Below are 55,698 nucleotides of genomic sequence, written 5' to 3'. Positions count from 1 at the left end.
GGCGCTGCCGTCGAAATTCTTACGGCGGTCCCCGGTGGATAGCCCCCTTGTCATCGCCGGGCGCGCTTTCGGGTCCCGGCTCATCATGGGCGCGGGCGGGGCCCCGTCGCTCGGCGTGCTGGAAGAGGCGCTGCACGCGTCGGGGACCGAGCTCACCACAGTGTCGATCCGCAGGGCGGGGGTCGCGCCGGGCGAGGGCGTCCTCGACGTGCTCGAACGGCTCAAGATCGCGGCGCTGCCGAACACGGCGGGCTGCAAGGACGCAGGCTCTGCGGTGCTCACCGCGAAGCTCGCCAGGGAGGCGCTGGGCGAGAGCTGGGTCAAGCTCGAAGTCGTCGCAGACGACCACACGCTGCTGCCCGACCCGGTGGAGCTGCTCTCCGCCGCCGAGACGTTGGTGGACGACGGTTTCACCGTCCTGGCGTACACGAACGACGACCCGGTGCTCGCGGCCCGGCTCGAAGACCTCGGCTGCGCGGCGGTCATGCCGCTCGGCGCCCCGATCGGCACCGGGCTCGGCATCCTTAACCCCCATAACATCGAGATGATTGTTTCTCGGGCGCAGGTCCCGGTCATCCTCGACGCGGGAGTCGGCTCGGCGAGCGACGCGGCGCGCGCGATGGAGCTCGGCTGCTCCGGGGTGCTGCTCGCGACGGCGGTGAACCGGGCGAAAGACCCGGTGCGCATGGCCGAGGCGATGGCGGCGGCGGTGAAAGCGGGCAGGCTCTGCCATCTCGCCGGGCGCATCCCGAAGCGTTTTTGGGCGCAAGCCTCCTCTCCCGACCTCGACTGATCCTCTACGCTGCCCCCGTGACAGACGCAGCGCAACCCGCCGAGATCACGGGGACCACGGAGACCGCGCCGCCGGTGGAGACCGTGCCGCCGGTAGAAGTGACGGGCCTGACCAAGCGTTTCGGCTCCCGCACTGCGGTCGCGGGCCTCTCCTTCGCCCTCAAACCCGGCCAGGTGACCGGCTTCCTCGGCCCGAACGGAGCGGGCAAGTCCACCACCTTGCGGATGATCGTCGGGCTCGACGCGCCGGACGGGGGGAGCGCCACGATCTTCGGGCGGCCCTACCGCTCCCTCAAGCATCCCCTCAAGACTGTGGGCGCCCTCCTCGACGCGAAATGGGCGTATCCGAGCCGGAGCGTGCGCGACCACTTGCGGTGGATCGCCGCCGCGGGCGGGATCCCCGCGAGCCGCGTCGCCGAGGTGCTCGACCTGGTCGGGCTGGCCTCGGTCGCAGGTCTTCCCGCGCGGCAGCTCTCCCTCGGCATGTCGCAGCGGATGGGCGTGGCTGCCGCGCTGCTGGGCGAGCCCGACGTGCTGCTCTTCGACGAGCCGGTGAACGGGCTGGACCCGGAAGGGGTGACCTGGATCCGCTCGCTCATCAAAGAGCTCGCCAGGCGCGGGGCAACGGTGCTCGTCTCCAGCCACCTCCTGGCCGAGATGGCGCTCACCGCCGACCACCTGGTCGTCATCGGGCGCGGCGTGCTCATCGCCGACTGCTCGGTCGAGGAGTTCATCGCCAGGGCGACCGACGACGTGGTGCTCGTGCGCAGCCCGCAGGCCGAGGCATTGGCCGAGGAGCTCGTCCGGCTGGGCCACAAGGTCGAGGCTGGGGAGGGCGGCGCGCTGACCGTGCACGACGCGACGAGCGCGGATATCGGCGAGCTCGCGGCCCGGCGCGGCTTCACGCTGCACGAGCTGACCGCGCGGCGGGCTTCGCTGGAAGAGGCGTATTTGAAACTGACCGAGAGCGCGGTGGAGTACCACAGCCACGCGCTGCCCGCTTCGTCCCCGGAGCTCGGCGCGGTCGAGGAAGGAGCGGCGCAGTGAGCGGGAGCGTCAACGCGCTACGGGCCGAATGGATCAAACTCACCTCGGTGCGCAGCACCAAGGTGAGCTACCTCCTGGTCGTGCTGCTGGCCGTCGGCCTGGCCGCGGTGGTGGCCGCCGCCGGGGCCTCGCCGAGCAACGCGGAGGCGCTCAGCGGGCTCGCGGGGGTGACGAGCGGGGTGCCCGGCCCGGGCCTGGTCCTGCTGCTCGTGGCGGCGACGGTCGCGGTGACCGGGGAATGGCGCGTGGGCACGCTGCGCACCACATTCCTCGCGGTCCCCGACCGGCTCTGGGCGATCACCGCGAAAGCGCTGGTGGTCGGGGCCGTCGGCGCGCTCGTCGGGTTCCTCTCCGCAGGCTCGGGCGTCCTCGTCGCAGGAGCGCTCGCGAGGCCGACCGCGACGGAGCTCGGCTTCTCCGGCGACCTGCGCCTGCTCTGGACAGTCCCGGTCGCGGCCTTCTTCGGCTCGTTCTTCGCCATCGGCGTCGGCAACCTCGTCCGGCACAGCGCGGGAGCGATCACATTGCTCGTGGTGTGGCTGCTGGTCGTGGAGACGCTCGCGCAAACCCTGGTCGTCGGCATCTCGAGCCAGGCCGCGCACATCCCGCAAGCGCTCCTGCCGTTCACGAGCTTCGGGGAGTTCGTCTCCGGCCACGGCTCGCAGGCGCTCACCGAGTACTCGCCCTCGGCCGCTTTCTTCGTGTTCGCGGCCTGGTCGCTAGCCCTGTTCGGGGCAGGCGTCGTCGCCACCGTGCGCCGGGACCCCTAAGCGGCGAGGAAGCTACGAGTTCACGCCTTTTCCTTGCCTGATCAGGCAAGGGGTCTGGTTGTCATGTTCGGTTTCACATACTATTTCCGCAGCAACACGAGCTACGGATGGGTTCAGGAGGGTCGCCGCATGGCCTACACCGGCGGATTTTCCCGCTACGGGTATGGGGACGTGGGTCCACGGGTCAAGCAGTATGGGTATGTCCCGGAGCCTGACGAGGAGCAGATCGATCCGAAGGTCCTTGAGTCCGAGCGCTGGAAGGCAGACGAGGCCCGCAGGTTGCAGGAGTCGGTCGTTCCGCAATCGAGGTTGGCGAGGCGTTGGACCCCAGATCGAGGTTTGGTGTACGAGACAGCTTCGACTGCGATCGGTGCGAAGCCGCCGAGATTGCCCAGCGGCGAGCTGGACTCTTCCAAGGACTTCCCTGAGCCCGCGCCGCCGAAGCCTCCTGTGAATCTCGTGACGGATTTCCCGTTCGGGGGTGCTCAATGAGCGGCGGGGTGGGGACGAACATCGAGGGCCTGCGCGGTTACGGGCAGCGCGTCGGGGGCAAAGCGGACGAGGCGAAAGCGTTGGATCTGGGCCAGTTCCACAGAGCTGTGTTCTTGCCGGGGAGCGAGACCGCGAAGGCGCTGGCCGAGTCCGGGGAGGCATACGGGGCTGTCGCGAATGCGGCGCAGGGCAGGCTCTCGTTCGCCGGGACCGAGAGCGTCGTGGACGCGGGCACCTACGAGCAGGTCGAAGAGGACTCCGCTGAGCGGCTGCAGAGCACGGGCGAGAGCGTCGCGGAGTACCGGTGGTGACGTGGCCGAGTTCGATCTGAACACATTGCGGGCGTGGAAGCCCGAGACCGTCATCGCGGCGGCGGGCGAGGCTGGCCAAAGGACCGCCGCGTTTGAGGGGATCGTCGACGAGGTCAAGGCCCTCACCAACGAGACCGCGGGGCGCTCCTCGGGATCTGGAGAGGAGGCCCGGTTCGCGCACGTGGACAAGACTGTTGCCTTCGCCCACGAGAAGATCCAGTTGATGCACGAGCACCAGCAGATCGTCCAAGAGGCCGGATACGACCTCACAGCGAAACACAACCGCCTGTTCACAGCAGTCCAAGCCGCGCAACAGACCGGGCTCGTCGTCAACAGCATTGGCACGGTCGAGGGCGACTACCCCCGCCAAAGCCAAGAACTCATCGACAAGCACGCCACGAGCGTCGGGCAGGCAAAACACGAGCTCGAACTGGCCGACGCCGAACATGCCCGCAAGATCCGCGACTCGAACGCCAGAATCAAAGAAGGCGCCGAGAACGGCTTCCGCAAAGCGGACAGCATCCAGAGGTTCGGGAACTTCAAAGACGACCCGGTCGACCCGAAGAAACGCCAAGCCTTCGGTGTGATCGGCGATAAGAAGGACAAGCCGGTCAATCCGAAACAGGAGCCCGAACCGCCCCCTCCTGGCCCGGGTGGGCGTTCGATGAACGACTGGCTCAAACTTCCACACTACAATGCCCGGTCGTTGGACGATACTGAAACCCGTACCGTGTATCTGCGAGGCGAAGGACAGGTCGCTGCGTTGAACGAGCAGTGGAAGCAAGAGGGCCTGTCCGCAGAGGAGCGGGCCCGGCGGACGTTTGATCTGCGCAACTCGCTGCGCACCTACTGTCGAGATTTGATGGTCGACCAGGCGGCCCGGGCAAAGCTCGATGAGGGGTCCCCGAATATGACGTGGGAGCAGATGATGCAGAAAGAGGCCGCGAAGGGCAACACCGGAGACAACGCCTACGAGCAGATCGCGCAGTCCGCAGCCCGCAGTCGCGACTCTGTGAACAAGTCCTTGGGCATCGATCCGAACAACCCTCCGCCACTGCCCCAAGCGAAGGAGACACCGTCAGGAAAGTCAGAGCCCGAGTCAGTCCCACGAGGGGAACCGCGTCCGTCTGAGCCGGGCGGCGGACGGATGCGACCACAAATCGAGGGCGAGGGGCCTTCGGGCCGGATGCGACCGCGAATCGAAGGGGAGGTCGTCCCTCCGGGCGCGATCGCCGGGCAGCAAGGCGAACAGCGGCGAGGGGAATGACTTGATGACCTTGGAGAGTTACAACAAAAAGAGAAGAGCGAGCCGAATAGAGGTGCAGAATGCCTACTGACGAGACCGTGTGGGAGCGGATCGATTACGACACCGAGGGGTTGCGCGACCGCGTGGCGCGAATACTTGTCGATGATCCCGAGGACGATGTAGGGTATCCCGCAGAATTGCCCGTGGGCACCACAGAGGTCGTCATTTTGGATGACACCCCGAACGTGCACCTTTGCCTCAGAGTGCACGTGGCCGGATATCCCGAGGCAATCGCCTACATCAAATACGATCAACTCGCAGTCGAAGTCCCGAACGGCTCAGCGCGCCCTGGATACGCTGTTCCCCACGATGTGCGGGCGGTGCCGTTGCGGGATCTTCCACCCCTGCCGCCGAGAGAACTGCCACCCCTCCCGCCAGTACGCGAGTCCCAAACGCAGCAGCAGTAATTTTTGGTTTCAGAGTCTGTTGGTCCGGGGATGTTGTCATCACGCCTCCAGCGCGGTGATTTCCGCTTCGAGGTTGCGTCGGGCGGACTTTTCCCAGCGCTCCGCGCCGTAGGCGGTGCGGAAGATGGCGCTGTGGCCGAGGAGGGATCGCAGCACGTCAGCGCGGCCTCGGTGGTAAAGCGGCTCGGGCACGTGGGCGTACTCCGCCCGGACCGCCTCCGCGTACGCTTGGTACTTGTGTGGCTCGCCGCCGAGGACGGCCAGGTCTGCGTCGCACAGAGCCGCCCCGTTCGCGTCGCCCGGCTGCACCTGATGGCCTGCGGTGAGGAGCACGAGCCGGGCCACCTCTTGCGCGAGGGCCCCCGGGCCGAGTGTTTGAGAGGCGAGCTCCGCCGAGCTGGCCTCGTTGTCCGCCTCATTCGGGTCGTACACCGCGTCGTGGAACCATGCGGCCAGCCGCACCGGCTCGTCCTCGAACACGGTCCCCGCAGCGGCTAACTCGTCGAGGGCGGCGAGCACCGCGGTGAGGTGCGCGAACGTGTGGTAACGCCGATGCGGCTGGGACCAGCGAGCCACGAGATCTTCGCGTTGCGCCTCGGTGAGGGTCATGGGCTCGATTTTTCCACACGGCGCGCGGCGCCTGTTGCGGTCAGCCGTCGAGCGCGACCAGCAGCGCCGCGTCGATGAGCCGCACCGCCCGCTCGGCGGGCATCCGAGCGGGCTCCACCACGATGGAGCAGGCCAGGCCGTCGGCGAGCGCGAGCAGCGTCGCCGCGCGGTCGTTCGCCTGCTCCCCGGCGAGCGCGGGGCGGGATTCGGCGATGAGCTGGGCGACGAGCTTCTCCACTTTGGCCCGGTCGTAGCGGTGCCGCCGGGCGGTCGGCTCGTGCACGGCTGCGCGGGCCATGCGCAGGGACCACAGCACGGACAGCCTGCGCTGCCCGGGGTCGGGGTTGGCCAGCGCGACCACGACGGCGCGGAGCCGGTCCTGCGGCGGCCCGCCGCGCGCGAGCTCGTGGTCCAAACGTCCCATGAACTCTGCGCCGAGGCGGTCGGTGGCCGCTTCGAGCATGAGGTCTTTGGTGGGGAAGTGGTGCTGCACCGACCCGATGGACACGTTGGCGCGAGCGGCGACATGCCGCACGCTGACCGCCTCGAAGCCGCCTTCGGCCAAGAGCTCGGTCATCGCGGCGACGATCTGCTCGTATTGACTATCCATACACGTGTACGGTACGCCCCTCCGGGGGCTGTGACAAGACCCTGCCGGTCAGGAGTCGGGGTTGGAGACCCGGCTGCCCCGGGCTGTCGCGAAGTCGTAGGCGGACTCGGCGTGCTCGGTCTCGTCGAGGCCTTCGGCTTCGCCATGCGGATGCGCGCGCAGCCCGATGACGGCCTTGAGCGCGAGCCCGATCAGCGCGGTGACGACCAGGGCGTAGCAGAGGACCGACAATGCCGCGACGCCCTGGCGCCACAGCTGGTCGAAGCCGCCGCCGTAGAAGAGCCCGTCCACCTGGCTCGCGCCGGCGGATTTGCTCGCAACCAGGCCGATCATGAGCGTGCCGACCAAGCCGCTGACCAGGTGCACTCCGACGACGTCGAGGGAGTCGTCGTAGCCGAGGCTGTATTTCCACTCGATGGCGATCGAGCTGGCCACGCCCGCGACGGCGCCGATGGCCAGCGCCCCGACGGGGGTGACGTACGCGCAGGAGGGCGTGATCGCCACCAGGCCCGCGACCGCGCCCGAGGCCGCGCCGAAGGAGGTGGGCTTGCCGTGGCGGATCCGCTCGACAACCAGCCAACTCGCGAGCGAGACCGCTCCGGCGGCCAAGGTGTTCGCGAAGGCGAGCGCCGCGACCCCGTCGGCTTTGAGCGAGGACCCCGCGTTGAAGCCGAACCAGCCGAACCACAGCAGGCCCGCGCCGATCATGACGGCGGGCAGGTTGTGCGGGCGCATCGGGTCTTTCGGCCAGCCGCGCCGCTTGCCGAGCACCAGCGCCAGCGCCAGGCCCGAGACGCCTGAGTTGATCTCCACCGCCGTGCCGCCCGCGAAGTCCAGCGCCTTGAGCTTGTTGACGATCCAGCCGCCGTGCGCGGCGGTCAGCCCGTCCGGGGAGAACACCCAGTGCGCGACGGGGAAGTACACCAGGACGGACCAGAGCGCGGCGAAGACGATCCACGGGGCGAAGCGCATACGGTCGGCGACGGCTCCGGCGATGAGCGCGACCGTGACCATCGCGAACCCGGCCTGGAACACCACGAAGACAAGCGCGGGGATGGTCCCGACCAGGGGCACGGGGTCGTTCTGGCTTGCGAAGAGCCCGCGCAGGCCCGCGAACTGGGCCGGGTCGCCAAGCAGGCCCCAGCCGAGGTCCTCGCCGAAGCCCGCCGAGTAGCCGAACGCCATCCAGAGCACCCAGACCACGGGGATGGCGGCGAAGCACATCATCATCATGTTCAGGACGTTCTTCGCGCGGACCATGCCGCCGTAGAAGAACGCCAGTCCGGGAGTCATCAAGACGACGAGCGCCGCGCTGGCGAGCACCCACGCGGTGTCGGCCCCGTTGAGGGAGAGGGGAGGGTTGTTCAAATGCGGGCTCCTTTGCGCACTGGTCCTGCGAGAGTTTTCCATGAAAGCCGTCACAGAGGCGAATCGGGTCGCCGGTCTCCGCTAAGGTCGAACCCCGTGCTCATCCTGCTGCCGCCCTCCGAGACCAAAGATTCCGGCGGCGATGGGCCGCCCGTCGACCTCGGCGCTTTGTGGCTGCCGGAGCTGGCCGACGCCCGTCGCGCGCTCGTCGACGCGCTGACCAGACTTTCCGCCGACGTCCCGGCCACCGCACGGGCGCTCGGGATCAGCGAGGCGCAAGCCGAGGAGCTGGCGCAGGTCAACGCCGCCCTCTGGTCGAGCCCGACCCGGCCCGCGCTCGCCCGGTACACGGGGGTCCTTTATGACGCGCTCGCCGTCGCCACGCTCACCAAGGCGCAGCGGGCCAAGGCGGACGCGCGCCTCGCCATCGGGTCGGCGCTCTTCGGCGTGGTGGGGGCGGGCGACCAGATTCCGAGCTACCGGCTCTCGGCGGGCTCCAAGCTGCCCGGTTTCGGCACGCTCGCCGCGCATTGGAAGCCCGTGCTCGAGCCTGCGCTCGCGAACGCGGGGCTTGGGCTCGTGGTGGATCTGCGCTCGGGCGGCTACCACCAGCTCGGCAAGGCCTCAGGCGCGATTACCGCGACCGTGGTGACCGAACGCGCGGACGGCTCGCGCAGCGTGGTGAGCCATTTCAACAAGCACCACAAGGGTTTGCTGGCCCGCGCGCTCGCGACCACGAGGGCGGAGCCGGCGGACCTCAAAGGCGTGGCTGCGGTGGCGAGGAAGGCGGGATTGCGGGTGGAGACCCCGTCGGCGACGGAGTTAGTGATCGTCACCTGAGCCGTCCGAGCTGAGCAGCTCGGCGACATCGACGGTCTTTCCTGGCGCGTAGGGGACGGGGATCTGCTGGCCGCGAAGGTATTCGATGCGACTGCGATAGCCGGTGGGGTGCGGCTCGTGGTGCACGTACACCTTGTCTTTCGTGACCATCCAGTACTCGGGATACCCCGCGGAGCCATAGAGCTGGGCCTTGAAAGCCAGGTCCAAAGCTTTTGTCTCGTCAGAGACTTCGACGACAAGGAGAACATCGCTCGCTGCCCAGCTGAAGATGCGCTTGCTGAGCTGCTCTTCCGGTTCCGCGCCTGCGCGGCAGACCCACACATCCGGGTCTGGCAGAGAAGTTCCGGAGGGCAATGTCTCGCCAGTGATTTCGACTCCGGTGTCTGGCAATCGTTTGATGAGCCGAACTGCTGTCCTGCTGTGCCATCTGCCGATGGGCACGGACACCACCTCCCCGTTTAAAAGCTCCACCCGCTGGCCTTCGAAAACCCCAGCTTCCCAGGCGAGCAGGAACCGCTCGGGGGTCCATCGATATTTCAGAACCCCAGGATCGGCGGCCAGAACCTGAGTCATGCGTCGATTCTACGTGTAACTCGTCACTTCGACGCAGAATTCGTCACGGTGACGAATTCTGCGGCAGACTCAGCCCAGCCGCCACAGCGGGTTGACCGGGCCGTGGCCCGCGCCGAGGTCGTAAGACCAGCGCAGCGACTCGGTCACCCAGTCCTTCGCGAAGGCCACCGCCTCGGGGACGCTCGCCCCGCGCGCCAGCGCGCACGTCATGGACGAGGCGAGGGTGTCGCCGCCGCCGTGGTCGTTGCCGGTCGGAATCCGGGGCTTGGCGAATTCGAGGAACGAGTCCCCGTCGTAGAGGATGTCCACGCTGAGCGGGTCCGAGCGCAGATGTCCGCCGGTCACCAGCGCCCACCGCGCCCCGAGGCCGACCAGCCTGCGCGCGGCCTCCTCGGCGCTCGCGCGGCCCGTGACCTCGATCCCGACCAGGAGCGCGACCTCGTCGAGGTTGGGGGTGACCACGGTCGCCAGCGGGAAGAGCTCGTCGCGGACCACGTCGAGCGCGTCGGGCGTGAGCAGGGGATTGCCGTGCATGGACGCGCACACGGGGTCCACCACGAACGGCACGCCCCTCCCGTCTCTCCCGGCTCCCTCGCCGATCCCGACATCCCGGCAGGCGGCCGCGACTGCCGAGACGATGGAGGCCGAGGCCAGCATCCCGGTCTTCGCGGCCTGCACGCCGATGTCGCCCGCGACCGAGCGGATCTGCGCGGCGACGACGTCGGCGGGGATCTCCGCCACGCCGGTCACCCCGAGGGTGTTCTGCACGGTCACGGCGGTCACGGCGGTCATGCCGTGGCAGCCCGCGAGCGCGAATGTGCGCAGGTCGGCCTGGAGCCCGGCTCCGCCGCCGGAGTCCGAGCCCGCGATGGTCAGCACTCTTGGCGGGGTCTGTCCGGGTTGGAGCGGGGGGAAGGTCACGCTTTTATGGAAGCACGAGGCCGCCGCCGCGCGTCCGCTCGGGGAGGGATAGTATGACTTCTACTACCTGCTGTAGTAGAAGTCTTGCGGGACTGACTACAGTGAGAGTCGTGCGGATCGTGCCGACGAGACGCCCGCAGCCCGATCCGAGGAGCAGCAATGACCGCGCTCGACATCGCCCGATGGCAGTTCGGGATCACCACTGTCTACCACTTCCTGCTGGTCCCGCTCACCATCGGGCTGGCCCCGCTCATCGCGCTCATGCAGACGGTCTGGCAGGTCACCGGCGACGAGCGCTGGTACCGGGCGACCAAGTTCTTCGGCAAGCTCTTCCTGATCAACTTCGCGCTCGGCGTGGCGACCGGCATCGTGCAGGAGTTCCAGTTCGGGCTCAACTGGAGCGAGTACTCGCGGTTCATCGGCGACGTGTTCGGCGCGCCGCTCGCGCTGGAGGGGATCGTCGCCTTCTTCATGGAGTCAACGTTCCTCGGCCTGTGGATCTTCGGCTGGGACCGCCTGCCGCGCCGCGCGCACCTCGCCTGCATCTGGATGGTCGCGCTCGGGACCAACGCGTCGGCGTACTTCATCGTCGCGGCGAACTCCTTCATGCAGCACCCGGTCGGCGTCCGGTACAACCCGGAGAAGCGCCGGGCCGAGCTGACGAGCATCTGGGAGCTGCTCACGAACAACACGACCCTCGCGGCCTTCCCGCACACCGTCGCCGGGTCGTTCCTCACGGCGGGCACGTTCGTGGCCGGGATCGGCTCCTGGTGGCTGGTCAAAGAGAAGGCGGAGGTGTCGGAGCTGTTCCGCCCCGTCGTCCGCCTCGCCCTGTGGACGATGGTCGTCTCGGGCGCCGCCGTGGCGATCACCGGCGACGTCCAGGGCAAGCTCATGTTCCAGCAGCAGCCCATGAAGATGGCCTCCGCCGAGTCGCTCTGCCAGACCGAGACCGACCCCGACTTCTCGATCCTGACCACCGGCACGCACAACAACTGCGCGTCCATCAGCCGCATCGTCGAGGTGCCGTACGCGCTCTCGTTCCTCGCGAAAGACCAGTTCACCGGGGTCACGCTGCAAGGCGTGGAGAACCTGCAGCAGGCAGGAGTCGAGAAATACGGCCCCGGCAACTACCGCCCGAACCTCTTCGTCGCCTACTGGGCGTTCCGCGCGATGATCGGCTGGGCCGCAGGCTCGGCCGCGCTCGCCATCGCCGGGCTCTGGCTCACCAGGGGCGGGCGGACGCCGCGCCAGGGGTGGTACCGCCGCCTCGCGCTCTGGTCGCTCCCGACGCCTTTCCTCGCGAACAGCGCGGGCTGGGTGTTCACCGAGATGGGCCGCCAGCCATGGGTGGTGGCCCCGAACCCGACCGGTGTGAAAGAGATCCACCTGACGGTGCAGCAGGCGGTCTCCGGGCATGGCGCGGCGACCGTCGCGGCCTCGCTGGTCTGCTTCACGCTTTTGTACGGCTTCCTCGCGACCGTGTGGTTCGGGCTCATGCGGCGCTACGTGCGCGAAGGACCGCTGGAGCACGACGCGCACCCGCCGGGGGCGCGCGCCGACACGGACGACGCGGAGCTCTCTGGCCACGACGGCGGGGCCAAGCCCCTGAGCTTCGCCTACTGAGCGGACAAGGAGACAAGCCATGGATCTGCCTCATTTCTGGTTCCTGCTGGTGGCGGTGTTCTTCGGCGGGTACTTCCTCCTGGAGGGCTTCGACTTCGGCGTCGGCATGCTCATGCCGATCTTGGGGCGCTCCGACGAAGTCAAACGCCGAGTCCTGCTCAACACCATCGGGCCGGTGTGGGACGGCAACGAGGTCTGGGTGATCACCGGCGCGGGCGCGATGTTCGCCGCGTTCCCGCAGTGGTACGCCACGTTGTTCTCCGGCTTCTACGCGCCGCTGCTCTTGATCCTGTTCGGCCTGATCGTCCGGGTGGTCTCCATCGAATGGCGCGGCAAGATCGAAGACCCGCGCTGGCGCAGGTGGTGCGATATCGGGATCGGCCTCGGGTCGTGGCTGCCCGCGATCCTCTGGGGCGCCGCCTTCGCCGACATCGCGGTCGGGGTGCCGCTCGACGAGAACGGGTACGTGGCCGGAGACCTCTTCTCGTTGCTGCAGCCCGCGGCCCTCGTGGGCGGTGCGACGACGTGCGTGGTGTTCCTCGTGCACGGCGCGGTGTTCGTGGCGCTCAAGACCGAGGGAGACATCCGCGCGGCGGCTCGGCGCTTCGCCGCCCGGTGGGCATTCCCCGCCCTTGCCCTCGTGCTCGCCCTCGGCGGCTCTGTCGAACTGCGCCGACAAGGGGCGTTGCCCCTCGCGGCGGCCGTCGTCGCCGCGCTGGCCCTCGCCGCGTCGTCCTTCGCCCTTCGCAAAACGCGCGAGGGCTGGGCGTTCGTGCTGACCAGCGTCGCGGTGCTCGCGCTCGTCGTGCTGCTCTTCGGGTCGCTCTACCCGAACCTGGTCGCCTCGTTCCCGAATCCGGAGCACAGCGTCACCATCGAATCCGCCGCTTCCAGCCCGTACACGCTCAAGGTCATGGCGTGGGCGGCGTTGGCGACCGCGCCGTTCGTGCTCGTCTACCAGGGCTGGAGCTACTGGGTGTTCCGCCAGCGCATCTCCACGGCGCATATCCCGCATTCGATCGGGCTCAGCCTGCGCGTGCCCGCGCCTGCCAAGGGCGGCAACGCCGAGCCGGTCGGGGCCGAGCCAGACGGGGACGCAGGGGAGCGCTGATGCCCGCCCCGTTCGACCGGCGTTTGGCCCGAGCGAGCCGCTCCGCGCGGCGATACTTGGTGCTCACCGGGGCGATGGGGCTCGCAACGGCGGGCTGCGTCGTCGCCTCGGCGGTTTTGCTCTCGACGCTCGTCGAGCGCGCGGTGTCGCCTCATCGGACCAGCGGCCAGAGCGGCCCCGTCCTGTTCGGACTGCTCGCGGCGGTGTTCGCGGCGCGCGGCGCGATCGCCTGGCTGCATGCCCGGCACAAGCATCGTGCGGCGCCCCGAGCCGTCGCCGAGCTGCAGACCGAGCTGCTCGTCCGGATGGCCGCCGCCGACCAGCGCGCGGCCTTGGCGCATCGCGGCCTTGCGACGACGCTCGTGACGCGGGAGATCGACGGGATCCGGGCGTATCTCACGGGGTATCTGCCCGCGCTCGTGCTGTCCGCGACGGTCACGCCCGCGACCATCGTCGCGATCGCCGTCCTCGACCCGCTCTCGGGGCTCGTCGTCGCGTGCGGCGTCCCGCTCGTCGTGCTGTTCATGGTGCTCGTCGGGCGCTACAGCGAGGGCCGCTCGGCCAAACGCCTCGTGGCGCTCTCCCGGTTGTCCGCCGAGCTCTTGGACGTGGTCGCGGGCCTGCCGACGCTGCGGGCCCTCGGCAGGGAGTTCGCGCCCGCCCGCCGGGTCCGCGAGCTCGGGCGCGCGCATTTCCGCGCGAGCATGGCCACGCTGCGCACGGCGTTCCTCTCGGGGCTCGTGTTGGAGCTGCTCACGACGTTCTGCGTCGCCTTCGTCGCGGTCGCGGTCGGACTCCGGCTCGTCTACGGGGAGATGAGCCTTTTCGCCGGGCTCGCGGCGCTCGTGTTGGCCCCGGAGGCGTATCTGCCGATCCGGGCGGTCGGGGCGCAGTTCCACGCGGCCCAGGACGGGGTGGCCGCATGCGCGAAGACGTTCGAGCTGTTCGACCGCCTCCCCGCGCGGCGGCGGGGGAGCCGGAACGGCGACGCGTCGGCAGCGTTGCGGCTGCGCTCGGTCACCGTCGCGGGCCGGGACGGGAACGCCCCGGAGCGTCTTGAAGCCGTGCTGCGCCCCGGCGAGATCACGGCGTTGGTCGGGGCGAACGGGAGCGGCAAGTCAACGGCTCTCGCCGTGCTGCTCGGGCTCGTCGACCCCGAGGAGGGGGAAGCCCTGCTCGGGGACGTGCCGATCCGCGAATTGGACCCGAGTTGGTGGTGGGGCCAAATCCGCTGGGTCTCCCAGATCGCGCCATCGCAGCCTGCGGGCGGGGGCCTTTCGCTCGGCGAGGCGCAGCGGGCCGCGCTCGCCAGGGCCTTGCGCGCCCCTGCCCAGGTCTTCCTGCTCGACGAGCCGACGGCGCATCTCGACGGCGCTTCGGAGGCACAAGTCGTCCGTTCGCTGCGGGAGAAGGCGCGATCCGGGGCGACGGTCGTCGTGGTCTCCCATCGCGGCGCGCTCATCGAGGCCGCCGACCAGGTGGTGCGGGTGCGGGCAACGAGGCAGCCAGACGTCGAGGCGCGGGAGCCTGCGTATGCGTGAGCGCTGGTCGCAGGAGCCGCTCCGGCGGGCGCTCGCGCTGCTGTCGCTGCGCCCCCGACAGGTCGTTTGCGCTGTCGGCACAGGCGTCGCGACGCATCTCTGCGCGCTCGGGCTCACCGCGCTCTCCAGCTGGCTGATCCTGCGGGCCTGGCAGGCGCCGCCGGTGCTGTATCTCTCTGTCGCCATCGTCGCGGTGCGCGCGCTCGGGCTTTCCCGAGGCCTCTTCCGCTACCTCGACCGCCTGGCCGCGCACCGGATCGCGCTCGGCGGCCTCGTCGGGGCGCGCGAGCGGGTGTATCTGGCCCTGGCCTCGGGAAACCCGGCCGCGACCTACGGCCTGCGGCGCGGCGAGCTCGCCGAACGGCTCGGAGCCGACCTCGAAGCCGTCGCCGACGCGGTGGTGCGGGCGCTCTTGCCGATCGCGGTCGCCGTCGTGACAGCGGCTTCGGCGGCAGTGGCGATGGCGTTCCTGAGCTCGGGCGCGGCCATGGCGCTGTTCGTGATCGCGGCGCTCGTGCTCGGCGTGGTCCCGATGCTCGCCGCCAGCGCGGCCCGCGCGGACGAGGACGCAGGCGCGCTCGCCCAGAACAGCTACAGCGCCGAGGCTGTCGCTGTGGTGGAGCACGCCGACCAGCTGCAGGTCGCGGGGGAGCTGGGGAAGGCGCTGGCCGTCGTCGGCGAAGCCCAGGCCGCAGTCGTCGCCGCGCGGGACGGCGCGGCGAAGGCGCATGCGTGGGCCGCCGCCGCGTTGCCGCTCGGCTCCGGTCTTGCCGTGCTGGCGGTGTTCCTCGACCCCGGCTTGGCCCGAGCGGCGGCCGAGCGCCCCACGCTGCTCGGGGTCGCGGTGTTCTTGGCGCTGGCCGCGTTCGACGCGGCCTCCGGCCTGCCCGAGGCGGCCCAGCGGCTGGTCGCGTCGCGCTCGGCGGCGCTGCGGGTCATGGCGCTCCTCGACGCGGCGGGCGGCGGCGCGGAGGCCCAGGAAAGCCCAGCGCGGAACGGGGCCGGGCGGGATCGCGCCCCCGGCTTCGCCCCAGCGCCGCATCTGGCGTCCGACGGGCTGGAGATCGGCTGGCCAGGAGCGAAACCGAGGCTCCTCGGGCGCTTCGAGGTCGCGCCGGGAGACCGGCTCGCGGTGCTCGGCCCGAGCGGCAGCGGCAAAACGACGCTGCTGTTGACGCTCGCGGGGCTCGTCGAGCCTGCGGGCGGGGCATTGTCCGGCCTGCCCGACGACCCAGGGCCGCTGCCGTTCCAGATCGCCTACTTCCCCGAGGACGGCCACCTCTTCGCCACGACGGTCCGGGAGAACGTGCTGGTCGCCAATGGCGCGGCCACGGCGGACGAGGTCGACGCGGCCCTCGCTGCCGTCGGCATGCTGGAGTGGGCGCGCTCGCTCGCGGACGGCGTGGACACCGTGCTGGTCGGGGGAGCGGAGGCCGTCTCGGCGGGCCAGCGCAGACGGCTCCTGCTCGCTCGGGCGTTGGTGTCGCGGGCCCCGGTGCTGCTGTTGGACGAGCCCACCGAGCATCTCGACCAGGAGTCCTCCGCCGAGCTGCTCCGCGCGCTGCTCGACCCGGAGGGCGCGTTGGTCCCCGCCGGGCGCGCCGTTGTCCTCGCCACCCACCACCGGGACGCGGTCGCGGGCTGCCGCGCGGTCGACCTCACTCCGTGACCGGGCGGGTCTCCGTCCAGTCGACGACGAGCTTGCGTTCGGCGAAGAACCAGACGCCGTCCTGTTTGGCGAACGTGTCGAGGTAGCGCAGCGACGCGACCATGATCTTGCGCTGGCCGTCCTCGGCGTACAGGTGGTGCGCGAGGGTGTAGCTCTCCCCGGTGGCCTTGTCGCCGTCGAGCGCGACCGTGCTTTGGCCGTTGAAGTGCGTCGTCGTCTCGTATTTGTCCAGGTCGGCGAACACCGGGGCGAGCGCGTCGCGGCCGTCGAGCGCGTAGGTGGGTTCGCTGCCCCCGCCGTCCATGAAGACGACGAACTTCGCGTCCTCGGTGAACAGCGCCTGCTGCTCCTTGGCGTCGCGGCGGTCGGCGCAGTGCGCGTAGGCGTCGAAGAGCTCCCTGATGGCGAGCCGGTCTGCGATCTGGTCGAGCGTGACGGGTGTGCGCGCGGTCATGTTTCTCCTTGCGGTGCGGCGGGATGTCCCTTGGTCAGGCTTCCGCCAATATATCAGACCGGTGGTCTCTTTTCCGGGGGGCGCCGCCTCGCGAGATTCGAAGGGCCCGCCCGCCTGCGGGGGGAGTACTGTCGGGCGACGTGCTCGAAAGCTGTGGACTGTAGATGGCAGGGGTGCTCAACGGCTTCGCGGTGATCTTCGTGCTGGTCGGGGTCGGCTACCTCGCGGCGCGGTTCCGGCTCCTCGGCGAGCACGGCGTCGACGTGCTCGCCCGTGTCGTCTACTACGTCGCCACGCCCGCGTTGCTGTTCGAGATGCTCGCCAAGACCCCGACGGCCAAGGTCTTCTCGTCCGAGATCCTTGTGGCGGGAGCCGCCGTGCTCGTGGTCGGAGCCACGTCTTTCGCGGCGGCCAGATGGCTGTGGGGCAGAGACCTGCAGTCGAGCGTGCTCGGCATGCTCGCCGCGTCGTACTCCAACTCCACGAACCTCGGCATCCCGATCGCCACGTTCATCCTGGGCGGCCAGCAGTACGTGACCCCGCTCGTGCTGTTCCAGATGGTCGTCTACCAGCCGTTCGCGATCATGCTGCTCGGCCTCGGCCAGCCTCCCGAGGACGGCTCCCCGCAGGGCGGGCGCAGGCTGGCCGACGCGTTGCGGGGCTTCGCGAACCCGATGCTCGTCGGCGGCGTGCTCGGAGTGGCGGCGAGCGCGACGGGCTGGGCGCGCCCAGCCTTCCTCGACTCCTCGCTCGCCATGATCGGGGCGATGACGGTGCCGTCGGCGCTGCTGGTCTTCGGCATGTCCTTCGTCGCGGGCTCGTCGTTCGACCGCGAAGAGGCTTCCAAGCTGGAGCTCTGGCTCGTCGTCGTGCTCAAGAGCGCCGTCTACCCGCTCGTCGCGTACCTGCTCGCGCGGTTCGCCTTCGGCCTCGACGCGCCCGCGGTGCTCGCGGCGACGGTGCTCGCGGCCCTGCCGACCGCGAACATGGTCTACGTCCTCGCGGTGCGCTACCAGCGGTGCAAAAGCCTGGCCCGCGACGCCTCGCTGATCACCACGCTGCTGTCGATCCCGGTGGTGTTCGCGGTCGTGTGGCTGCTCGGCGGCTGATTCCGGGGCCGCGCGGGGCGGGATTAGGATGTCGGCATGCGTCGTGTGGGGCCTATTTACGTTGAGTCGTTCGTCCGGTGCTCGATGGACGAGCTGTGGGCGGCGACGCAGGACCCCGCGCGGCACGCCCGCTGGGACCTGCGTTTCGGGGAGATCGAGTACCAGGCGAAGGCGTCGGACGACGAGCCGCAACGGTTCTCCTACGCCACCAAAGTCGCGCCCGGGTTCGTGGTCGCGGGCACGGGGGAGGCGTTGGGCGACCGGGAGCGCCCGGACGGCTCGCGCTGGTCCGGTCTGAAGTTCTGGAGCGAGGACCGCCGCTCGCTGATCGCCTCGGGAGCCGGGTACTGGCGGTATCTTCCGGTCGAGGGCGGGATCAGATTCCTCACCCGCTACGACTACCGGACTCGGTGGGGCGCGTTCGGCAGACTCGTGGACCGGCTCGTGTTCCGGCCGTTGTTCGGCTGGGCGACGGCGTGGAGCTTCGACCGGCTGCGGCTCTGGCTCGAGGAGGGGATCCCGCCCGAGCGCTCCCGAGACCAGGCCCTGGCGCATGCGCTCGCCGTGGCAGGCGTGGCCGGGGTGTGGGCGTACCAGGGGCTCGTGCCGAAACTGGTCTGTTGCGCCGACGACGAGGCCGTGCTGTGGGAAGGACTGGGCTTGTCGCGACGGCGGGCGCGGCTCGCGGTGCGCGCCGTCGGCGCGGCGGAGGTCGCGCTCGGCGTCGTCGCCGCGCGCGCCCGGCGCAAGCCTGCCTTCCTCGCCACCGCCGCCGCGATGCCTCTCGCGCTCGCGGCGGTGGCGAAAGCGAGCCCTTCTGCGTTGGTCCGGGCATTCAACCCTGTGTCGCTGAACTGGGCGATGGCCGCGCTGGCGGCGATCGCGGCGCTCACCGGGACGGGCCTGCCGTCGGGACGGACGCCATTGCGGACCGCGCCGGACAAGCAGCCGCAGGTGGGAGCGCTGCCATGACCTCGATTTACGAGCAGGCGCTCGGGCCGGATTTCGCGAGGCTGCACCCGATGACCCAGTGGCGCTTCGGCCTCACGTCCGACCAGCACACCTGCCAGATCGGCCGGGGCGTGATGGAAGAGGTGTGGCGGGGGCGGCCCTGGGTCGCGCCGTTCCTGCGCATCGGCTCGCGCCGCCGGATCATGTTCCCCGACCGAGGCAGGGGCGTCCCGTTCACCATCCAGAACTACGCCTACCGCGACAGCTTCGGGCGCGAGACTGTGACGTGGGCGCGGCGGTTCAAGCTGGCAGGCATGTACCGCTCGTTCGACGCGACGATGGTGTACAGCCCGGCGCGCGGCGTGGTGGTGGACTACCTCGGCACGCACCAGCACCTCGCGGTGGACATCCACCTGAGCGTCGGGGATCGGGGGGAGCTCCGGCTGCGCTCCGGGGACCAGCGCTTCTACGAGGGCTTCCTCGGCTTCCGGTTCCCCATGGCCCTTTCCGGATTCGCCGAGGTCAGCGAGCGCTGGGACGAGGAGGCCGGATGCTTCCGCATCGAGGTCGCCGTGCGCAACCGGCGCTTCGGCCCGCTCTTCGGCTACCGGGGCTCGTTCACCGTCGCCGAGTACCCGTGCTCGCCCGAGGAGATCCCGCTCGACGTGCGTCCCCTGCGCGAGGAGCGGCGGGAGTAGCGCGGCGCGCGCGTCCCCGGGCCTGTCGATCAGGCGGGCTTCACGCCTGGCTGATCGGCAGGTAGACCTGGTTGCCGGTCTCGGCGAACTCGCGGGACTTCTGCTCGAAGCCCTCGGCGATGAGGGCCTCTTGGGCGGCGGCCTGCTCGCGGATGTCGGCGGAGATCCGCATCGAGCAGAACTTCGGCCCGCACATCGAGCAGAAGTGGGCCTTTTTCGCGGGCTCGGCGGGCAGCGTCTCGTCGTGGTAGGCCATCGCGGTGTCCGGGTCGAGGGACAGCGCGAACTGGTCGTGCCAGCGGAACTCGAACCGCGCCTTCGACAGGGCGTCGTCGCGCTCCTGCGCGCCGGGGTGGCCCTTGGCGAGGTCGGCGGCGTGCGCGGCGATCCGGTAGGCGATCACGCCAGCCTTCACGTCGTCGCGGTTCGGCAGGCCCAGATGCTCTTTCGGCGTGACGTAGCAGAGCATCGCCGTGCCCGCCTGCGCGATGATCGCCGCGCCGATGGCGGAGGTTATGTGGTCGTATGCGGGCGCGATGTCGGTGGCCAGCGGCCCGAGCGTGTAGAAGGGCGCCTCCTCGCAGAGCTCCTCCTCAAGGCGCACGTTCTCCACGATCTTGTGCATCGGGACGTGCCCCGGCCCTTCGATCATCACCTGCACGCCGTGCGACTTCGCGATCTTCGTGAGCTCGCCGAGGGTCTCGAGCTCGGCGAACTGCGCGGCGTCGTTCGCGTCCGCGATGGACCCTGGGCGAAGGCCGTCGCCGAGTGAGAACGTCACGTCGTAGGCGCGCAGGATCTCGCACAGCTCCTCGAAATGCGTGTAGAGGAAGGACTCCCGATGGCCCGCGAGGCACCAGGCGGCCATGATCGAGCCGCCACGGGAGACGATGCCGGTGACGCGCTTGGCGGTGAGCGGCACGTGGCGCAAGAGCACCCCGGCGTGCACGGTCATGTAGTCCACACCCTGCTTGCACTGCTCGATGATCGTGTCGCGGTAGAGCTCCCAGGTGAGCTTGACCGGGTCGCCGTTCACCTTCTCCAACGCCTGGTAGATCGGGACAGTGCCGACCGGAACGGGGGAGTTGCGCAGGATCCACTCCCGCGTCTCGTGGATGTCGGAGCCGGTGGAGAGGTCCATGATGTTGTCCGCGCCCCAGCGGGTCGCCCACACCATCTTCTCGACTTCCTCGCCAATGGAGGAGGTGACGGCCGAGTTGCCGATGTTCGCGTTGATCTTCACCCGGAAGGCTTTGCCGATGATCATCGGCTCGACCTCGGGGTGCTTGCGGTTGGCGGGGATGACGGCCCGTCCGGCGGCGACCTCTTGCAGCACCAGCGAGGGCGCGACGCCCTCGCGCGCGGCGATGAAGCGCATCTCCGGCGTGAGGACCCCGGCACGGGCGTGCTCCAGCTGGGTGCGGAAGGGGCCCTCGGGCTGGGCCCAGCCGTCGCGGAGCTTGGGGAGGCCCCGGTCAAGGTCGATCTGCGGGTCGTCCTCGGTGTACGGGCCGGAGGTGTCGTAGAGGTCGACGTGCTCGCCGTTGGTGAGGTGCACCCGGCGGAACGGCACGCGCAGCTCGTCGTGCAGGGCGTATTGCTTGGAGCTGCCGGTGATGGGCCCGAGGGTCAGTGCCTGGATCGCTGGGTCGAACTGGTCGCTCCGGCCTCCGGCCTGCGTTCCTGCTGCGATAGTCATATGAAGTGCTCCCTACGTCGGTGTTAACCGGACAGGTTCAGTCGGTCGGCAGGTCGTCCTGCCCTCTCAGCCCGCGTCCACGGGCCCCCGAGCGATGTGCGCGGCCGGGCTGTCGGCCGCAGGCTCCAGACTACAACGCGAAAACCTTGTCGGTGGTTCGGGAGATACTTCCTCCCATGGTTGAAGCCCCCGTGACTGCTCGTCGGATCTGGTCCTTGGTGCTGCCCGCCGTCGGGGTGCTCGCGGCGGAGCCGCTGTACGTGCTGTGGGACACCGCCGTCGTCGGCAGGCTTGGGGCCGAAGCCTTGGCCGGTCTCGCGGTCGGCGCGCTGGTGTTGAACCAGGCGGGCTCGCAGTTCGTCTTCCTGTCCTACGGCACGACGGGCCGGGCGGCGCGCAAGCACGGGGCGGGCGACCGCGAGGGCGTTGTGGCCGAAGGGGTGCAGGCGACGTGGATCGCGGCTGTGCTCGGCGTGTTGTTCGCGGTGGTCGGGCTGCTCGTGGCGGACCCGCTGGCGGCCGCGCTCGCGGGCAGTCCGCAGATCGCCGACGAGGCCGCCGCGTGGTTGCGGGTCGCGCTCTGGGGGGCTCCGCTGATCTTGGTCCAAATGGCCGGGAACGGCTGGATGCGCGGCCTGCAGGACATCAGGCGGCCGTTGTGGTTCGTCGTCGTCGGCTTCTCCCTCTCGGCGGCGCTCACCGCGACGCTCACGCTCGGGCTTTTCGGGGCGCCCCGGATGGGTCTCGTCGGCTCGGCGGTGGCGAACCTCGTCGGCCAGGCGGTGTCGGCGGCGCTCTTCGTGGCCGCGCTGGTCCGGGAGCGCCCGAGCTGGCGGCCGCAGTGGCCGGTGATCCGGGCGCAGCTCGCCTTGGCCCGAGAGTTCCTGCTGCGCAGCATCGCTTTTCAAGCGTGCTTCGTCTCGGCTGGGGCGGTGGCCGCGCGGTTCGGCGCGGCCTCCCTGGCCGGGCACCAGATCCTGTTGTCGTTGTGGACCTTCGCCGCGCTGGTCCTCGACGCGGTGGCGATTGCGGCGCAGTCGTTGGTCGGCTCGGCGCTCGGGGCGGGGCGCGCGGACGAGGCGAAGGCGTTGGCGTGGCGGCTGACCCGTTGGTCGGCCGGGCTTGGGGCAGGCGGCGCGGTGTTGCTGATTTGTGGACACAGTTTTGTGCCAAGGCTGTTCACGACGGACCGTGCTGTCCTCGCCTCCTTGGCCGTTCCGTGGTGGTTGTTCGTCGGGCTGACCGTCCTGGGCGGGGTGGTCTTCGCCCAAGACGGCGTGCTGATGGGCAGCGGGGACGTCCGCTTCCTCCGGCGGGTCACCATGGCGGGCGCGCTCTGCGGGTTCTTGCCGCTGGTCTGGGCCTCGCTGTTCTTCGGCTGGGGCTTGGCCGGAGTGTGGACCGGGCTGGCCGTGTTCGTGGCCCTGCGGATGCTCGCCGGGCTGTGGCGGGTGCGTTCGGGAAGCTGGGCGGTGACGGGGTCGTTCGGCGCGCCGAGAGTTGGCGATCCGGTCACATAGCGGGGGCGGCTTCGCGGCGGCAGGCCTCGCGCGGCTTCGAAAGCCTGCCTCGTCGCACCTCCGCCGGAGCACGGGCGTCTTCTGGTAGGCTTTTGCGGTCCCAGTCGCGTCAGGCGCAGACCGCGAGAGCTGCTTCGGAGAAAGTCCGGCGAACTGGCCACCACCGCTACGTATGCGCCTGATGAGGACTTTCGGAGAGCAGCTCCAGGCTCGTCAGAGCGCGGCCGCTGCGGTTCGCGGCTGTCCAGGAACTGGTCCGGCAACTGTGTATCGAAGGAGTGTCTTTCACGTGTCTGAGTCCTCTCTGCCCCTCGCAGGGCTCGAGGCTCTCGTCGCGCGGCCCCTCGGCGAGATCACCGGGGCCGAGAAACTCCACGGCGGCGAGGTCCTCGCGCCGTCCGGCGCGTCCGCGTTCGTCGTCGCGGCGATCGCGGCGCGCGGTCGGACGTTGGTGGTGGTGCCGGGGGAGCGTGAGGCCGGGACGCTCTCGCAGGAGCTCGCCGACCTCATCGGGGCCCGCCGCGTCGTCCTCGTCCCGGCATGGGAGACGCTGCCGCATGAGCGCCTGTCGCCGAGCCTTCGGGTGGTCGGGGAGCGGCTCTGGGGCTTGCGCCGCTTTTTAGGGAAAGAAACAGCGCTAGGGAAAGACTCGGGCCAGGCGCCCGACGTGGCGGTCATGAGCGTGCGGTCGTTCATCCAGCCCGTCGAAGCCGCTGTGCTCGACGTCGAGCCCGCTCGGCTGCGAGTCGGCGACGAGCACGACCTCTCCCTGCTCGCGGAGCGGCTGACCGCGCTGGGCTACACGCGGGTGGACCTGGTCGCCGAGCGCGGCGACTTCGCGGTCCGGGGCGGGATCCTCGACGTGTTCTCACCGCTTGACGACCATCCTGTCCGAGTCCAGTTCTGGGGCGACGAGATCACCGAGCTGCGGTCGTTCTCCGTGATCGACCAGCGCTCGTTGGGCACCACGACGGAGAACGGCGCGGCGGGGAGCGGTTCCGGGCAGGACTGGGCGGAGCTCATCGCGCCGCCGGTGCGGGAGCTGTTGCTGACCCAGCCGGTTCGTGATCGCGCGGCGGCGTTGGCTGCGGGCGGCGGGCTGCCCGCGCCCATGCTCGAAGCCCTCGCCAAGCTGGCCGAAGGGGTCGTGGTCCCCGGCGCGGAGGCGTTGCGCGACGTGTTGTCGGTCAACTCGCTGGTCAGCCTCGTCGAGCTGCTCGGACCGGGGACGCAGCTGCTGCTCGGCGACATCGAGCGAGTGGTCGCGCGCGCGGGCGACCTCGTCCGCACCGACGAGGAGTTCCGCGCGGCGGCCTGGCAGGTCGCGTCCGAGGACTCGGCTCCGATCGACCGCGTGGCCTGCGCCTACCGGGATGTGGTTTCCCTGCAAGAGGACGCGCGGGCGGCGGGCTGCGAGCTGTGGGAGGTCTCGTCGTTGCCCAACGCGCGGCAGATCGAGCTTGGCCTCACCGTGCCCGAGGTCGCCCGTCCGGGCGAGCCCGCGCTGGAGTCCGTGGTCGCGGCGTTGCGGGACCAGCTCGGCTCGGGCGGCACGGCGGCAGTGGTCGCCCAAGGCCAAGGCACGGTGCAGCGCGTCGTGGAGCAACTGCGCGCGGCAGACCTGCCGGTGCGGGCGGGAGCCTCGGGCGAGACGCCGCAGCCAGGGGTCGTGACTGTTCTGCGCGGCGCGTTGGCTCAAGGCGTGCGGTTCGAGCCGAACCTCACGGAGAACCAGGCGGATGAGCTGCAAGGCAGCAGGAGCCGACGCGTACTGGGGAGGGAGGAGGGTACGCGAGGCGACGATAACGCCGCAGATCGCCGCCTGGGCTCCGTGCTTGTCCTGACCGAAGCCGAGCTGACCGGCGCGAAGACGACGAACATCGGCCCGCCCAAGCGCCTCGGCACGCGCAGGCGCGACCAGGTCGACCCGCTCGCGCTCAAAGCGGGCGACTACGTGGTGCACGACCAGCACGGAGTCGGCCGGTTCGTCGAGCTGGTGGAGCGCACAGTGGCGGGCGCGCGGCGCGAGTACGTCGTGGTGGAGTACTCCTCCAGCAAGCGCGGCCACCCGCCGGACCGGCTCTACGTCCCGATGGACGCCCTCGACCAGCTCTCCCGGTATGTCGGCGGGGAGTCCCCCGCGTTGTCGAAGATGGGCGGCTCGGACTGGGCGAACACCAAGCGCCAAGCCCGCAAAGCGGTGCGCGAGGTCGCGGGCGAGCTGGTCAAGCTCTACGCGGCGCGGCAGACCGCCAAGGGCCACGCCTTCGGCCCGGACACCCCGTGGCAGTCGGAGCTGGAAGGGGCGTTCGCGCACGCCCCCACGCCGGACCAGCTGACCACGATCGGCGAGGTGAAGGCGGACATGGAGCGCGAAGTCCCGATGGACCGGGTGGTCTGCGGCGACGTCGGCTTCGGGAAGACCGAGATCGCGGTCCGCGCCGCGTTCAAAGCGGTGCAGGACGGCAAGCAGGTCGTGGTGCTCTCCCCGACGACGCTCCTCTCGGACCAGCATCTGCGGACTTTCTCCGAGCGGATGGCCCCGTTCCCGGTCAAGGTCAAAGGCCTGTCCCGGTTCACCGACCCCGCCGAGGCGAAGGAGACCGTCGCCGGGGTCGCGGAGGGGGAGGTGGACGTCCTCGTCGGGACGCACCGGGTGCTGCAGTCGAAGATCCGGTTCAAGGACCTCGGCCTCGTGATCGTCGACGAGGAGCAGCGCTTCGGCGTCGAGCACAAGGAGCACATCAAGGCGCTGCGGGTGAACGTGGACGTGTTGACGCTCTCGGCGACCCCGATCCCCCGGACGTTGGAGATGAGCCTCACCGGCATCCGCGACATGTCCACAATCCTCACCCCGCCCGAGGAGCGCTTCCCGGTGCTCACCTACGTGGGGGGCCACGACGAGAAGCAGGTGGCCGCGGCGCTGCGGCGCGAGCTGGTGCGCGACGGCCAGGTGTTCTACATCCACAACAGGGTCAGCTCCATCGAGAAGACCGCCGCGCGGCTGAAAGAGCTCGTCCCCGAGGCTCGGGTGGCAGTGGCGCACGGCCAGATGGGGGAGGACGCGCTGGAGGCGACCGCCGAGGCGTTCTGGCGCGGCGAGCACGACATCCTCGTCTGCACCACGATCGTGGAGTCGGGCTTGGACATCGCCAACGCGAACACGCTCATCGTGGAGCGCGCGGACACGCTCGGCCTCGCCCAGCTGCACCAGCTGCGGGGCCGCGTCGGCCGGGGCGGCGAGCGGGCGTTCGCCTACTTCCTCTACGACCCCGAGCGCTCGTTGTCCGAGACCGCGCACGAGCGCCTCACCACCATCGCGCAGCACTCCTCGCTCGGCTCGGGCATGGCGGTGGCGATGCGGGACTTGGAGATCCGGGGCGCTGGCAACGTGCTCGGCCTGGAGCAGTCCGGGCACATCGCCGGGGTCGGCTTCGACCTCTATGTCCGCCTCGTTGGCGAGGCGGTGGCCGCGTACCGGGCCGTGCTCGACGGGAAGGAGATCCCCTCGGTCCCCGTCGACGTGCGCATCGACCTGCCCGTGGACGCGCATATCCCGGTCACGTACGTCGCGAGCGAGCGGCTGCGGCTCGAGGCGTACCGGGGCCTCGCCGCCGCGGAGGACCACGCGCAGCTGCAGGCGAAGATCGTCGAGCTCGAAGACCGCTACGGCCCGATCCCGCCCGAGGTCGCCCGTCTGCGCGAGATCGCGGAGCTCAAACTCCTCTGCCGCCGCCACTCGCTCACCGAGGCGGCGGTGTCCGGCAGGCGGCTGCGGCTCTCGCCGGTGGCGCTCCTCGACTCCCAGCAGGTCCGCCTCGCCCGGTTGTTCCCCGGCTCGCAGTGGCGCGCCACATCCGGCGTGCTGACGGTCCCGCTGCCCTCGCCGGGCGTGGGCAAGGCCGCCGAAGAGGCGGACGGCTCGGCGGTGATCGACTTCGTTCGTCGTGTGGTCGGCGCGATCCACGCCGCGCCCTCGGCGGTCCCGCAGCCAGCCGCGTCAGGCGGAGGAGTCCGATGACCGAGTTGAGAGAGTCAGAGCTGCGCGCGCCGATGCACATTCCGCCCGCGCCAGCCGCCGCCCGGCCCCGTCCGCGCCGAGGGTGGTTCTGGCCCGCCGTGTTCTGCTTCGGGATGGTCGTGGTGATCGCGCTCGCGTATGTGCTGTCCACCCAAGAGCGTCCGTTGATCGAGGTCACGCCGCCGCCTGCGGGCGAGGCGGTGCCCGCGTTGTTCGCGCCGCACCCCAAGGGGCCGACCGCGCAGCTGTTCGCCGATTGGGCAGAGCCGATCTCCCGGCGCACCCGCATCCCGAAACGGGCGCTCATGGCGTACGCGAACGCGGCCGCGCTCGCGCGGCAGAACGACCCAGGGTGCGGCATCGCGTGGACGACGGTGGCCGGGATCGGGTCGAAGGAGAGCTCCAACGGCGAGCACGGCAACGCCACGATCGCCCAGAACGGCGACGTCCGGCCTCGGATTCGCGGCCACGCCCTCGACGGCACCGACGGGACCGTGAAGATGGTGGACACGTACGAGCCGTCCGCCCCGGACGGGGACCCGGTGTACGTCCGGGCGAAAGGCCCGTTCCAGTTCATCCCGGAGACCTGGGACCGCAACAAGGTCGACGGCAACGGGGACGGGGTCTACGACCCGGACAACATCGACGACGCGGCCGCCACGGCGGCGCACTACCTGTGCTCCCGAGGCGGGGACATGACCACCCCGAAAGGTTGGCGGGACGCGCTCCGGGCCTACAACGACTCGCCCGTCTACCTCCTCGACGTGCGCAAACGGGCTGCGGCCTACGCCGGCGGCATCGGCTTCTGACCGTGCTCGTCGAACTCTCCACCCAAAGCCTGGCCAACGGCGGCAGCGCCGTCGGCAGATACGAGAACCGGGCGGTCTTCGTGCGCGGCGCGCTGCCCGGCGAGGCCGTGCGGGCCCGCGTGGTCAAAGACAAGGGCTCGTACTGGCACGCGGACCTTGTCGAAGTCCTCGAAGCGTCGCCCCACCGGCGGCCTTCGCTCTGCCCGGTCGCCGAGAAGGGCGATTCGGGATGCTGCGACCTCGCTTTCCTCGACCCCGAGGCCGCCCGCGCGCTCAAAGGCCGCGTGGCCTCCGAGCAGCTCGCCCGCCTCGGCGGAGTCGAGTGGGCAGGCGACGCCGAGGCGTTGGGCGCCCCGACCGGCTGGCGCACCAGGACGCGCCTGGCCGTGGACCAGTCGGGCCGGGCCGGGTTCCACCGCTACCACAGCAAGGAGCTGGCGGCGGGGCTCGATTGCCCGCAGCCCGTCCCCGGCGCGCTGGACGGGCTCGCGCAGCGGCGTTTCCCGGCAGGAGCGGAGCTCCTCGTGGTGGTGGACGACGAAGGCGACCGCCACATCCAGCTCGCAGACCGCAAACACGGCAGGCGGAGCCTCGAAGGCTCTGGCATCGCGACGCAACGCGTGGGGGAGCGGACATGGCGGTTGCCGGTGCGGGCGTTCTGGCAGCCGCACCGGGAGGCGGCGCGGCGTTACTCGGCACTGGTGGCCGAGTGGGCGGGCGAGCTGCCCGGCGCTGTCGCTTGGGACCTCTACGGCGGCGCGGGCTTGTTCGCGTCGGCGCTCGCGGACTCGGTCGGGCAAGCCGGGCGGGTGTTCACGGTGGACTCGGCGGGCGCGTCGAGCCGCGCTGCGGTCGAGTCGCTCGCGGATCTGCGGCAGGTCGAAGTGCTGTCCGGCTCGACCGCGAAGCTTCTGCCGGATCTGCCGAGCGCGCAGGTCGCGGTTGTGGACCCGCCGCGAGCGGGAGCGGGCCGCGCGGTGGTCGCCGCCCTCGCCGGGACCGATCGGATCATCCACATCGGCTGCGAGACGGCGGCGTTCAGCAGGGACGTGGGGCTCTACGTCGAGCACGGGTACACGGTGCGCGAGATCCGGGTGTTCGACGCGTTCCCGCTGACCCACCACATGGAGTGCTTCGCGCTCTTGGAGCGCTAGGCGCGCAGGCGCGTCACAGCGGCTGCGGCACCGGCGGGTCGGCCTCGGCGAGCGGGAAGAACGGGCGGTGGGCGTCCCGCCGCTGCGACAACGTCCCGCCGATCCTGGCCAGTCCGGTGAGCGGCCCTTTGTCGGAGGGCGAGACGAGGTTCGCCATGAGCCGGACGGTCGCGTCCATCGCATGGGGCGAGCGGATGACCGCGCCGCCGACGGCTTCGAACGCCTTCGGCTTGAAGAAACCTCGGGCGATGCGGCGAGAGGCGGAGAACATCGAGCCGTACTCGTAGTTCAGCCGGTGCGGCCAGGACGCGGAGTGGTCGGCCTCGTCCAGGTGCTCCACCGCGAACCGGCCCGTCTCCAGCGCGTAGTCGATCCCCTCGCCGGTGAAGGGGTTCACGCAGCCTGCCGCGTCGCCGAGCAGCATCCAGTTGGGCCCCGCGACGGGGGAGACGGCCCCGCCCAGCGGCAGCAGCGCCGACTTCACCTGCATCGGCTCGCCCCGCAGGCCGAAACGTCCGCGCGCCTCGGCGAGATAGTGGTCGAGGAGCGGCTTCAAGCTCGTGTTGGCGGGATGTTTCGCGGCGGCGTAGAGGATGACCCCGACGTTGAGCAGGAAACCGGGGGAGTCGTCGACCTCCCCGTTGCCGCGCGAGTCTCCCAGGGGGAACAGCCAGCCGTACCCTGGCAGATGGTCGCCCTCCGGCGTGCTCAGGCCGAGGTGCGTGACCAGCCACTCCCATTGCTCGTCCACCCGCATGAACGCCCGGACCGCCGTGCCGTACACGGTGTCGCGGTGCCATTGGCGGCCCAAGAGCGCCCCGAACCGGGACCGGACCCCGTCCGCGACGAGCACGGTCCGGGGCTTCACCAGCACGGGACGCTCGTCGGACGTCGAGCGCAGCTCCACCTCGACGATCCGGCCCTCCTCGCGCCGCGCCGCATGCGCCCGATGGCCCAAGAGGAGGCTGGCTCCGGATTCCTCGGCCACCTGTGTCAGGCGGTGGTCCAGCTCGGTCCGCGTGACCACGCTCCCGTAGCGGGGGAACGAGCCCTTCGGCCACGCGACTCGCTGGCCTTTCTCCCAGCCGAAGAAGACGTGCACGCCTTTCGTCGTCGGGTGCTGGAGCACCCAGTTCGAGAGCCCGAGCCGGTCCAGCTCTTCGATGGCGCGCGGCGTCAGGCCGTCTCCGCAGGTCTTGTCCCTCGGGAACTCTGCCATGTCGACGAGCAGCACGTTTCTGCCCGCCCGTGCGGCCCAGGCCGCCGCCGCGGAGCCCGCGGGGCCCGCTCCGACGACCAAGACGTCGACTTCGGGCCCGATGGCCCGTGTCTCGTCGCCGTTCTTGCTCCGCGTGCCGTCCATGCTGTCCTCTCCGGTCCGCCGTCGAACGCATCGTGCGCAATGGCATGAAACAGACTATCAATTGTGTCGCATCGAAGACGATTTGCCCCGACGATACGCAGCTCTTCATGAGACATATCTTCCCGCTTGTTGCCAAGTCGGGCGCGGTCGGTTATTGTCGAGCAGTGAGAGACGCGCAGCACAATCATAGTTTCAGGTGCGTGGAAGCACTTGCTCTGGGCGGTTCGGGCCCGCGAGGGGAGAAGCGGGGTCTCGCCAAGGCGTGGGACACCGTGAAAACGGAGTGGCAGGCCCTGCGGATCCTTCGCGCGTCGGGCGTCTTCCCGCCGATCCAGGTGGTCCCCGGCGTCCTGCTGGAGCTCGCGCGCAGCGGTGTGGCGGGGGGCGGGGCGGTCCTCGGGCGGCTGCACGGCGACCGGGTGGCGCTGGTCGACCCCGAAGGCTCGCTCACCTACCGGGAGCTGGGACGACAGTGCTCTGCGGCGGTCAACGGCCTGCGCGGGCTCGTCCCGCGCGGCGACAAACCGGTCATCGCCATGCTGACCCGCAACAGCAGATATGCCTTGATCGGCCTCCTCGGGTCGGCGGGGATCGGGGCCCGGGTCGTCATGATGAACACCGACATGGGCGCGAAGCAGCTCGCCGAGGTCTGCGCCCGCGAGAAGGTCCGGCTCGTCATCCACGACGAGAACTTCGCAGACCGTCTCGCGGCGTTGGACCCGCAGATCGCCAAGCTGGTCGCGGCCCGCTCGACGCGGGAGCGCCGGGACGACACGCTCGGCTCGCTGATCGCACGGGCCTCGACGCGCGCGCCGAGGCCGCCGCGAGGCCTGCCCGAAGTGGTCATCCTGACCAGCGGGAGCACCGGGGCGCCGAAGGGCAGCCAGCGCGGCGCGGGCAGCGGCGGCGGGCATCGCCCGTCGTTGGCGGCAGGGGCGGGCGTGTTCTCGAAGCTCCCGTTCCGCTCGACGGACTCGGTCTTCCTCGCGCCGCCCCTGTTCCACGGCTGGGGCGCCTTGGTCTTGGGCCTGGCGCTCGGGCTAGGCGCCAAGCTGGTTTTGGAGCCGGGCTTCAACGCCAAGCGCAGCGTCGAGCTCATCGGCGAGCACCGCTGCACGGCGATCATCCTCGTGCCCACGATGATCCAGCGGCTGCTGGCGTTGGGGCACGACGGGCTCGCCGCGATCGACCACAGCTCGGTCCGCATGATCGGGTCGGGCGGCGCGCGGCTCGACCCGTCCTCGGTCGAGGGGATCCGGCAGGAGTTCGGGCCGGTGCTCTACAACCTCTACGGGGCGACCGAGGCGGCGTTCATCAGCATCGCCACGCCGAGCGACCTCGTCGCCGATCCCGAATGCGCGGGCTCGCCCTCGATCGGCGTCACGGTCAAGGTCTTCCAGAACGACAAGGAGGTCCCGGCAGGCATGGTCGGGGACATCTATGTCGGCAGCGCGCTGGTCTCTCCCCAGTACACGGACGGGCGGCGCAAGGAGATGATCGGAGACCTGCTCAAGACCGGGGACACCGGCTACTTCAACGAGTTCGGGCGGCTTTTCGTGGTGGGCCGCAGCGACGGGATGATCGTCTCGGGCGGCGAGAACGTTTTCCCCGAGGAGGTCGAGCTCGCCCTGCTCGGGCACCCGCAGGTGAAAGACGCCAAGGTCGTCCCCGTCCCCGACGACGACTTCGGCCAGCGGCTGCGGGCCTTCATCGTGCCGAGCGCGGCGGACTCGATCAGCGCGGAGGACGTCAAGGCGTTCGTCTCGACCGAGCTGTCCCGCTCGCGCGTTCCGCGCGACGTGCTCTTCGTCGACGACTTGCCCCGCACCGCGATGGGCAAGGTGACCAAGTCCGCGCTCGACGAGCTCGCGTCTGCCGTGGCAGGCTCCGGGGCGACCACGGGCAAGAGCGGCGCGGACAGCGCCGGAGCCACGACCAAGGAGGCGCGATGACAGCGACATACGAGGACCAGAGCCTCGCACAGGAGAAGCTCGCACGGGAGAAGGCGGCGCGCGCGTCCGATCTGCGACAGATCCTCGACGCGCAGAGGGCGGCGTTCCTGTGCGAGGGCGCGGTGACGACGGCGGTGCGCCGCGACCGGCTCAAGCGGCTGGGCGCGATGCTCTGGGAGAACGCCGAGGAGCTCGCCGAGGCTATCGACGCCGATTTCGGGACGCGGCCGAGGGAGCTCTCGATCGCGGGCGACATCGGGTATGTGGTCGCGGAGATCGCCGAGCTCCTCGCTCATGTGGGGAAGTGGACGAAGGCCGAGCGGCCACACCGTTTCACGCGCCTGTTCGGCTTGAGCGAGGAGATCCGGCACGACCCGCTGGGGGTCGTCGGCGTTGCCGGGCCGTGGAACTTCCCGTTGCAGCTGACGTTCGCACCGACCGCCGCGGCCCTCGCGGCGGGCAACCGGGTGATGGTCCGCCCGTCCTCGGTGACCCGTCGGACGGTGGACGTGCTGGCCAAGGCGGCGGCAAAGTACTTCGACCCGGCCGAGCTCGCCGTGATCACCGCCGACTACGGCCCGGGCTCCGTGTTCTCGAAGCTGCCGTTCGACGGGTTCTTCTTCACCGGCTCGCCGGAGGTCGGGCGCGAGGTGGCGCGGGATTGCGCGGACAACCTCGTGCCGGTCACTCTCGAGCTCGGCGGCAAGAACCCGGTGGTCGTCGACCGAGACGCGAATATCGAGCGCGCCGCGCGGCGGATCGCGGCAGCCAAGCTGTTCAACAGCGGCCAGGTCTGCCTGAGCCTGGACTACGTCTTCGTCCCGCGCGAGGACGAGCCCGCGTTCGTCGCCGCCGTGCTCGACGAGTGGCGCTCGATGTTCCCGACCATCGAGCACAACCGGTTCTACACATCGATCATCAACGACGCGAACTACGACCGGATCGTGGGGCATATCGAGGACGCCCGGAGCAAGGGAGCGAAGGTCCACCAGGCCATCCCGCCTCGGGAGAACCTCCCGGACCGCCGCTCGCGGAAGATCCCGCCGACCGTGCTGACGAATCTGCACGGCGGCATGGCGATCGAAGGCGACGAGGTCTTCGGCCCGGTGCTGTCCGTCCACGCCTACGAGGATTTCGAGGAGGTGATCGGGCACATCAACCGCAAAGACACTCCGCTCGCGCTGTACTGGTTCGGGCCCGAGAACGACCGGAGGCGCCAGCTCGTCGACCAGACGCGGAGCGGCTCGGTCAACGGCAACGAGTTCATGCTGAACATGCTGCCTGGGCTCGGCACGCCGTTCGGCGGGGTCGGCAAGAGCGGGTACGGGTACTACCACGGCAAGCACGGGATCGAGACGTTCTCCCACGCCCGCCCCAATATGCACTACAGCGCGCCCTTCTCGCTGACGCGAAGCGGGTTGAGCCCTCGGGGCATACGCCGGATGGGCAACGGCCTGACGTTGCTGTTGCGCCTGACGAACCGCGGGTAGGAGGGGCGATGTCCGAAACCGGCGATTGCCGGGGACGCTCGTGTAGACTACATGGAATTCATGCCATTGACCTGGAGGTTTGAGGATCGCTATGCCGGACACCACGAAGGGCGCGAGGTCGGTCGCCACGGGAGTGTCGGAGCGCCCGAACGGCCAAGACTCCGGAGGCCTTGAGGAAGTCGAGAAGTCCATCCTCGACGCCGCGTACGACGAGTTCAGCGTGGCGGGGGTGCAGCGGGCGAACATGGAGGACGTCGCGCTGCGCGCGGGCGTGAGCCGGGCGACGCTCTACCGCCGGTTCCCGAACAAGAACTCGTTGCTGCAGGCGGTGAGCGTCCGAGCGGGGAAATGGGGCCTGAAGAAACTCGACCGCATGCTCGAAGGGCTCTCGCCCCACGAGGTCGTCGTCACCGCGTTCTGCGAATACACCCGCGAGCTCAGCTCTGTCCCGTTCTTCAAGGAACTGCTGGGGTACTCCCACGGCCTCTCGCGGCGCACCGGGCACGAGAAGGCGCTCGCCGATCTGTTCCTCAGCGAGAACCTCGTCGCCGTCATGATCGACGGAGTCGCCTCGCGACTCCGGCGGGCGGGCGCGACGATGCCGGACTCGGAGCTCAGGATGGTGGCGGAGCTCCAGCTGCGGGTGGCCATGTCCTTCGTCATGTCGCCCTCGTCCTCGGTGGACATCCGCGATCGGAAGGCGGTCGCCGCTTTCGTCCGCAAACACCTGGCCCCGATGGTCTACTGACGTTTGAAGCCGCTCGCGGCCGCGAGCATGCTGGAGATGTCCACGAACTTCTCGCGCGGCGCTCGGCGCGCCCGTCCGGCCAAGACCTCCGCATCGTCGATGCGCCGCCATCCTTGATCGTCCACCCTGCGCACTCCTCGCCCGCGCAGCAGGTCGGGGATGTCGCTCGGCGAACCGGGCGGGATGGCGAGCAGCCCTGCCGCGAAATCCGACAGCACCGCGTCGGCGGTCTCGTAGCTGCACGCCTTGTTGCGGCCGATGCCGCCGCGCGGGCCTCGTTTGACCCAGCCGGCGACATACGTCCCCTCCATGCCGTCGACCCTGCCCCGCTCGTTCGGGACGGTCGCCGACACGTCGGAGAACGGGAGGCCGGGGACCGGCGTGCTGCGGTACCCGACGGCTCGGATCACAAGCCCGGCCATGATGATCTCTTCGGCGCCGTCGTGGCGGAGCTCGCCGTTCGGGCCGTATTGCCCGTGCCGCACGCGCACGCCCGCGCAGTTCGAGCCGAACCCGAAGATCTCGACCGGGGCCGTGAGGTATCGGAACTGCACGACTCTCTTCGTCCCGGACGGCAGGGGGCCGGGGTCTGATTCGGCGCGCTCGGCGGCCAGGCGGATCTTGGCCGCGGTCGTCGAGTGCAGCGCGCCGGACTCGTACGCCTCGTGCGTCTCGGGGGCCAGGCGAAGATCGTCCTGCGGCACCACGACCTTCAGGTTCGCCTGTTGGCACAGGGCGAGGAACTCCGAGTTGGTGTACGCCGCGTCGGCGACGCTCCGCCGCGCCAGCACGGTGATTTGGCGGATCCCGCTGCCGCGCAGCTGGGCGACGACATGCGCCGGGATGTCCGAGCGGTCGAGCCGGTCTTGGTCGGCGGCGAGGATGCGCGCCACGTCGAGCGCCACGTTCCCGTTCCCGATGACCACCGCGTGGGACACGGACAGGTCGATCGGGAGCGACTGCTGGTCCGGGTGCCCGTTGTACCAGGCGACCACTTCGGCGGCGGAGAGGGTGTTGCGCAGGTCCTCCCCGGGGATGTCGAGCTTCCTGTCCTCCGAGGCGCCGGTGGCGTAGACGACGGCGTTGTAGTGCTCGGCGAGCTCCTCGTGCGTGATGTCCTTGCCCACTTCGACATTGAGGAAATAGCGGAACTCGGCCCGCTCGGCGATCCGCTCGAAGCCTCGTTGGACTGCCTTGGTGTCCTGGTGGTCCGGGGCGACTCCGGCCCGGATCAGCCCGTAGGGGGTGGGCAGCCGTTCGAACATGTCGACTTTGGCCCCCGTGTGCGCCAGGACGTGCTCGGCGACGTAGAACGCGGCTGGGCCGGAGCCGACGACTGCCACATGGAGTCCCGCGCCGCTGTCGGCCAGCAGGTTGTGCTTGGGGCTGTAGATGCCGGCCGCGACGTCGTGGTCGCGGTAGTAGTCCGCGTTGATCGCGAGGTACGGCTCGTCCTCGGGCCGCATCTCGTCGTCGCGGACGATCGACGACACGGGGCACTCGTCAAGGCAGGCCCCGCAGTCGATGCACGTGTCCGGATCGATGTACAGCATCTCCGCCGTCAGGAACTCCGGCTCGGCCGGGGTGGGGTGGATGCAGTTGACCGGACACACTTCGACGCAGCTCGCGTCGTTGCAGCACGCACGGGTGATCAGATGGGTCATTGTTCTCCTTGCCCTGCTGTGGGCATCACGCCGGTGATTTGTGGAAGAGACGGTTGCCGAGGTTGGGGAACACGCCCCATTCGACCTCCCGGTCGTCGGCAGGAGTCGTCTCGGGCTCGACCGCGGGGTCCAGGCGGCGCACTTTGGCGGGGAAGCCGTTGGAGAAGACGAGCGAATTGCGGAACGTCGACAGGACGTGGTTCTCGTCGACCGACCAGGCGAACTCGCGCAGCAGCGCGTGGTAGAGGGTGAAGACCTCCAGTTTGGCGAAATGCATGCCGATACATTTGTGGACCCCGGCCCCGAAGGGCATCCACTTGCACCGGTGGCTCTTGTCCTCGGCTCGTTCTGGGGAGAACCGGTCGGGGTCGAAGCGCCGCGGATTCGACCATACTTCGGGGTCCGTGTGGTGCGCCCAGGTGAGCACCGAGAACAGGGTCCATTTCGGGACGCGGTAGCCGCCGAGCGTGGTGTTTTTGACCGTGGTGCGCAGCAGCGTCAGCACCGGGGTGCGGAACCGCAGCGTCTCCTTCATGATCCGGTCCAGCTCGGGCATCCGGTCGAGCTCGGAGACCTCGACGACTTCCGGCAGCGCGAGGGCCTCCGCCCGTGCCCTGTCCTGCCAGTGCCGGTTCCGCCCGATGTAGTACGCCATGTTGGTCATCGTGATCGTCGTGGTGTCGTGCGCCGCGAACAAGAAGAACAGCATGTGGCGCATGACCTGCTTGTCGGTGTACGCCTTGCCGTCGAGGGCCCTGGCGTGGCAGAGCTGCGACATCAAGTCCGGGGTCTCGACAGCGCGCTTGACGCGCGCCCAGGACAGCAGGGTCTTCTGCAGGTAGTGCCGCGCCCGCGCCTGCGCCACCGGATTCACGCTGACGATGTCGTCGAGGCCTTTGCCGATCTTGTCCACCTCCGCGTCGGGCAGCCGGACCCCCATGAACACCTCGATGGCCACGCGCATGGTGATCCGCTTGAAGAGCTTGCGCAGGTCGACGTCGTCCCCGGTGGGGCACTCGCGCACCCCCGCGCGGATCTTCGGCCCGATCTGCTCCGAGTATTCGGCCAGCCTCGCCGGGGTCATCACCTGCTGCATGAGCAGGCGGTCGTGCCGGTGCTCCGCGAACTCCATCTGCAAGAGCGACCGCCGGAACATCCCGAGCAGGCTGAGCGTGAAGCCCCAGCCCCACGCCGAGGAGAACGCCTCCTCCTTGTTCAGGGCGATAGTCTGGGCGAGGTCGGGGTCGGCGCACATCACGAGGTCGCAGAAGGGGAGCGGGCACCGCACGGCCGGGGCCCCGAGCCTGCGCTGCAGCCCGCCCAGCGCCTCTCCCGGCGACAGCCGGGCGCTGTCCCAGAGGAAGCGGAGCGCGTTCACCGGCCCCGCTGCGGGGATTTTGGGGAGAGCGTTCTCGCGCGAGTCCATTACATCCGCCCTAACGTGTGCTACGAGTCACTTCGAATCATTCGAGACAGGCTATCACTCTTGTGTCAGGACGTGCAAGCGCTCGGGCCGACACGCGACTTTCCTGCGCGTCTTGCTAAGTCTGATTCTAGGATGTACCGTGACGCTGAGACAAATCATGATATCTGTGTCAGTGATTTGCGTGAGATGAAACGAAAAATCTGTACCGGCGCGGTTTCGGGCCGCGCAGACGAGAGGATTGTGATCGCAGATGACAGCGGCTCCGGGCGTGCGCAAGAACGCCGATATCACTGAACCCCGGCCCTCGGAGGATCTCGACCTCCTCGCCGAGGACCAGCAGGTGCACAAGAACGTGTTCTATGCCGGGTCCTGCATCCCGGATCTGCCGGGGGACGACAGCATCCCCCGCAAGGCGCAGGAGCCGATCCCGATCCCGGCCGACTCGCTCATCTGGAAGTACCTGGCCGATGTCTTCTTCGTGGCGGCGCCGGGCGCGCGGGCGGCCGTGCTGCAGAGCTTGTTCCCGCAGACCGCGCAGGGGGTCTCGGAGCATTCGCAGCTGCTGAACTCGTCGAACTACCGCGACATCGTGCAGCGCGGCATCAACTCGATCATCGGCATCAACAAGGTGGTGTACTCCTCGCCGGAGGTGGCGAAGAAGTACGGCATCCAGCTGCGCAACTACCACAAGTCGATCAAAGGGGACATGCCGAACGGGCGCGCGTATCACGCGTTGAACGCGGAGACCTGGTACTTCACCCACGCGACGTTCTTCGAGAACATCTACCGGGCGAGCGACCTCGGCGTTTTGCGCAAGCCGCTGACATGGGAGGAGAAGGAGCAGATCTTCGAGGAGTCCAAGCTCTGGTACTCGCTGATGGGCGTGGACGACCGGGTCCAGCCGGAGACCTACGCGGAGTTCGAGCAGTACTGGCAGCGCGTCTACGACACCCAGCTCTTCCGCAACAAGATGTCGGACTACAACTTCGTCGCGGCAAGGGGCGGCCAGTTCGACAAGCTCGTCGCCCCGCGCTACCGCAAGCTGTTCCGGGTGTTCGCCCCAGCCGTGCAGGCGCTGGTGCGCGTGATGACAGTCGGCCCGCTTGAGCCTGCGCTGCGCGAGAAGATGCAGGTGCAGGACATCGCCTCGCCAGGGCTGGACCGAACGTTCCGCGCCTTGGTCTGGGCGATGAAGTGGGCGAGGGAGGGGATGCGGGTCGCGCGGGTGCCGTTGAAGTACCGGTACGCGCCGTTCGCCGTCGAGGCGTTCGAGCGCGCGGGCGTGCATCCCGACGACATCACGCTCGAGTCGGCGCGCGCGGCGTTGCGCAAAGCCCGCGAGGAAGGCGCCAGCGTGCGCTCGCTGAGCACCGCCGACGTCGTCGCCGAGACGCCTGCCGACGCGGCCTGCGCCAAGTGCTTGCGCCAGCTGGAGCCCTGTGTCGAGTGCGCGGGGTCCGGCCACAGCCACGACGAGGTCTGCGACGTGTGCGACGGGATCGGCCGGGGCTGCCGGGTCCACCACAACGACTGGCGCGAGGAAGGCCGCGGCCTTGGCGTCGGATTGGAAGACAAACTTCTCGGCGGCCCTTCGGCCGGGGTGTGCCCGCGATGAAGCCGGGGACGACAGCGGCCCGACGGCCCACGACCGAAGAACACGACGAGGAGATCCGTATGGCACAGCGGGAACAGGTCTCGGCAGGCGCGACGGAGCGGACGGCGGCGGCATGAGCGGCGAGAGCTGGACAACAGCGGGCATCCCCGACCAGACAGGCCGCGTGGCTGTGGTGGTCGGCGCGAACACGGGCCTCGGGTTCGAGGTGGCGCAAGCGCTCGCGAGAAAGGGCGCGCGGGTCGTGCTCGCGGCGCGGGATCCGGGCAAAGGCGAGCGCGCCCTCGCCCGGATCAAGGCGCAGAAGCCGGACGCGGACATCGTGCTCCAACAGCTCGACCTCGCCTCGCTCGCCTCGGTGCGGAAAGCCGCCGACGAGCTGCAGGAGACGCTGCCGAAGATCGACCTGCTGTTCAACAACGCCGGAGTGATGGTGCCGCCGAAACGGCAGGTCACCGAGGACGGGTTCGAGCTGCAGATCGGGGTGAACCATCTCGGGCATTTCGCGTTCACCGGCCTGCTGCTCGACAAGCTCCTGCCGGTGGAGGGCTCGCGGGTCGTCTCCGTCTCCAGCGTCGCGGCACGGGAGATCGCCCCGATCGGCGGCTTCCGATTCGACGATCTGCATTGGGAGCGCCGGTACAGCCGTGCCTTCTCGTACGGGCAGTCCAAGCTCGCGAACCAGCTCTTCGCCCTCTCGCTGAGCAGGCGGCTGAAAGCGGCGGGCGCGCACACCGTCTCCGTCATCGCCCATCCAGGGATCGCGTACACCGAGCTTGGCAGGCATCTGCGCTCGTTCGAGCGGCGCGTGGGCTGGGAGATCGGAACGAAGCGCCTGTTCAACACCGCCGAGCAGGGCGCGCTCCCGCAGCTGCGGGCGGCCACGGACCGGGAGACGAAGGCAGGGGACTACTACGGCCCCGACGGCTTCCTCAACTACCGGGGCGCCCCGGCGCTGACCAAGACGGTCCGCCGCGCGCGCGACCGCGAGACGCAAGACCGGCTCTGGGAGGTCTCGGAGAAGCTGACCGGCGTGACGTACCAGTTCTGAGCCTGACGGCCGCCGCCTCGCGCGGTGAGGCGGCGGCTCTTCTAGGACTGTGCCTCTTCGCGGAAGGGTTGACGGATCAGCACCCCCGGGATACATTGTGGGCAGCCCACTGAACAGTAGTTTTGTGGAGTTTGGAAGGCGGAGTCCTGGGAGGAGGTCGTCATGTGTTTTGTTATGCCCTTGTGCGTGTCGTCCATGCCCCGCATGGCGCGGTTCTCCCCACAGCTCCTTCTCGCCGTCGGGGCGGCGTAGCGCATGAAAAGCGACTGGTACGCGTACTCGGATCGGCGGCGTTGGGGATATTTCGACGACGAGGAGAAAATCAAGCGGACCAGCGAGCGCCCGAAGCCCGCTCCCGTCACGAAGCCGCAGCGGGCTTCTGACTCGACCGGGCTCTCCCGCGCGGACGCGGCTCGAACGGCGACGGCCATGGTGGCCGACCTGGTCGCGCAATCGCGGTCGTGCCCGGGGATCGACTGGGCCGTCAGCGGGTACGAAGACGGGGGCGTGACCCGTTTCTACGCGGTGAGCAACGAGGGCGCTGGTTTCTTGCCGCCGGGCCTGCGGTGGGACCTGCGGCTGCGGCATGTTTTCGGGCCTGCCGTTCCCGACGGCGAGCTCGGCCCGTGGCTGGGCCTGGACAACCCGGCGCGGACGCTCGCCGACCACTGCCTCGCGCTGCGCGCGTCGAGCCCGGAGCTCAAACTGGTCTGCCTGGTCGGCAGCCGCCCGGTGGGGGAAGCTGTGGCGCAGTTGCAGGGCATGCTTTGCGCGACGGGGCCTGTCGCGGGCGCGGTGGCGGTGGACGCGGCGGCAAGGGCGGCGACGCGGATCGCCGCCGTCGACGGCGGGGAGACCGAGGCGGTCATTGCGGGAATCCCAGTCCAAGAGCGCTGGGCCGCAGGGTTGGATTTGGCGTTGGACGCCGCCCGGCTGTGCGCGTTCCACAGGCAGAGCCCCCAGCTTGCAAGCGTGCTGGAGGCGCTCCGGGCGGGCAGAACAGACGCGCGGGGCGTTGCGCTCGCCTGGCAGGAGGGGGCTCGCCTCTCCGCTCAGGCCCGGTCTCGGCGGGTGCCGGACTCCCGGCTCGGCCTGCTCGACCTGTACTCGGCGGCGCCGACGATGGCCCAGGCCATGACGCTGAGCGCGGGCTTCGACTACGCCTGGCCCTTCTACGCGGCCAGGGCCTGCGCCATCGTCGCGATCCTCTTGCGCTCGCGGCTCGACGACGTGCCGCTCGGCAAGAACGATCTCGCCGAGCTCGCGTACGAGCATGTGTGCGTCGGCGAGGACCTTCCGGCCACCCGCGCGATGCTCGCCGCCCATAGCGCCAAAGCGTCGAGGGCGCGATGAGCATGGAGCCTCCAGCGGTCAGACAGAGGGAACAGAGGGAAAGGGACAGATGACGAACAGTGGCGTTGGCTCTGGCGGCCAGCCGGGGAAACTCTCGATCGGGGATTTGGACGCATTGCGTGCCGCCGCGACGCAGTTCCGCGCGTCGGGCGACGCGATAACGGGGTTGCGGGCGAGCACCGCTATCGCCGACGCGGTGTCTTCGGGACTGCCGGGCACCGATGTCGAGAAGGGCGTGGCGAACGTCGACGAGACGTTGAAAAAGGCGTTGCAAGACCAAGGGCGCTGGCTTGACGATCTGGCGGGGAAGCTCCTCGGCGCGCTTGACCAGCTCGCGCAGCAGGATCAGAACGCGGCGGACGGCCTGGCGCAAGACGCGCCCGCGCAGGGCGGCGGGCCTGCGGCTTCGGGCGGAGGCGACTCCGGCGGCGGGGGCGACGGCTCCTCTGGCGGGAGTGGTTCTGGCGGCGGCTCTGACAGCGGGTCCGGGAACGGCTCGGGCGGAGGTTCTGGAAGCGGGTCCGGCAGCGGGGACTCGGGCGGCGGATCAGGCTCGGGATCGCAGCCCGGATCTGCTGGCAAGGCGGACGGCGAAGGAAGCGGCAAGGGCGAAGAAAAGCCTTCGGGCGAGGACCAGCAGGCCGGGGCCAAGGACGCGGCACAACCGGACGACGGCCAGGGCGGCGGCGCGATGTCGATCATGGGCCCGGACGGGCGCGAGGTGAAGCTGTCCCCGGAACAGGCGAAGAACGCGAAGGCCATCATCGCAGCGGGCAAGGAGCTGGGCGTGAACGAGGCGGGCGTCCAGTCCGCGTTGCAAGCGGCGCTGCACGAGAGCGGCCTGCACAACTCCGGGAGCGCCGACTACCCGGAGTCGCTGCAGTACGCGGACAAAAGGCCGGACGGCTCGCCGTGGCTTTCGAGCGGCCAGGGCTCGGTCGGCCTCTTCCCGCACGAGACGGGGGTCCGTGCGGACGCCCAGACCATGATGGATCCGTACGCCCAGGCGGCGCACTATTTCGAGCAACAGGGCCTCGGGCAGCGCGGCACGTCCGCAGGCCAGGCGCAGAGCGTATGACGAGAGGAGAAGAGGGAGAATGAGACCGACGAAATCGCAATTCGACGAGATGCGGCCAGTCGTCCTGGAACAGGCCGTGCAGTCTGTCGGGTCGCTTTCGGGCCAGCTCGGCGGCGCTGTGGCGCAGATCGAGGGCGCGCAGCGGACGGTGGACTCGCTGCTGTTGGGCCAGCTCGGCGACACGACACGGGAGCTCGTCGTCGCGAAGACGGCGGACCTGCACCGCGAGCTGGACAATCTGTCGAGGATCCAGTCGGGCTTGGCGAACGCCGCGAGCGAGATGAGCAGCGCCACGAACAACGTGCGGTCGACTCTGCAGCTGGCCGAGTCCTTGGGGTACGGGGTCAACGACGACTGGAGCCTTCGCCCGGACCGGCCCGCGCGCCCGACGATGCGGATGGTCTCCGACGCGAAGGAGCTCCAGTCCCGCGTCGTCGACGCGGTGAACGCGTGGGACGCGGCGGACAGGAGCGCCGCCGACCAGGCGCGCAAGGCCATCGAGGAAGTCGCGGGCAAAGCGGCGCAACAGCAGAAGGACGGGCAGCAGGAGGCGGGCGGCCAGGCCGAGACGGGCGGCGCGGCCCCCGGCGGCGGGCCTTCTGGCCCTGCCGCCGACGTCGCGAAGGGCTACCTCGGCCGCAATGCCTCCGACCTCAAGGGCGCGGGCATCGGGATGGACCCCGGCATCCCCAGCGATATCTGCTGCGCGAACTTCGTCTCGGCCGTCCTGCGGCAGTCCGGCCAGATCGATTGGCACACCAACGGCGTCGCGGACCTCTCTGCCCGGCTGCAGGCCCAGGGCTGGCATGTCAGCAGCAACCCGCCGCCCGGCGCGGTCGCGATCATCAACGGGAGCCAGCACACCGAGCTCGTCGCGAGCAACAACGGCGGCCATGTCACGCTCATCGGCTCGAACAACATCAACGGCGACGGGACGCAGCGCGTCAGCTACGGCAATCCCTACGGCAACATCGTCTACCTCGTCCCGCCGGGCTGACCAGAGGCCGGGGCGGAGAACGCGTTCTAGCCCGTCGCGAGCGCTTCGATCCCGCCGACCACGTTCGCGCGAAGGGAGGCGACCTGCTCGGGGGCGAGGGACCCGGTGGGGAATTTGCAGAAGATGGAGAGCTCGCCCGCGAAGGAGTACACCTCGTACCGGGAGGCATGTGGCAGGGCCGAGCCGTCCGGGGCGGTGGGCCGTGGTGTCTGCGCTGTGGTGAGGAAGGCGTCGAGACCGTGCATGACGAGGCTCTCCGGCAGGGGAGGAGCGGGCAAGACTCCTGGGTTGGTGATCCTGATGAACGGGCCGAACCGTCCGGTCAGGAGCACGTCGGCGATATGGCGCACGCTTTGTGCGAGGAACCCGCTGCGGAGGTCGTCTTTGATCTGGCGGGTGACCTCGCGCCCGATCCGAACAGGGTCGTCGTCCGCTCGGACGCGCACCTGGCTGCGGGAGATCATGATGCCGTTGGCGATCTCGGCGAGCTTGGCGGGCGGGGTCAAATGCCCGCGGTAGTCCACGAGCGACTCGAAGCCCAGGTTCACCGCAGCATTGTCGGGGCCGGGGAACAGAGCGCGCTCCGCGAGTGCAATCACTCCTGTGAGCAGGGTATTGACGGTCGTTTCGCGTCGCCGGGCCGCGGCGAGCAGCGCGGCAGAAGCCTCAGGATCGAAACAGTGCTGCCAGCCGAGGACGGTTCCGGGGGCGCCGGAAATCTCGGACTGCTGCTTGCCGCCCCACGAGGTCGGGGCGAGCCACGGTTTCTCCGGGAGCGGGGTCTCGCGGACGCCGCGCTTGGCCATCGCAGTCTCGGGAGCGTCGGGAGCGGGCTGGGGCGCGACGCGGGGAATCGAGCCGGTGGACACGATCTGGGTGTAGATCTCCCACAGCTCGCAGAAATAGGCGTAGCTCAAGCGCGCGTCCGCGATGGAGTGGTCGACCCCGAACGCGACGACATTGCCTGCCTCGCCCGGGTGGATCCGGATCGAAAGGGTGCCGTCGCCCTGCGAGAGCACCGGCAGCGCCGCGAAATCGTGGAGCGGCTCGGCCTGCTGCGACACGACGGAGCCGTTCGCCCGTTCGGCGACGACCCTGAAGCCGCGACCGACGGGCTCGACCCTCGAAGCGAGGTCGGGGTATTTCTGCTGCAATGTCGTGGCGGCAGTGGCCAACGCGTCGACGTCGAGCTCCCCGTGCAGCCTGGCCATATACCAGATAGTCGTGTACCTGCGCAGATGGTTCAGCTCCGATTCGGCAGCCGAGAGCATTCGCCAGGCCCCGAGGGGCGTGGTCGGGCCGATCGGGGCGCTCAAAGCAGATCTCATGACGTCCGGTGTTCCTCTCCGAGAGCTTGCCAGCACAGCACAGGATTCTAAAGAGCGCCAACGATTCAGACGCGAGTACTTCAGAGAATCCGTCAATCCGACGGAGGTGCGTCAGGTTTCGCGTCGTGCGGCGCGATGCTTCGGCGAGCCTGGCTGGCGCGCTCGGTCAGCGCCCGTACTTGAGGATCCTCTTGAGGATCGCCTTGCCCTTGCCGTACGGGCGCTCGACGTGCACGCCGCTCAGCACCGAGAGGCCGTTGACCACGATTTTGGGGCGTTCGCACTCGCCTGGTGCTCTCGTGCCCGGGCCGCTCGCTTTGTCTTCGAACTCGCCGATCATCTCGATCCCCTCGACGCGCAGGTCGAGCTCATGGGGGACGATGACTTTCGTCCGGCCGAACAGCGACCAGACGTTGATCCGCGCGTCGGGGCAGACGAACGAGGCTTCCCGCAGATCGAGGAAACCGCCGCCGAAGAAGACGAACACGTTGAGCGTTTGCGGCACCACCCACGGCCCGCGCCTGCGGAATCCGCCGAACACGCCGAACAGGGTGACCAGCTTGGGGCCGGAGCCGGGGACCACTGCGAGCGGGGCGCCGAGGGAGTGGACGCTCAGGTCGCGAATGACGGCTTCCAGCTCGACATGTGTTTTCGCGGCGTAGACGGCTTTCGTGCGCCGCTCGAACTCGTGGATGTCGATCTGGCCGGTGCCCACTGCTCTGCCGAGCAGCTGGGTCACATGCTCCCGGTCCATGTCCGACGCGCGGTAGACGGGCGGCGCGGGGCGCAGCTGGGCGAGCACTTCGGGAAACGGCCAGGCCCGTGCCGGATGCTCGGGTTGCCTCTGGCCGTCAGTCATCCCCCCAGGGTACCGCTGGCCAGCGGGTTTTTCCAGGAGCGCTCAGTTCAGCGTGAAAATATCCGTCCGAGATTTCTTCCACCCGCCGCGCGGCAAGTCCTTCGCCGCGGTTGAGTCGCCGTAGAAGACGAAGGCGCCGTCGTCGGCCACGAGCCGGACCGAGGCTCCGGGGCCGAGCGGGGACGGGACAGCGACGATCGCCTCCCAGGCTCCGGCGTTGCCGGGCAGGTCGATGTTTTTCACCGGCTGGTCGGCAGGGTTGCCGCTCCAGGTGTAGAGCGAGAAGGCGGGGGTCGCGGGCGCGGGCCCGGCGATGATCAGGTATTGGCCTGCGGCATTGCGCCGGATGTCGCGGACTCCGTTGCCGCCGAGGTTCCACAGCAGCGGCGGGCCGAAGGCCGCGGCGCTCGCGGTGCCTGCGGCCAGCGCTGTCGCGTTGGTCACCGGCGCGACCAGAGCCTGGCTGCGGGCGTTCGGCAGTTGCAGCGGGGCGCGGAACGCCACATACGCGGTCTGCCCGTCCGTCGCGATCTCCATGCCCTCGACGTTGAACCCGGCTTCTTCCTTGGGGATTGTGCCCCCTGCCGAGGACGCCTGCAGGCCGAAATGGTCCGCGCCGAGGCCGTGCGCCCCGGTGTGGTCCCAGTTGACCAGGTCGGCGCGCAGGTTGTCGTAACGGCCGACCCAGGAGACGACGGTGCTCGCCCCGCTCCCCGAGACTTGCAGTGCGACCAACCTGCTGTGCTCGGGCTTGACCGTCCCGGAGGAGGAATTGCCCATGGATCCGGTGAGGTAGAGCCGGTCGCCGACCCTGGTCATCGTCTCGAAGTCGATCTCGCTGCTCGTCCCGAGCTGCGAGGAGAAGTTGAACTCGGCGGCAGGGGGGCCGGAGGTGGAGTCCTGGTAGAGCCGGACGACGTTGTTCTCGTCGTCCGCGACCAGCACGTATCCGCCGCCCGCGTCGACGACTCCGGACGCGTCGGAGGAGCCGGTGTAGTAGCGGGTGGTGGCGGGGGTGTTCGAGGCTGCGGACGCGGCGTAGTGCAGCGTGTCGGTGGACTTGTCGCCGCTCGGGTCGGAGACTTCGATGGTGATGTCCGCGTAGCCGACGCCGACCGGGTTGACCGAGACATACCGTTTGGATCCGGAGCCGGAGAAGGACACCGAGCTCACCGGGGCGACGGCGGGGTTGGAGGAGCTGGTCGCGCGGAGCACGAGGCTGCCCTCCGGGGTGTTGCTGTCGTGCACTTCGGCGAGCACCGAGGGGTTGGTCGGGTCGCCGATCGCTCCGGGCAGCGCCGAGGAGATCGTCACCGTCGGCGTGCCCGCGGCCCATGCGGCAGGCGGCGCGGGGAGCTGCGTCATCAGCAGCAAAGCGGCGGGCAGGGCGGCGGGCAGCGTGCGGAGCCGTTCGGGTATTGCAGTCATACGGGCATCCTGTCCGATCCCGTCGCTCGTCGGGTGAATGGCACGTGACGTGTCGATGAGCTTCGGGGAACGGGGAGTTCCCCCGCGCAGCCCGCCGGTCCCGGCGCTACATCCTCGTCGCCAGGCCGTCGCGCACGGCGACGAGCGCGCCTGCCGCGCGGGTGTGGGCGTAGGCGCCGACTCCGGGGAGGGCGAGCAGGTCGCCCGCTCGCAGGTCCTGGGGGAGCGGCACGAAGGCGGAGTCGGCAGGGGCGTGATGCTCGCTGCGGGGCCGGGAGAGCAGCCGCGTGGGGACGTCGGCGGCGAGAGAGTGCCGGTTGATCAGCCGGACTTCGCGCACATCCGCCCCGACGACCGGCAGCGGGCCGTCGACGTGCACGGAGGGCTCGCTGCCCGAGCCGGTGTTCTTCGCCATGACTCGGACCAATCGAACCCCTGCTTGGCCGACGACGCCCTGCCCGGGCTCGACGACGAGATTCGGTCTCGCGACGAGAGCGGGCAGCGGCAAGGAAGCGCTCGTCTCCGCGAGCGCCCGCGCCTTCTCCACAGAAACGCCGCCGCCGAGATTGATCTGGCTCGCGACGAGGCCGTGCGCGGCGCGCATGCGGTCCTGGAATCCGGTCAGCGCGGCGAGCGCCTGCTCGTGCGAGCCCGAGCCGACATGGCAGTGCAGCCCGACCACGCGCAGATGCTGGTGGCGCGCGGCGCGCAGCCATGCCTCCTCGGCCCCGCCCGACAGCGGGAAGCCGAAGGCCTGTTCGAGCTCGTCCGAGAGGCCGACCCGCAGGAGGATCTGTTGCGGGCGGTCGACGCGGGAGGCCAGCCAGGCGAGCTCCTCGAAGGTGTCGACGCTGATCCGGCCCACCCCTGCGGCGAGCGCGGCGGCGAGCTCCTCCCTGGTCTTGACGGCCCCGCCCGCGATGATCCGCGAAGCAGGGAAACCGCCTCGCACGGCGGTTTCGAGCTCGTCGGCGGAGCAAATATCGAGCGAAAGCCCTTCCTCCGCGAGCCATCCGGCGATCGCAGGAGTCAGCAATGCCCGGCTGGAATAGGCGATCTCGCCTCGGGGGAGGGCGGCGCGGTAGGCCTTGGCGTGTGCCCGGACCTCCGACTCGTCGACGACGTCGCAGGGGGTGCCGAACTGGTCGGCGAGATCGGTCAGCCCGCAGCCGCCGACGACCGGCCTGCCGTCCTCGTCGCAGCGCAGAGTGGCAGGCCAGACGTCGTAGTCGAATCGGGGGCGGGCGGCGGCCCGGAGCGACGGGCAGAGCTCAAGCAGAGTCACGTGGACATTCATACGCCCCCGCGAACCTCTCGTGCGCCGCGTTGACGAGATATTGATGTCGCGCGCAGGGATCTTGACGCGGCGTTCGGGGCCGTCTCCGGGCGAGGGCGCAAGAGGCAAAAATGAAGGAGCCCTCCCGAACGGGAGGGCTCCTTCACGCGGTTTGCCGCCGGAGGCGGCTGCAGCTCACTTGTTGGTGAACGGCAGCAGCGCCATCTCGCGAGCGTTCTTCACCGCGACGGCCACATCGCGCTGCTGGCGCGGGGTGAGGCCGGTGACACGGCGAGAGCGGATCTTGCCGCGCTCGGAGATGAACGTGCGGAGCAGGTTCGTGTCCTTGTAGTCCACGTGCTCCACGCCTTGGGCTTTCAACGGGTTCTTCTTCGGCTTGCGGATCTCAGCAATCCGGGAAGACTTCTTCACAGGAGGCTTGCGGGCCATGCTTTGCTCTTTCGTTTCTCTACGTGGGAATAGTCAGTCAGCGACAGCTCGCTGGTCTACCAGCTGGACTTGTGGACGCCGGGCAGCTCGCCCCGGTGCGCGAGCTCGCGCATCCGGACACGGGAGAGGCCGAACTTGCGCAGGAACGCGCGGGGGCGGCCGTCGGAGGCGTCGCGGTTGCGCAGCCGGACCGGGCTGGAGTCGCGGGGAAGCTTGCGCAGCGCGGCTTGCGCCTCGTCGCGGGCCTCGTCCGTGCTCTGCGGGTTGCGGAGGATCTCCTTGAGCTCCGCGCGGCGCTCGGCGTAACGCGCGACGATCTCGGCGCGCTTCTCATTCTTCACGATCTTGGCTCTGCTCGCCATGTGCGGTCAGCGCTCCTCTCGAAACTCGACGTGCTTGCGGGCGACCGGGTCGTACTTCTTGAGCACGATCCGGTCAGGGTCGTTCCGCCGGTTCTTCCGGGTGACGTAGGTGTACCCGGTCCCGGCGGTGGACTTCAGTTTGATGATCGGACGGACCTCGTTTTTGGCCATGGTGTTGTCTCCCTAATCCTCGTCCGGCCCTAGACCTTCAGGCCTTTGGCGCGAAGCTCGGCCACCACGGTCTCAATGCCCTTGCGGTCGATGGTCTTGATCCCTTTGGTCGACACGTTGAGCGTGATCGTCCGGCCCTCGCTGGGCAGGAAGTAACGGCGGCGCTGGATGTTCGGGTTCCATCGGCGGTTGGTCCGACGATGGGAGTGCGACACCGCCATACCGAATCCCGGCTGGCGGCCAGTGACCTGGCAATGTGCAGACATGCGTCAGTGCTCCTTCAAAGTTCAAGCTCGTGTCGACGGGGGTGATCGCCGGTGGCGTATCATTTCGCCTGTTCAGGACATCCCCTGCCTCCGGGCTGAGGGCATGTCTCAGCTCGGATTCGTGAATGTGCTGGGAGTACTGTACCCTGTAACGGCAGGCGAGGGCAATTCAGCCGGCTCCGACACGCTCCCAGGCAGGGGAGCGGAACCGGCGAAGATGCCCGCCAACAGCATGAACGCGCGCTTGACGGCGCGCGACACGAAACCAAACGACACGAGAAAAACCGACAAAGAGGATCCGAAGAGATGGCTGTTCCCAAGCGCCGCAAGTCGCGCTCCAACACTCGCACCCGCCGCTCCCAGTGGAAGGCCACCGCCGTCGACCTGGTGACCGTCCGCGTCGCGGGCCAGGATCTGCGCGTCCCCCGTCGCCTGGTCAAGGCCGTGCACCTCGGTTACGTCGAAGTTTAATTGCTCTCAGAGAACGGCCGAGAAGCCCCGCGCGACGCGGGGATTCTCGGCCGTTCTCTGACTTCTTAGTTTCGTCTCAGCTCAGATAGGCAGACTGTCGATCATGGACATCCTGGTGGTCGATGACGACCGCGCTGTGCGCGACTCCTTGCGGCGGTCGCTGTCGTTCAACGGTTACTCGGTCCGAACAGCCGAGAACGGGCTGGAGGCGTTGTCGCAAGTCCTTGAGGACCGCCCGGACGCGATGGTGCTCGACGTGATGATGCCGGGCCTCGACGGGCTGGAGGTGTGCCGCAGGCTGCGCGGAGCTGGCGACGACCTGCCCATCCTGGTGCTCACCGCGCGAGACACCGTCTCCGAGCGGGTCGCGGGCCTCGACGCCGGGGCGGACGACTATTTGCCGAAGCCATTCGCGCTCGAAGAGCTCCTCGCCCGTGTGCGGGCGCTGCTGCGCAGGCGCACCCCGCAGCTGGAGCCTGGCGCGGAGGCATTGGCCTTCCTCGACCTCAGCCTGGACCCGGCCACGCGCGACGTGCGCCGAGGCGAGCGCGAGATCAGCCTGACCCGCACCGAGTTCGCTCTGCTCGAAATGCTCATGGAGAACCCGAGGCGGGTGCTCACCCGCACCCGTCTGCTCGAGGAAGTCTGGGGCTACGACTTCCCGACCTCCGGCAACGCGCTCGAGGTCTACATCGGCTACCTCCGGCGGAAGACGGAGGCCGACGGCGAGAACAGGTTGATCCACACTGTGCGGGGCGTGGGGTACGTACTGCGAGAAACCCCTCCTTAGATGTCCTGGGGTCCGTGCGGCGATCTCCTTTGTTGCTCCGCTCCTCGTGTACCGCGCTCGTTCCTCGCTCTTTCGTACACGTCGTCGCGGTGCGCCTCGGATCTCATCCACACGGGATTCCCCAGGAATCCTGTGTAGGAGAGGTCCGGATGAGAAGAGGTGAGTTATGACGGCCCCGTGGCGCAAGCGCAATGTCACGTTGCGGGCGAGGCTCGCCGTCCTCTCGGCCTCGTTGGTGGCTGCGGCCGTGGTCGTGCTCACTGTCACGGCATATATCGTCGTGAGCCGGGCTCTCTACGACAACGTGGACGAGCAGCTCCGGGCCCGCGAGGCGCTCATGATCGGCTCGGTCGACCAAACTCGGGCAGTCTTGCAGTCGGCGGAGGCCCCGATTGTCGGAGACGAGGCGTTCAATGTGATGTTGGTGCGGGCGGACGGGCAGGCGTTCGAATTCGGCCAGGTCCCGTTCGGCTCTGCGGAGCGGGACGTGGCGCATGGTGGGCGGGAGGAGTCGTTGCGGACTTTGCGGGGGCAACGAGTGCTCGCGCACAGGCTTCCCCAGGGGGAGACGCTCATCCTGGCGCGCCCGCTCGCTCCGATCGACGAGCTGACCGACCGGCTGGCGTGGATCTCCGTGCTGGTCGGCTTCTGCGGCGTGATCGTCGCCGCCGTGATGGGGCTTGCTGTCGCGGCGACCGGCCTCGCCCCGGTCGGAAGGCTCACCGCAGCCGCCGAGCGGATCGCGCGGACCAACGACCTCACCCCGATCCCGGTCAGCGGGCATGACGAGCTCGCCCGGCTCACCGAGAGCTTCAACGCGATGCTGCGGGCCCTCGCCGAGTCGCGGTTCCGGCAAAAACGTCTCGTCGAGGACGCGGGGCACGAGCTGCGCACTCCGCTCACCTCCCTGCGGACGAACTTGGAGCTGCTCATCGCGGCTTCGCAAACGGGGGCCGCGGCCATGTCGGAGAAAGACATGGCCGACTTGCGCGCCGATGTGCTGGCCCAGATCGAGGAGTTCTCCACCCTGGTCGCGGATTTGGTGGACCTCGCGCGAGAAGACGCGCCGGAGGCGGCCGAAGGGCATGTGGACCTCGCCGAGGTCGTCGACAATTGTGTGGAACGGGTCCGCCGCCGACGAGGCGATGTGGAATTCGACGTCCAGATCTCGCGCTGGTTCCTGCGCGGCGATCCGGCGAGCGTGGCCCGAGGCGTGCTCAATGTGCTCGACAACGCGGCGAAATGGAGCCCGCCCGGCGGGAAGGTCGAGGTGCGCCTTGGCGAAGTCTCGCCGGGAACGGCCGAGCTGTCCGTCTCCGACGAAGGGCCCGGCATACCGGAAGAGGACAGGACGCTCGTCTTCGAGCGTTTCTACCGGGCCACATCCGCTCGGTCGATGCCGGGATCCGGGCTCGGGCTCGCGATCGTCCAACAGGTCATGGCCCGGCACGGGGGGAGCGTGTCGGCAGAATCGTCGCCGAGCGGCGGGGCCAGGGTCCGGATGTTCTTCCCCGGCGGCCAGACGCTCGATTCCTCCGGCGGGCCCCCAGGTCACGAATAGGTTGAAGCTGCTGGCTAACTTCTCAGGATCCCGCTAGGCTGGCTCTTAGCTGACGCTTAGCCTGGGACTCCATCATTGTCGGCAAGACCAATCGCAGCAACGGACATGAGACGAGTGAGATGAGCGAAGACCCACGCGCCGCCGATTCCCAGCCCCAGCAGGACGGCCCGCAGTCCCAGCACGAAGCCATGGGCGCGCCGGAGGCGACCGCGCCCTTGCCCGGGCCCGTCCAGTCCCCGCAATCCGCGCAACCGCACTCGGAGCATTGGATATGGTCGCGACACGGGCATCAGTCGCCCACGGCTCCTGAGCAGCCCGCCCCGCAGCAGGCGCAGGCGGCTTTCGCCCCGTGGGCCGCGCACCACGCGGCAGCGGCCCCGCACGCCGCGACCCACGCTTTCCCGCACGCGCAGGCCAAGGCTCGCGGCCGAGTGGGCCGGGCTCTGGGATTGACCGCTCTGGTGGCGCTCTTCGCCACTGGCGCGGGAGCCGTCGGCGGCGCGGGCATCGTGTACGCCCTCGACCACCGGGGCGGCTCCCATTCGGTGTCCTCCACCGGGACCGACTCGGGCCCGCTTGGCAAGAAGGGGCTTCCTGCGGCTTCCAACGGCCGCCCGATGACGGTCGCGGAAGTGGCGGCCCAGGTGCAGCCCGAAGTGGTCCAGATCGAGGTGACCGTTCCCGACGGCCACATCACCGGCTCGGGCGTGATCCTCAGCTCGGACGGAAAGATCCTCACGAACAACCACGTCGTCGCGGACGCTTCGAGCGGCGGAGCCGTGATGCAGGTGCATCTGCACGACGGCACCACGCTGCCCGCCGCTGTTGTGGCGACCGATCCGGACACCGATCTCGCGGTGATCCAGGCGAAAGGCAAAACGGACCTCCCCGCGGCGAGGCTCGGCTCCTCGGCGCGACTCGTCGTCGGCCAGGACGTGGTCGCCATCGGTTCGCCGATGGGCTTGGAAGGCACAGTCACGCGGGGGATCGTGAGCGCTCTGCAGCGTCCGGTCGCGGCAGGCGGCGAGGAAGGCAGCGCGCGGACGAGCGCGTTGGAGGCGATTCAGACCGACGCGTCCATCAACCCAGGCAATTCCGGCGGCGCATTGGTGAACCTGCAGGGAGAAGTGGTGGGGATCAACTTCATGATCTACACGCTCGGCGACCGGCAGGGCCAGTCCGGCTCGATCGGGCTCGGCTTCGCCATCCCGATCGACTTGGCGAAGCATGTCTCCGACCAGTTGCTGCAGAACGGCAAAGCGACGCATGCCTCGCTGGGAGTCCAGGTCCAAGGAACCGACTCCTCCGCCTCGGTCCACGGGGTCAGCGTGCTCAGCGTCAACACGGGCAGCGCCGCCGAGGCGGCAGGCATCGCGGTCGGCTCGGTGATCACGAAGGTCGACGGACACCCTGTCGACGGCACGGTGGCACTGGTCGCCGCAGTCCGGGCGCACGACCCTGGTGAGAAGATCCAAATCACCTACACCGAGGGCGGCTCGGGCGGGGCGGAGCGCACTGTGCCGGTCACGCTTGGCGCGGCATGATGTCGCAGAACCCAAAGGGCCCGGCCTCGGAGCTCTCGGCTACGGTGTCAGCTGTGGTGCATGTGTCAAAGGCGATCGGCCGAGCATTAGTCGTGGTGGTGGACGATCAGGCCGCGGCCGGGAACCCGGGGGACCGGCTCGGCGCGTTGGTGAAAGAACTTTTGGACGAGGGCGGGTTCCACGTCGACGCGATCGTTGTGGTCCCGGCCGATATGGCAGACATCCGCAACGCGCTCAACACCGCGGTGATCGGCGGTGTCGATCTCGTGGTCTCGGTCGGCGGCGTGGGGGTGTCCGACCGGGATGTGACGCCTGAGGCGACGCTCGACCTCATCGATTTGCAGCTGCCGGGCATCGAGCAGGCGCTGCGCGCCTCGGGGCTTTCTGCCGGATCGGTCGAAGCGGGCATCTCTCGGGGGGTGGCGGGGGTGTCCGGCAGCACGCTCGTGGTGAACTTGGCCGCGACGCGGGCGGCGATCCGGGATGGAATGGCGACCTTGGTCCCCTTGGCAGGCAACGTGATCCATCAACTCTCCGTGCTGGACGATTGAACTCTAGATGAATAAAAATCGACCCCTTGGGGTCGATTTTTTTCTTTACATTGGATGAATTGCCCAAGTTCCGCGTAAACTGTGGATTACCTATGTGACACATCCCACTTTACATTTTCTTTGTGTTCCATTTTACTGTAAATGCCTTGTTAACGCCTTCCCGAGCCGGGCCGGGTGTGCAACTATCGGATTGCTAGATCAGAGATGCTCTAGTGACGACGAGACCGAACTTGACGGGAGTCGAGGCCTTGCCCGAAGCCGTCGGGGCGGTTGGTCGGTCCACGCGAAAGCGATTGGGAATGGCGTTGACGATGCTTCGCCAGAAGGTCTGGTGGCAAAAAGCCGGGGGCCCAGTCGCCTCATGTGGATCACAATTTGATAACGTGACGGCACACAAAGGAATAAACGTCACCAAGGCCACCGCAAGGTGTGGGGGCCACTGGCTAACGCAACTGCTGAGAACAGCCGAAAACTGTCAATCCACCAGTGTGATTTGAGGAGAATCAGGTCTATGAAAGCTCTAGAACGCGTCCGCCGGTACGCGACAGTGTTCGCGGCGGGCGTGCTTGCGCTCAGCTGGGGCGTCTTCGACGCGAAGCTGGCCAGCGCGGATGTCTGGTACGACCTGGACGACGCGGAGCGCAGTGTCACAAATGACGAGGGCACGTACGTGGATCTGAAGTTCTACGACAACCATGTGCTGGTGTCGCAGGACCTTTCGGCCAACGGGGCGGGCCGCACGGCGTGGACGAGCGGCACGGTCTACGCGCGGATCTCGGGGCCGGCCGTTGACGGAAAGAGCCCGCTCGAGCTCACGAACAACTACAACCAGTACGGCATCATCATCCGCAGCGGCTACGACATCGGCTGCCAGGTGAACATCCAGGGCCTCAGCGCCGGGCTCGGCCTGGGCGGAACGCTCAACGGACTGGGCATCGGCATCGGCGGCACCCTCACGGTCCCGCTCACCCCCGGCCAGGTGTCGCGCGTCGAGCTCGCCTACCGAGACACGTTGGGCGCGGGCGAGTACTACCTGCAGTACACCGACCTTGGCCTCGGCATCCAGCTCTGCGGCGGCTACGCTGCGGCGCGCGCGTATGCGATCGTGCAGGTTCCGAGCAACTTCTTCGTGTTGAACACGGTGTACGGCACGCCGTTCAACATGGGCTGACCCAACCGGGCATCTGTCTTCGGGCCCTGTCGGCCACGGGGACCGAATCCATCACAACGACCTGAAACATTCACGGGAGAAGAAGGAGACTGGAACTTATGGGAAGCGGAAAGCAGGCGCGCCGCGCGCGCCGAGCACTGGCCGGGCTCACCGCAGGTGTGAGCGTTTGGGGCGCATTGCTCTCATCGTCGGGTGTTGCGTTTGCGGATACGACGGTGGATCTGCCGGATGATTCGTTGACGCAGACGTTGCCGGATGGGACGGCGGTGACGTTGTCGGTGCGGGATCAGTATGCGATTGTTTCGCCTGCGATGGTGGCGGTGCAGAC

The 55,698-nt window shown here is 69.1% G+C and carries 52 protein-coding genes, 1 pseudogene and 1 riboswitch (1 of these 54 only partly in view); of the genes and pseudogenes, 35 read left to right on the top strand and 18 right to left on the bottom strand.

What is annotated here, in order from left to right:
* The 8 genes from thiS to ACRC20_RS05675 form a co-directional block, all read left to right on the top strand.
* A protein-coding gene (thiS, locus tag ACRC20_RS05710) for a sulfur carrier protein ThiS (RefSeq protein WP_438685382.1) crosses the window boundary here: on the top strand, nt 1-42 show its 3' end. 165 nt of this gene lie to the left of the window's left edge; the window shows 42 of its 207 coding nt (coding positions 166-207); the start codon falls outside the window, past its left edge; its stop codon occupies nt 40-42.
* Nucleotides 35-793: a thiazole synthase gene (locus ACRC20_RS05705; protein WP_438685381.1), complete on the top strand. Its 759-nt coding sequence runs from the start codon at nt 35-37 to the stop codon at nt 791-793. The genes thiS and ACRC20_RS05705 overlap by 8 nt, the downstream gene beginning before the upstream one ends.
* Nucleotides 794-876: 83 nt before the next feature.
* On the top strand, nt 877-1,839 hold the full coding sequence (locus tag ACRC20_RS05700) for an ABC transporter ATP-binding protein (RefSeq protein WP_438685419.1): 963 nt from the start codon (nt 877-879) through the stop codon (nt 1,837-1,839).
* Nucleotides 1,836-2,609 (top strand): ABC transporter permease, encoded by a 774-nt coding sequence (locus ACRC20_RS05695; RefSeq protein WP_438685380.1) that lies wholly within the window; start codon nt 1,836-1,838, stop codon nt 2,607-2,609. The genes ACRC20_RS05700 and ACRC20_RS05695 overlap by 4 nt, the downstream gene beginning before the upstream one ends.
* A gap of 129 nt (nt 2,610-2,738) precedes the next feature.
* Nucleotides 2,739-3,101, top strand: a complete 363-nt coding sequence (locus ACRC20_RS05690) for a hypothetical protein (protein WP_438685379.1) — start codon at nt 2,739-2,741, stop codon at nt 3,099-3,101.
* Nucleotides 3,098-3,412, top strand: a complete 315-nt coding sequence (locus ACRC20_RS05685; RefSeq protein ID WP_438685378.1) for a hypothetical protein — start codon at nt 3,098-3,100, stop codon at nt 3,410-3,412. The genes ACRC20_RS05690 and ACRC20_RS05685 overlap by 4 nt, the downstream gene beginning before the upstream one ends.
* Before the next feature lies 1 nt (nt 3,413).
* Nucleotides 3,414-4,679 carry a hypothetical protein gene (locus ACRC20_RS05680; RefSeq protein WP_438685377.1) on the top strand — a complete coding sequence of 422 codons (1,266 nt, stop codon included), beginning with the start codon at nt 3,414-3,416 and terminating at the stop codon, nt 4,677-4,679.
* 59 nt (nt 4,680-4,738) lie between these two features.
* The gene (locus tag ACRC20_RS05675; RefSeq protein ID WP_438685376.1) at nt 4,739-5,125 is read left to right on the top strand and encodes a DUF7161 family protein; all 387 of its coding nucleotides are present in this window, start codon (nt 4,739-4,741) and stop codon (nt 5,123-5,125) included.
* 39 nt (nt 5,126-5,164) lie between these two features.
* Here ACRC20_RS05675 and ACRC20_RS05670 read toward each other — a convergent pair whose 3' ends face one another.
* The 3 genes from ACRC20_RS05670 to ACRC20_RS05660 are packed head-to-tail and all read right to left on the bottom strand — an operon-like array spanning nt 5,165 to nt 7,754.
* Nucleotides 5,165-5,734 carry an HD domain-containing protein gene (locus tag ACRC20_RS05670; RefSeq protein ID WP_438685375.1) on the bottom strand — a complete coding sequence of 190 codons (570 nt, stop codon included), beginning with the start codon at nt 5,732-5,734 and terminating at the stop codon, nt 5,165-5,167.
* A 40-nt stretch (nt 5,735-5,774) separates the two neighbouring features.
* The gene (locus tag ACRC20_RS05665) at nt 5,775-6,344 is read right to left on the bottom strand and encodes a TetR/AcrR family transcriptional regulator (RefSeq protein ID WP_438685374.1); all 570 of its coding nucleotides are present in this window, start codon (nt 6,342-6,344) and stop codon (nt 5,775-5,777) included.
* 48 nt (nt 6,345-6,392) lie between these two features.
* Nucleotides 6,393-7,754: an ammonium transporter gene (locus ACRC20_RS05660; protein WP_438685373.1), complete on the bottom strand. Its 1,362-nt coding sequence runs from the start codon at nt 7,752-7,754 to the stop codon at nt 6,393-6,395.
* A 54-nt stretch (nt 7,755-7,808) separates the two neighbouring features.
* Here ACRC20_RS05660 and yaaA point away from each other — a divergent pair, with 54 nt between their 5' ends.
* On the top strand, nt 7,809-8,552 hold the full coding sequence (gene yaaA / locus ACRC20_RS05655; RefSeq protein ID WP_438685372.1) for a peroxide stress protein YaaA: 744 nt from the start codon (nt 7,809-7,811) through the stop codon (nt 8,550-8,552).
* Here the strand turns inward: yaaA and ACRC20_RS05650 are convergent.
* Nucleotides 8,535-9,125: a Uma2 family endonuclease gene (locus ACRC20_RS05650; RefSeq protein WP_438685371.1), complete on the bottom strand. Its 591-nt coding sequence runs from the start codon at nt 9,123-9,125 to the stop codon at nt 8,535-8,537. The two genes, yaaA and ACRC20_RS05650, sit on opposite strands and share 18 nt — an antisense overlap.
* A 69-nt stretch (nt 9,126-9,194) precedes the next feature.
* Nucleotides 9,195-10,046, bottom strand: a complete 852-nt coding sequence (gene thiD, locus ACRC20_RS05645; RefSeq protein ID WP_438685370.1) for a bifunctional hydroxymethylpyrimidine kinase/phosphomethylpyrimidine kinase — start codon at nt 10,044-10,046, stop codon at nt 9,195-9,197.
* Between the two features lie 159 nt (nt 10,047-10,205).
* On the opposite strand from thiD, the gene ACRC20_RS05640 reads away from it, so the two are divergent.
* Genes ACRC20_RS05640 through cydC form a run of 4 tightly spaced genes read left to right on the top strand, consistent with a single transcriptional unit; the run spans nt 10,206 to nt 15,993 of the window.
* Nucleotides 10,206-11,672: a cytochrome ubiquinol oxidase subunit I gene (locus tag ACRC20_RS05640; protein ID WP_438685369.1), complete on the top strand. Its 1,467-nt coding sequence runs from the start codon at nt 10,206-10,208 to the stop codon at nt 11,670-11,672.
* Between the two features lie 19 nt (nt 11,673-11,691).
* Nucleotides 11,692-12,783 (top strand): cytochrome d ubiquinol oxidase subunit II, encoded by a 1,092-nt coding sequence (gene cydB / locus ACRC20_RS05635; RefSeq protein ID WP_438685368.1) that lies wholly within the window; start codon nt 11,692-11,694, stop codon nt 12,781-12,783.
* Nucleotides 12,783-14,324, top strand: coding sequence for an ABC transporter ATP-binding protein/permease (locus tag ACRC20_RS05630; protein WP_438685367.1), 1,542 nt, complete (start codon nt 12,783-12,785; stop codon nt 14,322-14,324). Before cydB ends, ACRC20_RS05630 begins: the two co-directional genes overlap by 1 nt.
* The gene (gene cydC / locus ACRC20_RS05625) at nt 14,317-15,993 is read left to right on the top strand and encodes a thiol reductant ABC exporter subunit CydC (protein ID WP_438685366.1); all 1,677 of its coding nucleotides are present in this window, start codon (nt 14,317-14,319) and stop codon (nt 15,991-15,993) included. The genes ACRC20_RS05630 and cydC overlap by 8 nt, the downstream gene beginning before the upstream one ends.
* Here the strand turns inward: cydC and ACRC20_RS05620 are convergent.
* On the bottom strand, nt 15,983-16,447 hold the full coding sequence (locus ACRC20_RS05620) for a nuclear transport factor 2 family protein (protein ID WP_438685365.1): 465 nt from the start codon (nt 16,445-16,447) through the stop codon (nt 15,983-15,985). The two genes, cydC and ACRC20_RS05620, sit on opposite strands and share 11 nt — an antisense overlap.
* Nucleotides 16,448-16,611: 164 nt before the next feature.
* Between ACRC20_RS05620 and ACRC20_RS05615 the strand changes: the two genes are divergently transcribed.
* The 3 genes from ACRC20_RS05615 to ACRC20_RS05605 are packed head-to-tail and all read left to right on the top strand — an operon-like array spanning nt 16,612 to nt 19,205.
* Nucleotides 16,612-17,556, top strand: a complete 945-nt coding sequence (locus ACRC20_RS05615; protein ID WP_438685364.1) for an AEC family transporter — start codon at nt 16,612-16,614, stop codon at nt 17,554-17,556.
* 36 nt (nt 17,557-17,592) lie between these two features.
* Nucleotides 17,593-18,528: a DoxX-like family protein gene (locus tag ACRC20_RS05610; protein ID WP_438685363.1), complete on the top strand. Its 936-nt coding sequence runs from the start codon at nt 17,593-17,595 to the stop codon at nt 18,526-18,528.
* Entirely contained in the window at nt 18,525-19,205 is a 681-nt protein-coding gene (locus ACRC20_RS05605; protein ID WP_438685362.1) for a DUF4166 domain-containing protein, read from the top strand. Before ACRC20_RS05610 ends, ACRC20_RS05605 begins: the two co-directional genes overlap by 4 nt.
* 40 nt (nt 19,206-19,245) lie before the next feature.
* Here the strand turns inward: ACRC20_RS05605 and thiC are convergent, their stop codons facing one another.
* Entirely contained in the window at nt 19,246-20,904 is a 1,659-nt protein-coding gene (gene thiC / locus ACRC20_RS05600) for a phosphomethylpyrimidine synthase ThiC (protein WP_438685361.1), read from the bottom strand.
* Nucleotides 20,897-21,005, bottom strand: a riboswitch (TPP riboswitch). Its footprint overlaps the gene before it by 8 nt.
* Before the next feature lie 75 nt (nt 21,006-21,080).
* Here thiC and ACRC20_RS05595 point away from each other — a divergent pair.
* From ACRC20_RS05595 to ACRC20_RS05580, 4 genes are all read left to right on the top strand, one after another.
* Nucleotides 21,081-22,424 carry an MATE family efflux transporter gene (locus ACRC20_RS05595; RefSeq protein ID WP_438685360.1) on the top strand — a complete coding sequence of 448 codons (1,344 nt, stop codon included), beginning with the start codon at nt 21,081-21,083 and terminating at the stop codon, nt 22,422-22,424.
* A gap of 289 nt (nt 22,425-22,713) precedes the next feature.
* Nucleotides 22,714-26,445: a transcription-repair coupling factor gene (gene mfd, locus ACRC20_RS05590; protein ID WP_438685359.1), complete on the top strand. Its 3,732-nt coding sequence runs from the start codon at nt 22,714-22,716 to the stop codon at nt 26,443-26,445.
* Nucleotides 26,442-27,254 carry a lytic transglycosylase domain-containing protein gene (locus ACRC20_RS05585; protein ID WP_438685358.1) on the top strand — a complete coding sequence of 271 codons (813 nt, stop codon included), beginning with the start codon at nt 26,442-26,444 and terminating at the stop codon, nt 27,252-27,254. Before mfd ends, ACRC20_RS05585 begins: the two co-directional genes overlap by 4 nt.
* The gene (locus ACRC20_RS05580) at nt 27,251-28,408 is read left to right on the top strand and encodes a class I SAM-dependent RNA methyltransferase (RefSeq protein WP_438685418.1); all 1,158 of its coding nucleotides are present in this window, start codon (nt 27,251-27,253) and stop codon (nt 28,406-28,408) included. Before ACRC20_RS05585 ends, ACRC20_RS05580 begins: the two co-directional genes overlap by 4 nt.
* Nucleotides 28,409-28,421: 13 nt before the next feature.
* Here ACRC20_RS05580 and ACRC20_RS05575 read toward each other — a convergent pair whose 3' ends face one another.
* On the bottom strand, nt 28,422-29,771 hold the full coding sequence (locus tag ACRC20_RS05575; protein WP_438685357.1) for a geranylgeranyl reductase family protein: 1,350 nt from the start codon (nt 29,769-29,771) through the stop codon (nt 28,422-28,424).
* 200 nt (nt 29,772-29,971) lie between these two features.
* Between ACRC20_RS05575 and ACRC20_RS05570 the strand changes: the two genes are divergently transcribed.
* From ACRC20_RS05570 to ACRC20_RS05560, 3 genes are all read left to right on the top strand, one after another.
* On the top strand, nt 29,972-31,723 hold the full coding sequence (locus ACRC20_RS05570; RefSeq protein ID WP_438685356.1) for an AMP-binding protein: 1,752 nt from the start codon (nt 29,972-29,974) through the stop codon (nt 31,721-31,723).
* Nucleotides 31,720-33,213, top strand: coding sequence for an aldehyde dehydrogenase family protein (locus ACRC20_RS05565; protein ID WP_438685355.1), 1,494 nt, complete (start codon nt 31,720-31,722; stop codon nt 33,211-33,213). Before ACRC20_RS05570 ends, ACRC20_RS05565 begins: the two co-directional genes overlap by 4 nt.
* A 91-nt stretch (nt 33,214-33,304) precedes the next feature.
* Complete coding sequence (locus ACRC20_RS05560; RefSeq protein ID WP_438685354.1) at nt 33,305-33,961, top strand: TetR/AcrR family transcriptional regulator; 657 nt, start codon at nt 33,305-33,307, stop codon at nt 33,959-33,961.
* Here the strand turns inward: ACRC20_RS05560 and ACRC20_RS05555 are convergent.
* Together ACRC20_RS05555 and ACRC20_RS05550 are read right to left on the bottom strand one after the other, a co-directional pair.
* Nucleotides 33,955-35,625, bottom strand: a complete 1,671-nt coding sequence (locus ACRC20_RS05555) for an FAD-dependent oxidoreductase (RefSeq protein ID WP_438685353.1) — start codon at nt 35,623-35,625, stop codon at nt 33,955-33,957. The two genes, ACRC20_RS05560 and ACRC20_RS05555, sit on opposite strands and share 7 nt — an antisense overlap.
* A gap of 25 nt (nt 35,626-35,650) precedes the next feature.
* Complete coding sequence (locus ACRC20_RS05550) at nt 35,651-37,051, bottom strand: cytochrome P450 (RefSeq protein ID WP_438685352.1); 1,401 nt, start codon at nt 37,049-37,051, stop codon at nt 35,651-35,653.
* A gap of 250 nt (nt 37,052-37,301) precedes the next feature.
* On the opposite strand from ACRC20_RS05550, the gene ACRC20_RS05545 reads away from it, so the two are divergent.
* The 5 genes from ACRC20_RS05545 to ACRC20_RS05525 all read left to right on the top strand — a co-directional run bounded on the left by ACRC20_RS05545 (nt 37,302) and on the right by ACRC20_RS05525 (nt 43,142).
* A complete protein-coding gene (locus ACRC20_RS05545) occupies nt 37,302-38,666 on the top strand; it encodes an oxygenase MpaB family protein (protein ID WP_438685351.1) in 1,365 nt (454 codons plus the stop codon).
* Between the two features lie 112 nt (nt 38,667-38,778).
* Complete coding sequence (locus ACRC20_RS05540) at nt 38,779-39,714, top strand: oxidoreductase (protein WP_438685350.1); 936 nt, start codon at nt 38,779-38,781, stop codon at nt 39,712-39,714.
* Between the two features lie 255 nt (nt 39,715-39,969).
* Nucleotides 39,970-41,067: a hypothetical protein gene (locus tag ACRC20_RS05535; protein ID WP_438685349.1), complete on the top strand. Its 1,098-nt coding sequence runs from the start codon at nt 39,970-39,972 to the stop codon at nt 41,065-41,067.
* A 49-nt stretch (nt 41,068-41,116) separates the two neighbouring features.
* Nucleotides 41,117-42,145: a hypothetical protein gene (locus ACRC20_RS05530; RefSeq protein WP_438685348.1), complete on the top strand. Its 1,029-nt coding sequence runs from the start codon at nt 41,117-41,119 to the stop codon at nt 42,143-42,145.
* 19 nt (nt 42,146-42,164) lie between these two features.
* Nucleotides 42,165-43,142 (top strand): CHAP domain-containing protein, encoded by a 978-nt coding sequence (locus tag ACRC20_RS05525; protein WP_438685347.1) that lies wholly within the window; start codon nt 42,165-42,167, stop codon nt 43,140-43,142.
* A gap of 26 nt (nt 43,143-43,168) precedes the next feature.
* On the opposite strand, the gene ACRC20_RS05520 is transcribed toward ACRC20_RS05525, so the two are convergent.
* The 8 genes from ACRC20_RS05520 to rpmB all read right to left on the bottom strand — a co-directional run bounded on the left by ACRC20_RS05520 (nt 43,169) and on the right by rpmB (nt 49,282).
* A complete protein-coding gene (locus tag ACRC20_RS05520; protein WP_438685417.1) occupies nt 43,169-44,458 on the bottom strand; it encodes a phthiocerol/phthiodiolone dimycocerosyl transferase family protein in 1,290 nt (429 codons plus the stop codon).
* A 178-nt stretch (nt 44,459-44,636) separates the two neighbouring features.
* On the bottom strand, nt 44,637-45,329 hold the full coding sequence (locus ACRC20_RS05515) for a DUF1707 SHOCT-like domain-containing protein (protein ID WP_438685346.1): 693 nt from the start codon (nt 45,327-45,329) through the stop codon (nt 44,637-44,639).
* 42 nt (nt 45,330-45,371) lie between these two features.
* Nucleotides 45,372-46,757: a hypothetical protein gene (locus ACRC20_RS05510; RefSeq protein ID WP_438685345.1), complete on the bottom strand. Its 1,386-nt coding sequence runs from the start codon at nt 46,755-46,757 to the stop codon at nt 45,372-45,374.
* A gap of 106 nt (nt 46,758-46,863) precedes the next feature.
* Entirely contained in the window at nt 46,864-48,042 is a 1,179-nt protein-coding gene (locus ACRC20_RS05505) for a diaminopimelate decarboxylase family protein (RefSeq protein WP_438685344.1), read from the bottom strand.
* Between the two features lie 186 nt (nt 48,043-48,228).
* Complete coding sequence (gene rpsR, locus ACRC20_RS05500) at nt 48,229-48,483, bottom strand: 30S ribosomal protein S18 (RefSeq protein ID WP_438685343.1); 255 nt, start codon at nt 48,481-48,483, stop codon at nt 48,229-48,231.
* A 56-nt stretch (nt 48,484-48,539) separates the two neighbouring features.
* Nucleotides 48,540-48,845, bottom strand: coding sequence for a 30S ribosomal protein S14 (gene rpsN, locus ACRC20_RS05495; RefSeq protein WP_438685342.1), 306 nt, complete (start codon nt 48,843-48,845; stop codon nt 48,540-48,542).
* Nucleotides 48,846-48,851: 6 nt separating this feature from the next.
* Nucleotides 48,852-49,016 carry a 50S ribosomal protein L33 gene (rpmG, locus tag ACRC20_RS05490; RefSeq protein WP_007468344.1) on the bottom strand — a complete coding sequence of 55 codons (165 nt, stop codon included), beginning with the start codon at nt 49,014-49,016 and terminating at the stop codon, nt 48,852-48,854.
* A 29-nt stretch (nt 49,017-49,045) separates the two neighbouring features.
* Nucleotides 49,046-49,282 carry a 50S ribosomal protein L28 gene (gene rpmB, locus ACRC20_RS05485; protein WP_438685341.1) on the bottom strand — a complete coding sequence of 79 codons (237 nt, stop codon included), beginning with the start codon at nt 49,280-49,282 and terminating at the stop codon, nt 49,046-49,048.
* 306 nt (nt 49,283-49,588) lie between these two features.
* On the opposite strand from rpmB, the gene rpmF reads away from it, so the two are divergent.
* The 7 genes and pseudogenes from rpmF to ACRC20_RS05450 form a co-directional block, all read left to right on the top strand.
* Entirely contained in the window at nt 49,589-49,753 is a 165-nt protein-coding gene (gene rpmF, locus ACRC20_RS05480; protein WP_438685340.1) for a 50S ribosomal protein L32, read from the top strand.
* A gap of 103 nt (nt 49,754-49,856) precedes the next feature.
* Complete coding sequence (locus ACRC20_RS05475) at nt 49,857-50,543, top strand: response regulator transcription factor (protein ID WP_438685339.1); 687 nt, start codon at nt 49,857-49,859, stop codon at nt 50,541-50,543.
* Nucleotides 50,544-50,709: 166 nt separating this feature from the next.
* Complete coding sequence (locus tag ACRC20_RS05470) at nt 50,710-52,104, top strand: sensor histidine kinase (RefSeq protein WP_438685338.1); 1,395 nt, start codon at nt 50,710-50,712, stop codon at nt 52,102-52,104.
* A gap of 119 nt (nt 52,105-52,223) precedes the next feature.
* Complete coding sequence (locus ACRC20_RS05465; protein ID WP_438685337.1) at nt 52,224-53,648, top strand: S1C family serine protease; 1,425 nt, start codon at nt 52,224-52,226, stop codon at nt 53,646-53,648.
* The gene (locus ACRC20_RS05460; protein ID WP_438685336.1) at nt 53,648-54,199 is read left to right on the top strand and encodes a MogA/MoaB family molybdenum cofactor biosynthesis protein; all 552 of its coding nucleotides are present in this window, start codon (nt 53,648-53,650) and stop codon (nt 54,197-54,199) included. The genes ACRC20_RS05465 and ACRC20_RS05460 overlap by 1 nt, the downstream gene beginning before the upstream one ends.
* Before the next feature lie 511 nt (nt 54,200-54,710).
* A complete protein-coding gene (locus ACRC20_RS05455) occupies nt 54,711-55,370 on the top strand; it encodes an MspA family porin (RefSeq protein WP_438685335.1) in 660 nt (219 codons plus the stop codon).
* Between the two features lie 98 nt (nt 55,371-55,468).
* Nucleotides 55,469-55,698: pseudogene (locus ACRC20_RS05450) on the top strand (MspA family porin); the annotation flags it as partial.

It is taken from the genome of Segniliparus sp. (assembly GCF_051660745.1).
In the GTDB taxonomy this organism is placed as follows: Bacteria; Actinomycetota; Actinomycetes; order Mycobacteriales; family Mycobacteriaceae; genus Segniliparus.
This window is presented reverse-complemented; position numbering and strand designations above follow the sequence as displayed.

What these genes read in the sequence shown, in the direction of transcription:
- ACRC20_RS05690 (WP_438685379.1), top strand. Translation starts at nt 2,739, where the DNA reads ATGGCCTACACCGGCGGATTTTCCCGCTACGGGTATGGGGACGTGGGT.
- ACRC20_RS05685 (WP_438685378.1), top strand. Translation starts at nt 3,098, where the DNA reads ATGAGCGGCGGGGTGGGGACGAACATCGAGGGCCTGCGCGGTTACGGG.
- ACRC20_RS05675 (WP_438685376.1), top strand. Translation starts at nt 4,739, where the DNA reads ATGCCTACTGACGAGACCGTGTGGGAGCGGATCGATTACGACACCGAG.
- ACRC20_RS05670 (WP_438685375.1), bottom strand. Translation starts at nt 5,734, where the DNA reads ATGACCCTCACCGAGGCGCAACGCGAAGATCTCGTGGCTCGCTGGTCC.
- ACRC20_RS05665 (WP_438685374.1), bottom strand. Translation starts at nt 6,344, where the DNA reads ATGGATAGTCAATACGAGCAGATCGTCGCCGCGATGACCGAGCTCTTG.
- ACRC20_RS05660 (WP_438685373.1), bottom strand. Translation starts at nt 7,754, where the DNA reads ATGGAAAACTCTCGCAGGACCAGTGCGCAAAGGAGCCCGCATTTGAAC.
- ACRC20_RS05650 (WP_438685371.1), bottom strand. Translation starts at nt 9,125, where the DNA reads ATGACTCAGGTTCTGGCCGCCGATCCTGGGGTTCTGAAATATCGATGG.
- ACRC20_RS05640 (WP_438685369.1), top strand. Translation starts at nt 10,206, where the DNA reads ATGACCGCGCTCGACATCGCCCGATGGCAGTTCGGGATCACCACTGTC.
- cydB (WP_438685368.1), top strand. Translation starts at nt 11,692, where the DNA reads ATGGATCTGCCTCATTTCTGGTTCCTGCTGGTGGCGGTGTTCTTCGGC.
- ACRC20_RS05630 (WP_438685367.1), top strand. Translation starts at nt 12,783, where the DNA reads ATGCCCGCCCCGTTCGACCGGCGTTTGGCCCGAGCGAGCCGCTCCGCG.
- cydC (WP_438685366.1), top strand. Translation starts at nt 14,317, where the DNA reads ATGCGTGAGCGCTGGTCGCAGGAGCCGCTCCGGCGGGCGCTCGCGCTG.
- ACRC20_RS05620 (WP_438685365.1), bottom strand. Translation starts at nt 16,447, where the DNA reads ATGACCGCGCGCACACCCGTCACGCTCGACCAGATCGCAGACCGGCTC.
- ACRC20_RS05615 (WP_438685364.1), top strand. Translation starts at nt 16,612, where the DNA reads ATGGCAGGGGTGCTCAACGGCTTCGCGGTGATCTTCGTGCTGGTCGGG.
- ACRC20_RS05610 (WP_438685363.1), top strand. Translation starts at nt 17,593, where the DNA reads ATGCGTCGTGTGGGGCCTATTTACGTTGAGTCGTTCGTCCGGTGCTCG.
- ACRC20_RS05605 (WP_438685362.1), top strand. Translation starts at nt 18,525, where the DNA reads ATGACCTCGATTTACGAGCAGGCGCTCGGGCCGGATTTCGCGAGGCTG.
- thiC (WP_438685361.1), bottom strand. Translation starts at nt 20,904, where the DNA reads ATGACTATCGCAGCAGGAACGCAGGCCGGAGGCCGGAGCGACCAGTTC.
- ACRC20_RS05595 (WP_438685360.1), top strand. Translation starts at nt 21,081, where the DNA reads ATGGTTGAAGCCCCCGTGACTGCTCGTCGGATCTGGTCCTTGGTGCTG.
- ACRC20_RS05585 (WP_438685358.1), top strand. Translation starts at nt 26,442, where the DNA reads ATGACCGAGTTGAGAGAGTCAGAGCTGCGCGCGCCGATGCACATTCCG.
- ACRC20_RS05575 (WP_438685357.1), bottom strand. Translation starts at nt 29,771, where the DNA reads ATGGACGGCACGCGGAGCAAGAACGGCGACGAGACACGGGCCATCGGG.
- ACRC20_RS05565 (WP_438685355.1), top strand. Translation starts at nt 31,720, where the DNA reads ATGACAGCGACATACGAGGACCAGAGCCTCGCACAGGAGAAGCTCGCA.
- ACRC20_RS05560 (WP_438685354.1), top strand. Translation starts at nt 33,305, where the DNA reads ATGCCGGACACCACGAAGGGCGCGAGGTCGGTCGCCACGGGAGTGTCG.
- ACRC20_RS05555 (WP_438685353.1), bottom strand. Translation starts at nt 35,625, where the DNA reads ATGACCCATCTGATCACCCGTGCGTGCTGCAACGACGCGAGCTGCGTC.
- ACRC20_RS05550 (WP_438685352.1), bottom strand. Translation starts at nt 37,051, where the DNA reads ATGGACTCGCGCGAGAACGCTCTCCCCAAAATCCCCGCAGCGGGGCCG.
- ACRC20_RS05545 (WP_438685351.1), top strand. Translation starts at nt 37,302, where the DNA reads ATGACAGCGGCTCCGGGCGTGCGCAAGAACGCCGATATCACTGAACCC.
- ACRC20_RS05540 (WP_438685350.1), top strand. Translation starts at nt 38,779, where the DNA reads ATGAGCGGCGAGAGCTGGACAACAGCGGGCATCCCCGACCAGACAGGC.
- ACRC20_RS05535 (WP_438685349.1), top strand. Translation starts at nt 39,970, where the DNA reads ATGAAAAGCGACTGGTACGCGTACTCGGATCGGCGGCGTTGGGGATAT.
- ACRC20_RS05530 (WP_438685348.1), top strand. Translation starts at nt 41,117, where the DNA reads ATGACGAACAGTGGCGTTGGCTCTGGCGGCCAGCCGGGGAAACTCTCG.
- ACRC20_RS05525 (WP_438685347.1), top strand. Translation starts at nt 42,165, where the DNA reads ATGAGACCGACGAAATCGCAATTCGACGAGATGCGGCCAGTCGTCCTG.
- ACRC20_RS05515 (WP_438685346.1), bottom strand. Translation starts at nt 45,329, where the DNA reads ATGACTGACGGCCAGAGGCAACCCGAGCATCCGGCACGGGCCTGGCCG.
- ACRC20_RS05510 (WP_438685345.1), bottom strand. Translation starts at nt 46,757, where the DNA reads ATGACTGCAATACCCGAACGGCTCCGCACGCTGCCCGCCGCCCTGCCC.
- rpsR (WP_438685343.1), bottom strand. Translation starts at nt 48,483, where the DNA reads ATGGCCCGCAAGCCTCCTGTGAAGAAGTCTTCCCGGATTGCTGAGATC.
- rpsN (WP_438685342.1), bottom strand. Translation starts at nt 48,845, where the DNA reads ATGGCGAGCAGAGCCAAGATCGTGAAGAATGAGAAGCGCGCCGAGATC.
- rpmG (WP_007468344.1), bottom strand. Translation starts at nt 49,016, where the DNA reads ATGGCCAAAAACGAGGTCCGTCCGATCATCAAACTGAAGTCCACCGCC.
- rpmB (WP_438685341.1), bottom strand. Translation starts at nt 49,282, where the DNA reads ATGTCTGCACATTGCCAGGTCACTGGCCGCCAGCCGGGATTCGGTATG.
- rpmF (WP_438685340.1), top strand. Translation starts at nt 49,589, where the DNA reads ATGGCTGTTCCCAAGCGCCGCAAGTCGCGCTCCAACACTCGCACCCGC.
- ACRC20_RS05475 (WP_438685339.1), top strand. Translation starts at nt 49,857, where the DNA reads ATGGACATCCTGGTGGTCGATGACGACCGCGCTGTGCGCGACTCCTTG.
- ACRC20_RS05470 (WP_438685338.1), top strand. Translation starts at nt 50,710, where the DNA reads ATGACGGCCCCGTGGCGCAAGCGCAATGTCACGTTGCGGGCGAGGCTC.
- ACRC20_RS05465 (WP_438685337.1), top strand. Translation starts at nt 52,224, where the DNA reads ATGAGCGAAGACCCACGCGCCGCCGATTCCCAGCCCCAGCAGGACGGC.
- ACRC20_RS05460 (WP_438685336.1), top strand. Translation starts at nt 53,648, where the DNA reads ATGTCGCAGAACCCAAAGGGCCCGGCCTCGGAGCTCTCGGCTACGGTG.
- ACRC20_RS05455 (WP_438685335.1), top strand. Translation starts at nt 54,711, where the DNA reads ATGAAAGCTCTAGAACGCGTCCGCCGGTACGCGACAGTGTTCGCGGCG.